This window comes from Arthrobacter sp. MYb227, from assembly GCF_002975435.1.
Taxonomy (GTDB): Bacteria; Actinomycetota; Actinomycetes; order Actinomycetales; family Micrococcaceae; genus Paeniglutamicibacter.
The window spans coordinates 1-56,960 of record NZ_PCPT01000008.1 but is presented as its reverse complement, the minus strand read 5'-3'; the positions used below and the strand labels follow the sequence as shown (position 1 = coordinate 56,960).

Here is a 56,960-nt window from a genome sequence, read left to right as displayed (position 1 = left end):
ATGCCAATGACGATCCAGCTCACGCGCGCAGTTGCTACGTAGATCATGACCATGAAGAGGCCGAAGAACAGGATCGAGGACCCCAAATCTCGTTGGACCACCAAAACTCCGATGCTCACGAGCCAAGCAACGATCATTGGTCCTAAATCGCGGGCTCGTGGAAGCTGGAGCGGACCGATCTTCTTTCCGGCAAGCAGGATTAGCTCACGATTCGCCGAAAGATAGCCGGCAAAGAATATAGCAAGAGTGATCTTGGCAAGTTCGCCAGGCTGAAAGGAAAGACTATTACCTATACGAACCCAGATTCGCGCACCGTTGAGGATCACGCCAAACCCGGGGATCAAGGGGAGCAGCAACAGGACAACTGAAGCAGCGAGCGCAATATAGGTAAATCTACGCAGAATTCGATGATCACGAATTGCCCAGAGGGTCACCATGGCAATGACCATCGCAACGCCTGTCCACAGGATCTGCCGCCCTGCCTGGTTGCTATCGCTAGAAATCTTGGCCAAGTCGATCCTGTGGATCATTGCCAAACCAATACCGTTGAGCGCAACGGCGACCGGGAGTATTACCGGATCTGCATATTTAGCCCAAATGCGCAGGACCACATGGAAAACCAAGGAAAGACCCGCAAGGAAAAGTCCTTGAGTGATGAAGTCTTGGTTTAATCCTTGATCGCTGTTGACACCAACTAAGTAGTACGCGCCCATTGAAACGATAAGGGCTAATAGAAGAAGCAACAATTCCATGTTGCGCCGGGAAACCGGTGAAGTTTCTAGTTCGCTCATGGGGAGATCTCCTGACAGTAGGAGGGTAAGGCGGGCAATGTTTGTGGGGAGTTTGGATTCTCCGGAACCATTACCGGACAGTTTTGCTTCGCAGTCACGGTGAGTTCGTTGACAATCGTCTGAGCATGGGCGAGATCCTTGGCGGGAAGCGAGGATTCAATGCGCTGACGCGTGTATTCGGGCAGTGCATCGAGTGGAATCTCGGTGACAGCATCTACCTTTGAAAGCTTGATGGGGCCAAGATCTTGGGAAACTCCCTTGAAGATAGCAACCTTCCCAGCTTCGGTACCAACGAAGTATTGAGTTTGGGTCCAGAGATAGCCCCAGACACATACCGCAGCAAGAATGAGAGTCATCAAGGACAAAAATGCAGGAACGAGCCATCGTCTTTGCTTGGGAGCATCGGGTTCTAGATCCTCGATGGAAATCGGGGAAGATTCTGGAGCCTTGTGCGTAAGAATTGCTGCGGCCCGTTTTTCGCCCGAGCGTTGAGTAACAACAGGGATTTTTCCGGTTTCCGTGGCAAGCTGAGCGGCACCGACCAGAAGATGAGGTCGCTTGCTCATTTCATGGCGGATGAGCGCAGCACTTGCCTCGATATCACCCTCGGCAGCAATACTGAGCTGTCCGGTATCGGGAGCGGGCTCGATCACTGGTTCTTCGCTAGTGAAGGGCGCCGGTTCAAGAAGGGACTCTTCTTCAACAACTTCAAAGACAACAATCGTGACATTATCCGGAGAGCCGTGAGCCAGAGTTGTCTCTACAAGATCGTTTGCTGTTTCCTCAAGCGATGCCGTACCGCGAATAATCCGTTCGGTGATTGAATCGGGAACCACGGCATTCAGGCCATCGGAACACAACATCCAACGTTCCCCGGCCTTGACCTGGTATTTATTGACATCGAGTTCTGGGCTGGCATCAGAATCGCCAAGGACCCGTAGCAGAACGTTCTTGTGTGGGTGTAGCTCGGCCTCTTCGGGGCGGATCCGACCCTCATCTACAAGTCGCTGCACAAAGGTATGGTCGTGGCTTACTTGCTCAAAAACATCGTCTTTGAGCCTATAAGCACGTGAATCACCAATATGAGCAAATTGCAGTACATCCCCGGTCAACAACATGGCAGTCACCGTGGTGCCCATGCCCGAAAGCTTGGGGTTGGCGTTAACCAATTCATTGAGGACCAAATTTGCGGCCTGAATTTCATCGGGCAGGACAGTTTCGGGATCCTTGGTATCTGGAACATCTAGATGAACCAAATCCAGTACCGTCGAAGCGCTGGCGACATCGCCACCAACGTGTCCTCCCATGCCGTCGGCAACTACCGCAAGGTAGCGCCCAACATAGGCCGAGTCATCATTTTTCGAGCGAACTTTGCCAACATCGCTGCGCGCCGCAAACTTGAGCACTAACGCCATGCTTAGACCCTCAGCTCCATGACGGTTTTACCGATTCTGATCTTTTGTCCGAGCTCAACGGGTTGTGCCCTAGTCAATTGGTTTTCGCCAAGGAATGTTCCGTTGGTCGATCCGAGATCCTCAATGAACCAGCGAGTTCCTTGAGGAAACAGGCGCGCGTGACGGCCCGAAGCATAGTCATCTTCGAGCACGATCGTGGCTTCTTGCGCACGCCCGAGCAAAATTGGACTGGCGGTCAGCTGATGTTCGAGGCCTGCCAAGGGTCCCTCAAGAATCACCAAGGTGGAGGCCTGCTGCTTAGCTGGAGCCTCCGGCTGGGGAGTCAGCTCGGGATTCTTACGGATTTCACGTGCTGTAGGTGTGCCGGTGCGTGCTTTGCGGCCGATTGCAAGGTCGCGGCGTAGTGCCCCAACGATGCTCAGGACAAGTAGCCACAGCAGAATCAAGAATCCTAGGCGTAGGACGGTGAAGACGAGATCGTTCACGCGCGCCCTCCTTGTGCTTGGGGTAAGAGTCTAAAGACGATGCGGGTTTGTCCCATCGCAATATTTGAACCATCCAAGAGCTCTGCCTCGCCAACAACACGCTGACCATTGACGAAGCTTCCATTGGTGGAGCCCAGATCAACAGCCCAGCTGGTAGTTCCGCGCTGCTCAATTTTAAGATGCTTGCGGGAAACGCCGGGATCTTCGATAGGGATATCGGCTTCCGCCGAGCGTCCCAACACGATGTTTGCGTGGTTCAGAGCATAACGCTGACCTGCAATATCGAGAACCGGTAGCAACTTTGCCGGTTCTTGTGGCGGGGTGGGGGGTGCAGCTGGTGCCGGCGGTGCCGCGGGCGTTAAACGTGGTCCCGCAGGATTCGACTCGGATGTGGTTGCATCAACTTCAAAAACCCCGCTCCTAAGTTCAATATCTTTGCGAAAGTTCACTTCAATGCCGCCTTGCAGGGTGTAGCCCTGGCTCTTGGCATGTTCCATGGCAATGGAGCATAGTTCCTGAGCCAGCGGGGAACCCCATTCGCGAGCCTTCGCGAAGTCTGACTCGGAAAGGCGAACCATAAAACTGTTGGGAGCCAATGTACGTTCTTGAGAAATCGTCAAGGACTTGGCATCCATGGAATTGCGTAGTCGGGTAGCAATTTCAACGGGTTTTACTTCTGAGCCGCCAGCGCCACGGAATACGCTAGTAACAAGCTTCTCTAGCCCGCGTTCAACATTGTCGATCAGACCCATTGCTTCGCTCCCTCCTTGGTTCCATTCGTTCGATTGCCTCCTTGGGAGACAACCCGGTGTTGATGATTGATGCTCTACACCATGATTGATACTACTGGTCTTGCCTAAAACTGGGCAGAAATGTGCTTAAAATTGCCCTCATTTGTGCAACGAACCACCAGTATTTTTGGTTGCACGATGGTGTCACTGATCACAGGTGCGCTCTCGATTAGTAATCCGCGGCATCTCATGTATATGATTGTTCACGCTGCTAAAGCCAATGGCTAAGCCGCAAAAGTGAATATGCGCGAGTGGCGGAATGGTAGACGCGCTGGCTTCAGGTGCCAGTGCTCGCAAGGGCGTGGGGGTTCAAGTCCCCCCTCGCGCACATATTAGATAAAAGATCCCCGGTCTGATGACCGGGGATCTTTTGCGTGTGATTCAAGAGTGCCCATGGAAATATGGGCGTTTACGGAACCTGTACTTTGCTATAGCCAATGCATTCAGGAACTTGCCAGCTAACTCAAGGGGAAAATTTCACCATTCTCCTCTCCGACGAGCCCTAAATAACTCTTTAACGCTTGTCCGAGGTTGCGGATCCTAACGCTGCCGTGGACAAGGAAGCAACACTAGAAAAGCAGCACTCAGATAACACCCTGTACACGGTTCTATCCCATGGTCATAGTTATTGGATCGAAAAAGTGCGCACCGGTGATCCATCCTGGATCACATGCGGAGCGACTTAAAATGTGTGTGAACGCCAAGTCTTAGAACTCAGTGGGGCCCGTCGCAAGCAATTTTTGGTGCCTATGTGATCAAAACACTTGTGTGAGAAGCGCTGAAAACCTGCGGTTTGGGGCCAAAGTCAATGAATTGATGCATAGACTGAGGATGTTCAAGCTTTTCAACGTCACGACGTACAAGTAGGACAGGGGCAATCGAATATGGCGTCTAAGACACCGCATCAGAATGTTTCATTCCCATCTAAGGGGCAGACCGCGCATGGCTATTTAGCCGTGCCAGAGAGCGGAACAGGCCCCGGAATCATTGTGGTTCAAGAATGGTGGGGCCTAACCGACCACATTCGCGATGTTGCAGATCGTTTGGCGGCCGAAGGATTTGTCGCCTTAGCACCGGATCTCTTCGGTGGATGGATTACCCACGATGGGGACGAAGCCGCCCAGATGATGGGCAATCTCCCCGCGGAAACCGGCGCCGACCTACTTGCCGGCGCCGTTGATTACCTCTTATCCCTGGATGCTGTGACCAACACCAAGGTAGGAACCATTGGATTCTGTATGGGCGGCGGATTTGTCCTAGCCCTAGCAGCCCAACAGGGCGAAAAGATTTCCGCAGCGGTTCCGTTCTACGGAGTAGGCCAAGGGGTCCCCGAGAGCTATACGGGTCTTAGTGCGGCAGTTCAGGGTCATTACGCTGAACATGATGGCTTTTACCCGGTAGACCAGGCACGCGCCCAGGAGCAACAGATTCGTGAAGAATCTGGCGCCGAAGTCACGTTTTATTATTATGATGCGGCACATGCGTTCCATAATGATCAGAACCCGGCGGGCAACTACCGTGAGGATGCTGCAAAGCTGGCCTGGAGCCGTGCAATGAAATTCCTCAAAGAGAACGTTTAATAACGAGATTTACCAATCACACCCCGCCGTCACAAGCGGCAACAAAAACAAGGAGCGTTAGAACATGGCAGAAACCATCATCGTTGGCGTAGACGGCAGTGACACGGCACAGCGTGCGGCAGAACGCGCAGCTCGCATTGCAGTGAACATGGATGCGGAACTCGTAGTAGTTACCGCACACGCATCGGATAACACCGAGGTCGTCAAGATCGGTACTGACACCTGGATTCTTGATGACGCCGAGCAGGCTGAAAAGCTCGCCGAGCAGTGTGCAGCTTCGCTTCGCCTGACCGAGCCAGCAGCCAAGGTTAGCGCCGCAGCTGCACACGGCAAGCCACAGGAAGTTTTGGTTTCCGAGGCAGAACGTCTGAACGCTTCACTGATCGTGGTTGGCAACGTTGGCATGAAGGGTCTAGGCCGTGTGCTTGGCTCCGTGGCCACCTCCGTGGCTCACGCAGCACCTTGCGATGTCTACATCGTCAAGACCGTGAAGTAGACACCGCAGTAAAACAATAGTGTGATTAGCTGCGGTCGCCCTTGGCGGCCGCAGCATCACGCACACGCTTTTCCTCAGCACGAACTGCTGCCAATGAGGCGCGTTCCTGCTGCAACCACTCGGGGCGATCTGCCAACAAGGCTTCGATCTCTGCAGTGGTCAGTGCCTCGGTAACCTCGGCACGAGCAAGACCCGAGATTGAAACATTTAGTTTGTGTGCAACTACCGGGCGCGGGTGCGGGCCATTGGCACGCAATTCTTCCAACCAGGCAGGCGGGTTGGCCAGCAAATCATTGTATTGAGCTCGGGTGACCGAGCCTTCCTGGAACTCGGCCGGAGCGGCCAGCAGGTAGATGCCTAATTTCTTTGCGGCAGTAGCCGGCTTCATGCTCTGTGGGGTTTTCTCACTCATATCTTCAAGCGTACCGGTACGCTGGGGTAGTGGTAGGACTAAAAATTGCCTATGTACCGGGAGTCACCCCCGGCAAATGGCTTACGCGCTGGAACGAACGCTATTCGCAGACCCCTTTAACGGCGCTGCGCTACGACTCTGAGGGGATTCTTGACCGTCTCGGTGGCGGAGAGTCCGATGTAGTTTTCGTGAGGTTCCCCACCGGAACATCGCCCAAAACACCCGCAATCCATGTGATTCCGCTCTATGAAGAGCAGCCGGTTATTTGCGGCGCCAAGGAAAGCGACCTTGAGCTTTTTGATGAGCCAATCACCCCTGCGGATTTAGCAGATCAAACGTTTTTGGATCTAGCCGATTATCCGCAAGACGTTGGTGGCATCGCCATGGCAATGGAAGTGTGTTCTTCCGGTGCCGGTCTCTTGCAGCTACCGCTGAGTGTGGCTCGGTTACATCACCGTAAAGATGTCATTCATAAGGAACTGTCGGATGTTCAAACCACCAGCATTGGTATTGCTTGGCTTGCCCCACAAGGGGACGACCCAACGGATCCGGTGATCGATGAATTTATTGGTGTGGTTCGCGGACGCGGTGCCAACTCTTCACGCCAGGCTTCGGTGGCTCAAAAGCAGCAAGAAGAAGCCGAAATTGCCCGCAAGCGCAGGCAAAGTGCCCAATCGGAACAGGCCAAGGCCGTTAAGAAGGCAGAAGCTAAGAAGAAGTCTGTAGCACGTCACGGAAAGCGTCCGGCGGCTAAACGCGGCAGGCGCTAGATTCCCCTGGAGTCTGGTCAGCTATTGATGAGCTAATGGTATTTAACACTTACGGACGGAATCCACCTAGATGACCGACTCGTGAGACGCTGGAATGAGACAGCTATCACAAGGGAGTGCACGTGGAATTCGGAACGTATCAAACATTGCTCGTTGAACAGCAGGGTAATGCACTGCTGGTCACCGTCAACCAGCCAGAATCTTTAAATGCACTTGCTGCAGCAGTGGTTGAAGACCTGTACACGCTTACCACCGTCCTTGGCTCGATCGGTACCGATGCTGCGTGGCCGGTGCACGGCGTGATCATCACCGGAGCCGGTGAAAAAGCGTTTGTGGCGGGCGCAAATATTGTTGAGATGCATTCCATGGATTCGGATGCTGCTGCCGCCTACGGTCGGCGCATGCACCAAGTAACACTGGCCCTTGAAGCATTGCCGGTGCCTGTCATTGCGGCAGTGAATGGTTTTGCTCTAGGTGGTGGTTGCGAACTGGCGATGGCTTGTGACTTCCTCTATGCCTCCGCCAATGCAAGTTTCGGTCAGCCAGAGGTCAACCTTGGGTTGGTTCCAGGCTTTGGGGGATCGGTTCGATTACAGCGTCGTGTGGGTATTGGTATGGCACGTGAACTGATCTATACAGGACGTCGGATTAAGTCGGCGGAGGCCCTACGCATAGGGCTTGTAAACCGGGTGTTTGAAGACATCCCGGCATTACTTGATGGAGCCAAAAACACAATCGATGAGATTGCTGGCAAGTCGCCGACGGCAGTAGCTAACGTTAAAGATGCAATAAATGAAATTGCAGGGTTGAACACCGTCGACGGACTTGAGGCCGAGGTCCGTTCCTTTATGAAGGCGTTTGCAACACAAGATTCGGTTGAAGGACGCAGTGCTTTTGTGGCCAAGCGTGCTCCACAATTCCCCGGAAACTAATGGAATCAATCTACAACCCAACACGTTTCCCCTATGGTGAGCACCCCAGTCAGTTCGCAGACCTGTGGGTCCCCGATGAGATCACCCATAAACCAGTTGTCATCATTATTCATGGTGGTTTTTGGAGACAAAAATATGGGGCCGAGCTCGGGATCCCGCTGGCCCAAGATCTGTATACGCGCGGATATGTGGTGTGGAACCTCGAATACCGGCGCACCTGCGGGGGAGACGGTGGCTGGCCCCAAACGTTCCTTGATGTTGCAGCGGGCATCGATGTCCTACACACCGCCCTTGACAGCATGGGCATTGCGAACGCCCCTAGGGTCGCTATTGGGCACTCGGCGGGCGGACACTTGGCCCTCTGGGCAGCAGGGCGGCACAGGCTCCCGGATCTGGCACCCGGAGCGCTTCCACCGGGCGAACAATGCCTCGATGCAGTGATATCGCAGGCAGGAATTCTAGATCTTGGCCTTGCCGATACCCTAGGACTAAGTAACGGAGCAGCAAGATCCTTGATGGGATGCGACAAACAAGAAGCCCCTGAGCTATGGGATTGGGCTGATCCGGCGCCGCGCATACCGTTGGGTATCCCCGTGGTGATGCTGCATGGCAGCACTGATGAGGATGTTCCCGTTGAATTAGGCAGGGAATTCGCACGGCGGGCCATGTTGGTTGACGCAGGTGTGGACTACATTGAATTCGATGGTGACCATTACGGGTTGATCACCGTGGGAGACCCAGCATGGAATTTGTGTATTCAGGCACTGCAGAAGTTGGAAACTACCATGCTTGTTGGCGAGTAGTCTCACAAAACTCCCTATTCATTGGGGCATAAACGGTATATTGAAAGTTTGGAACTAATCGAAGAGGAGCAGGATGTGCTAACGGTCATTGGCGAAGCCTTGGTCGACGTGCTTTCGGGCGGAATCAGTGCACCCCGCTCCTTTGTCGGTGGCAGTCCACTGAATGTTGCTGTGGGTCTGGCCCGACTTGGGCATCCAGTGACCTTCATTGGCCGGTGGGGCGATGACGAATACGGCAGGATGATTCAGCAGCAGTTGAGCGCCAACAGTGTGCAATACATCTGCGGGCAGGACTCCCACCCGACCTCTACCGCACGCGGAATCTTGGATCCGGCCGGGGCAGCAACGTACAGCTTTGACCTGCTCTGGGACCTACCCCAGTTGGCCCTAGACACTCCGGCACTTTCCGAAGCTCAGGTGGTGCATACCGGGTCACTTGCAACGATGGTTGAACCCGGAGCACAAAAAGTTCTGAAGCTCATTGAAAGAGCCAGACCACACGCGACAATCTCCTATGACCCAAATATCCGCCCCTCACTGATCACTGATCATTCGGCGGCAGTTGCCAGCGTTGAACGTTTCATAGCTCTTGCCGATGTCGTGCGAGCCTCCGATTCTGATCTCGAATGGCTCTATCCGCACCGTAACGTTGAAGAAACCGCCCAGGCTTGGTTGGAACTAGGCCCGGCAATGGTTGTTGCAACCTATGGTTCGCGAGGCCCCTGGGGGCTTGTAGCAGCAGGAACAGCTCGCGCAGCGGCCCCGCTTGTTGATGTTGCAGATACCGTCGGTGCCGGGGATACATTTATCGCGGCAATGCTCGCGGCCCTTGCTGATCGTGAACTGATCGGTGGGGCACGGCGTGAAAACCTCCGCAAGCTCGATGTAGCAACGCTCGAAGAGATTCTTGACTATGCGGCACGCGCAGCGGCAATTACTGTCTCACGTGAAGGCGCGAACCCTCCGTTCCGTGCCGAAATTATTTAGTTGAAAGATAGCTAATGCTCAAGAATGTACGCTTGATCGCCAGTGATCTAGACGGAACCATCATTCGTGCAGACGGAACAATTTCTCCGCGAACCATCAACGCATTCCTCAAGGCTCGAGAACACGGGATCCATATTGTTTTTGTCACCGGTCGTCCATTTCGCTGGTTAACACCGATACGTGAAGCCTTCGATCATTTGGGAACCGTTATTTGTTCAAACGGTGCAGTTCTCTATGACCTCGAAAGCGAAAAGCTGATTTGGTCAAAAACCATGGATGTCCCAACTCTTCAAAAGGTCAAGAACATCATCACGGCGGCCGAACCTGGTGCAACATTTGCCGCCGAAACCACGCGTGGCCTTCATCTTGAGTCTGATTTTGCTGAATCCCATGAACGTGAACTAATTTCACGATTCGAGCCATTGAATCTACGTTCATCGGAACTTTTTGAACACGGGGTAGTGAAATTTCTTGCCAAATCAAGAACTAAGAATGCCGATGAATTTCTGGCCTTGGTTGCCGATAAACTTGCTTCGCTTGTCACGGTGACCCACTCGGCCAAGGATGTATCACTATTGGAAATGGCTCATCCGCTTATTAATAAATCTGTTGCGTTGGCAGATTATGCTAAGGGACTCGGAATTGTTTCGGCAGACGTTGCAGCGTTTGGAGACATGCCAAATGATCTGGAAATGCTTTCGTGGGCGGGCCACGGTTATGCGATGGCTTCGGGACACGCGAGTGCCTTAGAAGCAGCAGCCTACCGGGCACCGGATGTCGAAGAAGATGGAGTGGCTCAGATTATTGAAAAAATTCTTGAAGCCAACAAATATTCGTAACCGCAAAGCTTAGTCATTTAGAGAAAGCTAGGGCACTTACTATGGACTCACCTCGTGTTGGAACTGTGCCCTACCTTCTCAATGTCTCAGGTGGCCCACTGGCTGGCCAGCCTCTTGCCTTTGCACACCGAGGTTTCGCCCCGAGCAGCGAAGAAAACACGATCAAGGCATTCCGGGCAGCATCCGACTTGGGTTTTCGTTACTTAGAAACGGATGTGCATACAAGCAAAGACGGAATCCTCATGGTGTTTCATGATGAGACTCTGCAGCGCTTGGCCAAGGCACCGGGAAGAATCAAAGACTATAGCGCCGAGCAGCTAAAAGAGTTCAGGGTTGCCGGAGAAAAAATCCCAACTTTTGAAGAACTCCTCGTGATGTTCCCCGACTCACTTTTCAACGTTGATCTCAAAGATAGCGCCAGCGCGACTCGACTGGCCGAAATCATTGAAAAGCATGAAGCATATGATCGGATACTCATTGCCTCTTTTGCCGGTGCACACAGGGTTGCTGCGCAAAAACTACTCAAGTATCCGGTGGCGACAAGTCCGGGGTTCATTGGAGCTGCTGCTGCAACGTTATTGAGCAAGGTTAGCCCACTGCCACGGCGCGGCCTCGGAAATTTTGCTGCGTTGCAAGTCCCCGAATTTCACGGAAAGATTCGTGTTGTTACCAAGAAATTTATCGATAAGGCTCACGATCTAGGAATCCAAGTACATGTTTGGGTCGTCAATGAAACCACGGATATGCACAGAATCCTTGATCTTGGGGTTGATGGAATCATGAGTGACAGGGCAGATCTACTGGCAGCCGTGATGCAAGAACGTGGCCACTGGCCGCAAACCCAAAATATTGGCTAACTGCCAAACCCGGGCTTCTACTCAGTTGAAGAAGCCACAAGAGCCAATGGTTCAAGCACTTTTGGTGCCCAACGCATCATATCGGCCGGATCAGCATCGGCTAGCAAACGTATCCAGGTCGCATGAGTCAACAGCGGGGCAATACGCAAGGCCGGGGCCACCAGTTCGTAAAGTTCATCGGGTGCGCCAAATTCTTCGAATTCTGCCAAATATGCACCGATAGCCTGCATAATGCGTGGATCATCGGCAGTGGTCCGAAAATCGATACACATCCGTTCGATGGGACGGGCCAGCGATGCAAATGGATGGCTCCAGTGTGAGTTGCTCAAATTCAGCAACCGAGAATGAGCGGTCTCCTCGGTCGGTGCAAAAGCACGACTCAGATCGAAAGAACCATGTTCTAAGGACAAGGGAACCGTGCCTTCGGAGAGCTTGGTGCAGGCCTGCTCAATATCCCCCAAAGCACTGTATGCATGATCGGCGTCGCTTGCCGGGATTCCTAACGGGTGATCAAGGGGCAACGAAGCATGAAGCATGAGTGCGTTATTGAACTCTTCGGGCAGCCACGTCGGATCCATGACCTGCAGACCCGTATCAAAGAGCGTCTCCTCATAGGGAATAAGATTGATTTGAGCCCTGCCCAAAGAACCTAAAGCGCGTGCCCAAAGCTCGTGGGTTAGCGGCATTGAAGCCAAGGTTGCCCCATAATCGGAACTTAGCATCCAGCCACGAGCCGGGTCGATGGCCAATGGCATCACGAACTGCGCCGGGGTTAGCCCGGCCGTTGCCGAAGTTAATCGTGCTTCAAAGATTTGGCCCGGTGCTAGAGCCTTGAAATAGAGCTGCCCGGCATCTGTTTGCACCCGTGCATGAATCGAACGAATCGACGGGTTGCCCAAATCAATAGGTGATATGCGTGATAGTGCATATGTTTCGCAGGCCATATCGATCCAGGTCTCGATATCTGCACGCCATCCGTCTTCTGCCCATGTTCTCATCCACTCAGCCACCGCACTATCGTATCCATTGAAACGTTGGCTTTCCTGTGAGGATGGAAATGCCCATAGGTTTGCGGTTTATCCTCGTGTGTCTAACCCTTTGCCGAACCTGCCATCAGGCCACGAACAAAGTAGCGTTGTAGCGCAAAGAACACGAGTAGGGGAACTATCAAGGCAACGAATGCGCCAGCAGTGAGAAGATGCCAGTCTTGACCGTGAGTACCGGTAAGTTCCGCCAGAAGTTTGGTGATCGGGGCGACCGGTCCGTCAGCGAAGATTAACGCCACCAAGAGGTCGTTCCATACCCAGAGAAATTGGAAGATTGAAAACGCCGCGATGGCGGGGGCCGTTAATGGCAACGCAATCCTAAAGAATATTTGGCCGTGGCTTGCCCCGTCCACTCGCGCGGCCTCGATTATTTCAGTGGGAATCTCAGCGATGAAGTTATGTAAGAGAAAGATGGCCAAGGGTAGGGCAAAAATTGTGTGTGCGATCCATACTTGGGCGTATCCGGCCGAACCAAAGGCACCGATTACCGGATAACCAAAGATCTCCCCGCGGGCAAAGAGCCTGAGTAGTGGAACCAAAGCCATCTGAATTGGGACGATCTGTAGGGCAAAGACCAAAACAAACATTAGATTTTTGCCCGGGAACCTCATCCAAGCAAAAGCGTAAGCGGCAAGAGTAGCTAAGACCAACGGAATAATTGTTGCCGGCAGGGTGATGGCTATTGAGTTGATGAAGGAACCAGCAAGATTGAGCTGGCTGTTGCCAGCCTGAAGCACCGCAGAATAGTTATCGGTAGTGATCCCCCAATTTTGGAATATTGTCCACCAGCCCGTGGTGCGTACCTCCTGTGCTGGACGCACCGAAGAAACCAGCAGCCCGAATGTCGGGATGGTCCACAACGTGGCAATGATCAACGCTGCAAGAGTTGCCCAACGGCTGGTGAGCCGACGTTTAGCCAATGAAGCTAAGGGAGGAGCCTGCTTCTTCAAGACCGAGGATTTCTTGATTGGTGAAGTATCGGTGGCGGTGGGCATTAGCGCAGCTCCCTTTGCTTCTTAATCTGCCGGGCATTGTAGATGACAATTGGCATCACCATTAGAAAAAGCACAACAGCGAAAGCTGCCGAACGGCCCTGCTCAAAGTTGCGAAATTGGGTGTACATCTCATTGGCAATCACCGAGGTGCCATTGGCACCGGCGGTCATGGTTCGAACAATGTCAAAGACCTTGAGTGAAGCAATGGAGATAGTTGTGAGCACCACCACCAAGGATGAGCGAATGCTTGGCAGAGTGACATTAGAAAAGCGCTGCCACGCATTGGTTCCATCAAGCTCTGCAGCCTCAAGTTGTTCGGTAGGAACGGCCTTGATGGCTGCCGAAAGAATAACCATGGCAAAACCAGTTTGTACCCAAATCAGCACCGCAATTAAGGCCAAAGTGTTGAATGGCTCAGCCTGGAGAAATTGCACCGGTTCGCCGCCCAGCCATACGATAATTTGGTTGAGCAATCCAATTTGTGCTTGGTCGATTGGTCGCGCGGTGTAGATGAACCGCCAAATAATCGACGCACCAACGAATGAAATTGCCATGGGCATGAACACGAGGATTTTGAAGACTTTCTCTCCGCGTGACTTATCAATGAATACCGCATAGGCAAGACCAGCGATGGTGGAAATCGCGGGTGCCACAAGAACCCAAACAACAGTGTTTAGAACGGTTCGAACACCCTGTGGCTGAGTGAAGATCCAAATGAAGTTTTCCAGCCCAACAAACTCGGTCCCTCGCGAGTTCATGAATGATTGGATGGTTGTTTGAATGGTGGGGACTATGAGTCCTGCGATCAATAGCACGATGGCGGGAGATAGAAATCCAATGAGTTGGAAAACATATCCTGCACCGTCGCGGGAGCGATAATCTAACCAAAAAAGTACGATGCCCAAGAGCCCTGCTCCGATGATGGCCCAAGTATACGAGTCAAGTGCCAGCATCATGCCGAGCGGGAAAATAATGCACGCAAGCAGACGAATGATTGTATATTTTTTGCCTTGACGCGGGGCGAGTTCAATGAAGAAAAGCAACAGGGCGATAACTGCCAGGAACACACCGATGATTATCGGTATCTGCAGCAGCGATGGCAGGGTGCTGAGCCATTGCAGGAAGCCAGACATGTGTACCTTTCACCAATGCCACATTCAACAAGCGAGGCGCCGCCGGGGGATAGGAGGAAAAACGTGGTGTGGGTAGCTGGAGCTCTGACGAGCCACACCTACCCACACCACGGCAGCTCTAGCTTGAAGGCCAACCGCTTTCAATTTGCTTGAGTACTGCATCGGTCTGTGAACCGTTGATCCAGTCGACCATGCCCTTCCAGAACGAACCGGCACCAACGCTGCCTGGCATCAGGTCCGAAGCATCAAAGCGGAAAGTGGTTGCCGGATCCTGCAGGATCTTTACCGCCTCTTGAAGCAGTGGATCCGAGGCATTTGCCGGATCTAGGCCCTTGTTGGCGCTCAGCACGCCACCGAGCTTGACCCTTGAATTTGCCCAGTCGGCGCTCGAAAGATATTCCTGAACCTTGATGACAGCGGGATCATCGCTGAAGGCACCAACGATTTCTCCACCACCGGTCACGGAATTACCTTGTCCATCAATCGAGGGAGTAACAAAACCCCAGAGATCAGCATCGGGGCCAACGGTCCCGCCGGCTTCCGTGATGAACCCGCTGAAAAACGAAGCCTGGTGATGCAAACTGCACTTGCCACTGACCAATACATCCGCCACATCGCCAAACGCTGTGCTATTGATCGAAGCAACATCTCCGTATCCGGCATTGACGTACTTCGGGTTCTTCAAGATCTTTCCGACCTCGTCAAACGCCGACTTGATCTGTGGATCGGTGAACTTCACCTCGTTGGCTACCCACTTGTCATAGACGTCCTTGCCAGATTGACGCAAGACCAAATCTTCAATCCAGTCTGTTCCGGGCCAACCCGTAGCATCACCAGAGCCAAATCCGGCGCACCAAGGAGCCGAACCCTTGTCTTTTTCGATTTGAGCTGTGAGATCGAGTAATCCTTGCCAGGTGGTAGGCACCTTGTAGCCCTTGTCTTTGAACTCGGCAGGTGAATACCAGACCCAGCCCTTCACGCTTGCCATCAACGGCGCACCGTAGAGCGTCCCATCGACAGTTCCGTATTTAGCCCAGTCCTCGGACCATCCGGAAGCTACATTTGCTTTCACGCCATCTGGGGCGGCCTTGAGGAACCCTCGAGTTGCCAGGTCACCCAATAGACCGGGTTGAGGAAATATGGCAAGATCCGGTGCGTTGCCGCCCTGGGCTCGAACCGCAATCTGGGTCTCAAATTCCTTTGAGGCCTCGTATTTGATGGTGATGTTGTTTTCCTTGGACCAATCGGCCCAAGACTGCTCAAGAAGTTTGGCTTCGGCATCCGCGATGGTTCCATAAATGGTGACCTCCGCCGGAGCAGCGGAAGCTCCGCCGGATGTTTCGGTGGGTGCAGAACTACTTTCGCTTACACCCGGACCGCCGCCACAACCCGCAAGAACAAGTGCCGCGGCCCCGGCAGCTGCCACAGAAGAAAATAACCGTCCGTATCGAGATTTGTTCATGAATCCTCCGTTCCGTCGACCCGAATATGCCTCGAGCCGTTGCGTAAGGAAAGGGACAAAATACCGATGACACCTTGGGTGTGATTCCTTGCCACCCGGCATGCGAGGCACCGTTTGATGGCAAATAGATTCAACGGTTAACTTGTTCCGACCCCCATGAATAAAAGTGCCTGACTTGTGATGACCTAAGCACTCCTTGTGCCCATAATGCAGAGATACGCGGAACTTTACAAGGGGTTGGTTGGGAACAACCGAGTAACGATATCAAAGGTTTGGCTTAGATTCAGCGGAAAAAACATCGCAGTTCACTGAAACTTCGAGACATATCTGCCAGCTTTATGTCTGGCATTCGGTGAGCATGACTAGGCTGGGGATAAGACCCACATTGATGATTCAAGAATTGCTGAAGCAGCCAATGCTCTAGTACTGGCTGGCAAGCTTTCTTGAATCAACACGGAAGGGAAACACCCAGCCATGAATAAGCCAGTAATCATCGCCCCACGGTACAGGCACCGGGATTTCAAGGCGGTGCTTTTTGACCTTGATGGCGTTCTGACGCCAACCGCCGAAGTCCACAGAGAAGCATGGCAGCAGCTCTTTGACGATTTCTTCGTATCTATTGGCGAGAAGCGTCTTTACACAGAGGTAGACTATTTTGCTCTTGTTGACGGTCGCCCCCGTTATGAAGGCGTAGCCGCGCTACTTGCGGATCGTGGGATTGAATTACCCTGGGGCGATGACACCGATGAACCAGGGTTTACGACTATTTGTGCTTTGGGGAACCGTAAAAATACTGTTTTCCGCGCCATTCTGCACGAACAAGGAATTCAGCCCTACCCCGGATCCCTCGAATACCTGAGGCAAATTCAGGAAGCCGGCCTAGATGTTGCCGTTGTTTCATCCTCACGTAATGCCGAAGATGTTTTGGAAGCCGCCGGACTCAGGCAAGAATTTTCCGTGGTGATCGGCGGTTTACAGGCTGATGCACGCTCCCTTCCGGGCAAACCGGCGCCAGATACCTTCATTGCTGCAGCAAGAGACCTAGGCTGGTCGGTGAATGAATGTGTTGTCATTGAGGACGCTGTCTCCGGGATCCAGGCGGGTGTTGCCGGCGGCTTTGGTCTTGTCGTGGGTGTTGCCCGTGATCAACCTGAAGAAATGTTGTTGGACTCCGGAGCCAGTATCGTGGTTTCTGATCTTTCCGAACTGGTGGGTCCAACTGCACGAGATGCGTGGGCACTTGATCCGTGGTCTTATGTACGCCAGCATCCGCGACCCGCTGACTATTCGCTGGAGCAGACAATTTTTGCTCTCGGTAACGGGTTCCTTGGATTGCGTGGAGATTCACTAGGCATTGGTGATTGCACCAAAGGCATGTTCATAAACGGACTGCATGAAACTTGGAAAATTCGTCACGCAGAATCGGCATTTGGGCTGGCAGAAACCGGCCAAACCATGGTTGCAGCCCCCGATGCACGGACCTTCCGTGTGTACATCAATGATGAAGCCTTGGAAATTGGGCGCACCGAAATCCTTAAAGACGAACTTCGCCTGGACTTCAAGGATGGGACGCTGATCTCCGACACCTTGTGGCGTACCGCAGAAGGCCACCGGGTCATGGTGCGCACTAGGTCAATGATTTCGTTTAACGAACGGCACCTAGCGGTTTTCCGCACAAGTATCAGGCTACTTGATGCACCAGCGCACGTCTTCGTGCAATCCTCGTTGATTGGACTAGTCACTGAGACTCCGGTGATAACCCCCGCCGAATCGGACGCCGGGGAGCCAGCATTTGATCCTCGCAAACGCGAAACAAACGGTGAAGAAAGCCTGCGCCCCGGGGGCACCTACGAAGAAGGCGACACTGTAGCCCTAAGCTACTACGTCAAGGGCACCAATATGTCGGTGGCCACCACCGTCCAACACGATATCCGGGTGTCCGGGGCAAACCCGGAGATTTCGCGGCACCATGAAATCACTGATTCCCGCGCGGATTCTAATGTTTCGGTGTATTTAAACGTTGACCAGGCACTACACATTGATAAATTTGCTTCGTATCACGCCTCGAGACGACATAGCACCGAAGAAATGGTCATCCGTGGTGTCCGTGCGCTCAAACACCTGGTGCCACGAGGAGCCGATGAGCTGTTCTGGAAGCAACGTGAATTTCTTGCCGAATTTTGGTCTCACGCCGACGTGCTTGTTGACGCCGATCCGCTGCTACAACGGGCCATTCGATGGAATCTATTCCAATTGGCGCAGGCATCTGCTCGTTCCGACGGCTTGGGGATCTCGGCTAAGGGTGTCTCCGGAGACGGGTACAGCGGCCACTACTTCTGGGATACGGAAATCTATGTGCTTCCCTTCCTGACCTACACCAATCCACAGTGGGCACGGAACGCATTGCGCGCCCGTGTATCAATGATTCCGGCAGCCAGGCGCCGCGCTGCAACACTAAATGAGCACGGGATCCTCTTCCCGTGGAGAACCATTAACGGTGAGGAGGCCAGCGCCTACTACCCTGCCGGAACCGCCCAGTATCATATCAACGCTGACGTAGTTTATTCGTTGGCTCGTTATGTGCGTGCCAGCGGAGATTCTAGGCTCATGCTCAATGGTGGGGCAGAAATAGTCATTGAGACAGCTAGGCTGTGGCAGTCTCTTGGATTTTGGCGCGACTCTCCGGCCGGACCAGCTTTCCATATTCATGGAGTTACTGGCCCGGATGAATATACGGCGGTGGTCAATGACAATACCTTCACCAATGTCATGGCGCGCTTTAATCTGAACTACGCGGTGCGGATCATGGGGTACCTGAAAGAGGAGTTCCCCGAAGATTATGCACGGATTAGTGAGGAGCTCTCGGTCACGGATGACGAAGTTCATCAATGGGCGCGTGCAGCAGAAGCAATGTTTATTCCGTTTTCGGAATCTGTTGGAATTCATCCGCAGGATGCTGGATTCCTTAACCGGGAAGTATGGGATGTTCCGGGAACCGATCCTAAACACCGTCCATTGCTCCTGCATTATCACCCGCTGGTAATTTACCGTTTTCAGGTGCTCAAACAGGCAGATACGGTGCTTGCTTTGTGGCTGCGCGCCTCGGATTTCACCGCCGAACAAAAGCTTGCTGACTTCAAGTATTACGATCCTCTGACCACCGGTGACTCAACACTTTCGGCAACGGTTCAGGCTATTTTGGCTGCCGAAGTGGGCTATCAGGATCTTGCCTACGAGTACTTTGACCATGCATTGCACGTGGACTTGGAGAACTTGCATGGGAACACTTCGGATGGAATCCATGTGGCCTCAACCGGGGGAGTCTGGGCGGCTCTTGTCTATGGATTTGCTGGCCTCCGCGATGATACCGGCGAGTTGTGCTTTGATCCGAGGTTACCGGAAAGCTGGAGAGCGCTGAGTTTTTCTTTACGTTGGCGCGAAAGCCAGATTCGATTCCAAGTTCAGGCGGAGCTCTTGACTGCCGAACTCACCGGGAACCTTGCCGAGGGAGAATATCCGGTGACCTTTTACGTCCGGGGTGTGGAATACACCCTGGATCCAGAATCGTCACGCATTGAGATTCCGCTGGAAGGGCAAGGACCCAAGACCCCCGGTGCGCCGACAATTGACGCCGTATTTGCCATGCAGCGGGAGGACGGTTCACCCTTGACCTCAAGTATTAGGAAGCTAACAGCCGTCGAGGAACTGGAAGCGGAACCGCCACTGAGTATTAACTAACGAATGATTGAGAAAAAACCGTGGCCGCAGGTGCGCTCCGCATTTCAGAGTTAACGAGCGGCCACGGTGAGGTGGAACAAAATTTGTAGCTAAATGGCTTTTCTAGTGGGTTGCCCCGTCAAGCTCTTCGCTTTGGGTGGGTTCGGTCCCGCGCACACGTGCAATGCTGCACATCAGGTGGTAGATCACGAGCGTGGCTGCGGTGCCCAAGGCGATACCACCAAAGCTCATATTCCCAAGATTTAGTGCGTTATCACCATAAAGCGCAATGGCAATGATCAGACCGGAACCTGCTGTCATAAGGTTGATTGGGTTGGAAAAATCTACCTTATTTTGCACCCATAGGCGAGCGCCAACGATCGCGATCATGCCATAGAGTACGATTCCGGCACCACCTGCAACACCCGCTGGAATTGTATTGATCAGCACACCAAATTTGGGGAAGAAGGCCAAGGCGATGGCAACAAACCCAGCGATCCAATATGCAGCTGTTGAGTACACGCGTGAGGAAGCCATCACACCAATGTTTTCGGCGTAGGTAGTGGTTCCGGATCCCCCACCAAAGCCGGCGATGACTGTTGCTGCGCCGTCCGCCATCAGGGCTCGCCCATTGACATCATCAAGTTCCCGATTTGTCATCAGTGCAACTGTTTTTACGTGCCCAACGTTTTCGGCGATCAGGACGAAGACCACGGGTAGGAACAAGATGAGGGTATCTAAGTGGAATGTGGGTGCGGAGAAATCTGGCAGGCCAATCCAAGGCGCATCGGCAATCTTGGAGAAGTCGACCTGGCCTTGGGCCCAGGCCACCAGATAACCAACGATGATGCCCAGCAAGATGGATAGGCGTCCGAGCATGCCACGGAAGAGCACCGTGGTCAGCACGATGGCTAGGACCGTGGCAAAGGTTGTCAGTGGAACGGTTGTGATTTTATCGGTTGTTGTTGTCGCCAGGTTGAGCCCGATCAACGCGACGATGGTGCCCATGACCACCGGTGGCATTAATGCATGGATCCAGTTTGTCCCGGCCTTTTGTACGATCAGTCCGACGATAAATAGTGCGACACCGGCCATGACGATGCCGCCCAGCGCGCCACCCATTCCATGGGTGGCCATGGCACCGGTGACCGGGGCGATAAAGGCAAATGATGAGCCCAGGTAGGAAGGCACCCGGCCCGCGGTGATCAAGAGGAACAGGAGTGTACCTAGGCCGGTAAACAGCAGTGTTGTGGTGACCGGGAAACCGGTAAGCGTTGGAACCAACACCGTGGCACCAAACATTGCCATTACATGTTGAACACCAACTCCGATGGTTTGCGGCCAGGCAAGCCGTTCGTCCGGTGCCACCGCTGTCCCTGGGGTGATGGTCTTACCATTGCCGTGTAATGTCCAGCCAATACCGAAGCGGTTTCTCATGAATGCCTTCCGGGCGCGAGAGGGAGGGGAGCGTGCTGCCAAACGGGTTTCACGTGGAACAAAATGTACAGAAACCCGTTTGGCATTTTACGCGTTAGCCGGAGTGAACAACACTTTGGTCATCGGAGGCAGTTTGAGCAAAGAAATACAATTCGTGCAAGCTTGAGGTTTCGAAGGCCTTGAACATCTTCGCCCGAGTTGTTTCATGTGCAGCGTCGAACAGTAAACGGGTGGTTTCAATGGCTTGGATCGTTGACTTGTCGAATTCTGGTGAAGAATAGGTTTCCAACCAGTCTCCATAAGGGTGTCCCCGATAGTTTGCTGCGGCCAATCGGGTTCCTACGTCCTGATAGATCCAGAAACAGGGCAGCAAAGCTGCTACTAGTACCGGGTAGTCATCGGAGTGCGATACCAGGTGGTTCAGGTAGGCGGTGGTGGTATTGCTGGGTTCTGGAACCCATTCTTCGAGCCGGCCGCGATGAAGTTCCAGCTCCTCTTCAAGGCAGCCACTGGCACTTGCAGCCCAGAAGCGCTGCTCGCTGGTGGTTGGTGCAAGCTCCGAGGCGCGAGACATGACCCGTGCGTATGTTCGCAGGTACAGGGCGTCTTGTCCCAAATAATCCTCAAAATCATCGCGGTTCAGGGATCCATCCTTCAATCCTCGAATGAATCCAAGCCCGTCAATCTCCTCACGGGTCGAGGCAATTGAATCCCACCAAGCGCCCATCGAATCCGCGGAACGTGCTGCAGTGTGAGACCAGAGCACACCAAAATGATGGATCGGGCCATGCCCACTTCCAACCCGCAGCTGATCAGCCCCGCTAATTGCGGTATTCAGCCAGTCCTTGGCGCTATCAAGGGCTTGTACCCAATCACCGGTGCGCGCATAAAATGTGGCGAGCGCGGAAGAGAACGAACAACCAGTTCCGTGCGTGTTCCTGGTTGCCAAGCGTGGTGCAGAAACCCCATGAAGAATCCCAGTCGCGTCGATTAGCGCATCGGGACATTGCGGTCCATCAAGGTGACCGCCCTTGGCCAGCACCAACACCGAGTGGGTGCTGGCAACATGACGTGCCTGAACAATGACTTCTTCCCAGCTGGTTGCTACTTCGGTGCGGGCAAGCACCGCAAGCTCCGGAATGTTTGGGGTGAGCACATCTGTAAACTCCATGAGTTTCAGCAACGCATTTTCACCAGCATGATCCAGCAAACGGTCTCCGCTGGTGGCTATCATGACCGGATCTAGAACCACGGGGATAACAGCTGTCGCGCGGATTCCGGCAAGCCAGGTGGTGAGCTCGGTAATGATTTCGGCGTTGGCGAGCATGCCGATTTTTATTGCGTCGATTTCAATGTCTTCGGATACTGCCGAAAGCTGTTCTGCCAAGAATGCCGGAGGCGGCACATGTACTGCACGTACCCCACGAGTATTCTGGGCGGTCAATGCGCTAATCACCGCCATTCCGTAGCCGCCGCAGGCCGCAATGGATTTTAGATCGGCCTGGATTCCTGCACCGCCCGATGGATCCGAGCCTGCGATGGAGAGAATGTTTTTGATGGAGTTAGTCATTATTTTCGCCTTCCCAGGCTGCACGCAGCTCTAGACTTGCTGCTTGGGGGTCTTCGGCGGCGCAGATGGCACGAACCACAGCCATGCCCGCGGCACCCGAATTGAATACCTGAGAAACATCTTTCAGGTCAATGCCGCCAATCGCTACGCACGGCATCGAACTGAGGCTTACCGCGTGTGCCAATCCCCGGTATCCCAAGGGCTTGGGATGGTCTTTCTTGGTGGGAGTCGCATGAACGGCGCCCACTCCCAAATAATCGATGGTTCCCGGGACCGCATCATTTAGCGCGTTTGCCGCCAAAATTTCTGCATCACTTGAGGCACTCAGGCCAAGAATCGCATCCGGACCGATCAATTCACGTACCAAGTTGGCAGGGATATCGGACTGGCCAATGTGCACACCTTGCACGCTTGCCCCGGCGGCGCGCGCAGCAAGATAAACATCTACCCGATCATTGATCACAAGATCGGCGGATCCCGCCGTATAAACAGCGGATTTTTGCACAACTTCAACAAATTCTCCGGCTGGCATATCTTTGCAACGCAGCTGAATCATCTGCACCCCGCCCGCAACTGCCGTAGCAATGACTTCCTCCAGCGGGCGGCCCATTGTTGATGAGGAATCCGCTACCAAATAAATACTGAGGTCTCGCATTAGGAAAGTACCGCCTTGTCTTTGAGCTCTTGGGGCTGCACTAGGTGGAGGGAATCAATGAAATTCATTGCAAAGGAACCAGGGCCGTCGCTGATGAGCACCGCACGTTCGGCGGCCGCAGAATAGAATGCATGGGCAGCAACGGTTGCCACAAGTGGGTCATCGTGAACACTGAGGAATGCTGCAACCATGGCCCCTAAGGCGCATCCGCCTCCTGTCACCCGAGTCAGCATGTCGCTGCCTCCGTGGACCAAAACGTTGCGAGTTCCATCGGTGATCAGATCTTCCTGACCGGATACCGCCACAACGGCACCGCTACGCAACGCCAAATCCCTAGCGTGCTGGGCAGCGACTGTGACGGTATCCGTGGAATCAACTCCGCGACCACCGGACCCCGAATCGGCAAGAACCATGATTTCCGAGGCATTGCCACGAATCACCGTGGGGTCCAAGCTGCGGAGCTCAAATGCCAATTCGGTTCGAATCTTTAAAGAACCGATGGCAACGGGATCCAAAACCCAAGGGGTCCGGGAACTATTGGCGGCTGCTACCGCCTCTAAGAAACCATTGCGTTGTTCGGCATAGGGAGTCCCAAGATTAATGAGGGTTCCCGAAGCAATAGTGGCGAAATCACCGGCTTCTCCCGGTAGATCTGCCATGGCAGGGGAAGCCCCGGCGGCAAGCAAAACATTTGCGGTGAAGTTTGTGACAACGGTATTGGTTAGGCATTGGATCAGGGGAGTTGAAGCGCGCAATCGTGCGAGGCAATTGGCTAACTCACTGGTATTTATGACAAATGAAGGTGCAATGGAAACCATTAGCAACATCCCTCCGCTAGTACGAACTAGATCAGGTGCGACGGGTCTAATCTCAGTTGGCATAATTTGCCAACACCCCGTGCCGCTAGATGTGAGCCTACCTTGAAGATGGGTACGGATCGCAACAACATTTCGTAACTCGTAGAGGTCATTGAACTGTTTTGTGGCGCGCCACCCTGTTAGCGCACAGCAGCGAGCCGTAGGCTCGGGGTATGGGTATTTTTGTTTCCGCTGGTGATCAGGTCGCGGCTTCCGAGAGTATGGCGCTGAATGAGCTCGAGCTACCTCGAGTGGTTGCACCGTCGGCAGAGAAGATTATTGACACGGTCGAGGCAATGCATGATGTTGTTGCGACGAGACTGGCGCACCCCAGGCGTTTCAGGGCCTCACAACTCAAGGCCCTTGAACGAATGCTTGATGCGCACCAGCAAGAATTCCTTGATGCCCTAGCAGATGACCTTGGTAAGAGCTCGGTTGAAGCGAAACTTACGGAAATCGATATGGTTCGTTCCGAGATCGATCATGCGCAATTGCATCTTTCAGAATGGATGGAATCCAAGCCAGTAAAAGTCCCGCTCGCATTTCATCCGGCCGCGGCAAAGATTGAACCCCAGCCACTGGGCGTTGTCTTGATCATTGGACCCTGGAATTATCCGCTACAGCTGATTCTTGCGCCCCTGGTTGCGGCAATTGCTGCGGGGAATGTTGCGGTACTTAAACCTTCTGAATTGGCACCTGCAACCTCAATTGCTCTCGGTAGGCTCATTCCACAATTCCTTGACCAGCGAGCCTACGCGGTTATTCAAGGTGGTGCTAACACCAGCAAGACCCTCCTAGAACAGCCGTTTGACCACATATTTTATACGGGTGGTGAGAAGGTCGGAAGAATTGTTGCCCGTGCCGCTGCCGAACAGCTCACGCCTGTCACCCTTGAACTCGGGGGTAAGTCCCCGGCTGTGGTGATGGATGGAACTCATGCCGCGGTTGCCAGACGTTTGGTGTACGGAAAGTTCATGAACGCTGGCCAAACCTGTGTGGCTCCGGACTATGTGCTTGCCGTTGGGAATGCTGCCGAGGCGTTAGAGAAGCAGCTGGCTAAGGCAATTACAGCGTTTTACGGAAAATCTCCCATACATTCCAAGGACTACGGGCGCATTGTCAACAGGGCTCATTTTGATCGGTTGGTTTCCTACCTTGACCAAGGCGAAATCATCATTGGTGGCGGATATGACGAGGCGACACTCAAAATTGAACCAACAGTCATGATCAACGTTGATCCGCGCTCGCCATTGATGCAAGAAGAAATCTTCGGGCCGATCCTGCCGATCATGAGCGTTGATAGCTTCGATGCAGCAGTACGTTTCATCAATTCAAGACCCAACCCATTGGCCGCATATCTCTTTAGCGAAAACCCTCGGCTGCAATCATCTTTTGGTGACCAGGTGCGTGCCGGAGCAATAGTCCATAACGCCCCGAACCTTCACCTTGCGGTCCCGGGGTTGCCCTTCGGTGGAATAGGTGCTTCCGGGATGGGCTCCTACCACGGACGCCACGGATTTGAACGACTTTCTCAGATGCGTTCGGTCATGGTCAAAACTGCTGTAGTAGACACGCTCAAGGCCATTTACCCGCCCTATACGTGGGCCAAGAGCAAGATTATCGACAAGCTTCTCTAATACGAGCGTAAAGAGGCGGTGACCTGCGAGAAATCTTTGATTTCTCGCAGGTCACCGCCTCTTTTGTGGTTTTATCCAAGGACCGAGTCAACGATTTTTTTGGCTTCTGCCTGAACCAAAGCCAGATGCTGGGCGCCCTTGAACGATTCGGCATAAATCTTGTAAACATCTTCGGTGCCCGATGGTCGGGCGGCAAACCAAGCGTTTTCTGTGGTGACCTTGAGCCCACCAATCTTGGCTCCGTTGCCCGGTGCCTCGGTCAGCCGTGCTGTGATTTTCTCACCAGCGAGATCATGTGCCGATACATCGGATGCCGAGAGACTACCAAGTTTGGCTTTCTGCTCACGGTTGGCCGGTGCATCGATGCGTGCGTAGCTAGGGGCACCGTGTTCTTCTGTGAGACGTGAGTAGTGCTTTGATGGGGTGGAACCGGTGACAGCAGTGATTTCGCTGGCCAGCAAACCCATGATGATCCCGTCCTTATCGGTGGTCCAAACCTTGCCATTGTGGCGCAGGAAGGAAGCCCCTGCGGATTCTTCGCCACCGAAGGCACCGGAACCATCCAAGAGTCCCGGGACAAACCACTTGAAGCCCACCGGAACCTCAACCAGGTTACGGCCAAGGTTCGTGGCCACCCTGTCGATCATTGAAGAAGAAACAAGAGTCTTACCAATTGAGGAATCTGCTGCCCAACCGGTGCGGTTCGCGTAGAGATACTCAATTGCGACGGCCAGGAAGTGGTTGGGATTCATGAGCCCGGCATCCGGGGTGACGATTCCGTGACGGTCTGCATCTGCATCATTGCCCGTGGCAATATCAAAACGATCCCGTTGGGCAATCAGCGAAGCCATCGCCGCAGGCGAGGAACAGTCCATGCGGATCTTGCCGTCGGTGTCTAGGGACATAAACGCGAAACGCGGATCAACTTCCGGGTTGACCACCGTGAGATCCAGCTTGTGGGTTTCGGCAATGGCACCCCAATAATCAACTGAGGCGCCACCCATGGGATCGGCCCCAATCCGGATTCCGGCCTCACGGATTGCATCAAGGTTTAATACCGCGGGAAGATCGTTAACGTAGGAAGCCATGAAATCGAATGCACCGATTTTTCCACCCAAGCGTGCGGCGCTCAGGGACGTACGCTTGACCCCGCGAAGATCGTTAGCCAAGAGTTCGTTGGCACGGTTGGCGATCCATGATGTTGCGTCGGTATCGGCGGGCCCGCCGTGGGGCGGGTTGTATTTTAGGCCACCATCGGCCGGTGGATTGTGCGAGGGGGTAATGATGATCCCATCGGCGCGAGCCGCGGCAGGGTCGGCATTGTGCATGAGAATTGCATGGCTCAGTGCCGGGGTGGGGGTCCAACCGTTGCGTGCATCGGCGAGGATGCTGACGTCGTTTCCAGCCAGAACCTCAAGGACCGTGTCCTGGGCCGGATCCGAAAGAGCGTGGGTGTCCTTACCGACGTAAATCGGACCTGTGATGTTTTCGCCGGCCCTGTACTCGACGATTGCCTGGGTAATTGCTGCAATGTGATTCTCATTGAAGGAACCGGTCAGCGAGGAACCGCGGTGCCCTGAGGTTCCGAAGGAAACCTTCTGCGCCGGGTCGAAAACGTCAGGGCGCAGAGTGAAATATGCGTCACGGACCGCGGAGAGATCAATGAGGTCAGCTGGTGTAGCCGTAGTGCCGGCGCGAGGATGAGACATGCTCCAATAATCTCATTGATCACCAAATCTCGGATCGGGATGCTCTGTGATTGATATTTTTAGCACGTGCTCGGCAAGATTTTTGGCGGCTCCTGTGAGCTGGGAATCGGTCACCAAGTAGGTTTCTTCATTGAAGCTCAAGATCCAAGTAAAGGCATCGCGGATTAACGATCCCGCAGGCGTTTGGGGCGCTGCGCGAAGTTGTTCACGCGCAGCAACCGCAAGGTGAGACCACCGGTCATCTGGAACAGATCTTCCCACGAGTGGAAGGACAAGCTTCCCTGTTCTTGATATTCCGGTGACACCACCACTCCGACGAATCTGCACTACTAAAACTTCACTCATTGGATTTCTTCACTTGCCTGCCGACTACTCATTGGAGAAGTGCGGGTCAATACCAACCTTTGACCACGCAGCACTTAGCGCACCGGCTTCCGGGGAATTTTCACCAAACTCTCGGCGTGCCTGCAACAAGGTTTGCCCGGCAAAGAGCGCAAAGCTTGCATCGATGGGTAGAGATCTTGTGGCAATCGTGTTGAACCATATCGAGCCAGCACGTTCCCACGCGTTTCCACCCAATGCCATGGCGAAAAGATAGAAGGCATGATTGGGGATCCCGGAGTTTAGGTGTACTCCGGCCGAATCTTCAGTTGTATGCACGTAATCGTTCATGTGCATTGGTTGTGGGTCACGACCCAAAATTGGGTCATCGTAGGCGGTTCCGGGTGCCGCCATGGAACGTAGGCCCGAGCCGTGAACGGCCGGGGTGAAAAGCCCTTGTCCAATGAGCCAGCTGGCACTGGAAGCATCGTCTTTTGTAGCGAATTGTTCGACCAAGACGCCGAAAACATCGGCGATTGATTCATTCAGTGCCCCGGACTGCCCGTGATACTCGAGGTTGGTGGTGTATTGCAGTAGCCCATGGCCTAGCTCGTGGGCAATAACGCTCAATGAGGAGGTAAAGGAGTTGAAGATTTCCCCATCTCCATCGCCCATGACCATCTGCGTTCCATCCCAAAACGCATTGTCATAGTTTTGGCCATAATGAACGGTTCCAAGCAATCCCATGCCGGCTCCGTCAAGGCTTGAGCGTTTGAAAAGATCTGCAAGGAATTCATAAACGATTCCCAGTCCGTCGTAGGCTCGATTCACATCGAGATCATCACGGGGGGCTTGAGCCTCGGAACGAACAAGTAATCCGGGAGTAATCTCTCCACCCTGAGCGTCGCTGATTTTTCTGTGTAGTTTGCCCGATTCATCGAGCATGGCGCTGAGTTTTGGATGCTGTCCGTGTAGGCGTTCATTGCGCAGTGCCTGATCCAGAAGCAGGGTTTGCCGAGCGCTCGTGGCAATCCGGGAGCGACGCTGTGCTTCGGAGCTTTGTTTCTCGAGGTCTGCGGGTCTGCGGGCAATGAAATCGCGCATTCCCTTGGGCGCATCCCATTCGCCGTCGCTGGCTGCCATTGAAGCTAACAGATATGGCGGCACCGCGCGGTGTTGCGGGTGGTGGTCAGAGGTTGCGTTGTTTGTTGCGATACCCATGAAGCTAACTTTTGCACCGAATCCTGAGCATCGGTTGTGAGGGTGCTGAAAGACTAAGTTGGCTAAACTTGTAGATAAATTCGCTGGACGATAGCCGTTCGGGGGTTGGTGTTGGGAGAAAACATGCAGGATCCAAAAGACCGTCAAGGCCAGAATGGGCAGGAACCGTCGTTTAGCGACCCTTCCGATCCTCGGTGGTCGCAGAACCCGCGGGTTGAATCCCCACCAAGCGGGCAGCAAGGCAGTAATCCGTATGCGGATCAGCCGCTATATGCACCTCCCGGCCAGCCGCAAAACCCTTATCTAAACCAGCCTAAATTCCCAAATCAATACCAACAGCAGCAGTATCCGCAAGAAAATTACCCACAACCCATGTATCAGCCTGCAGCCATGGAAGCATCAAATGTTCTTGGAATTATTTCCATGGTGCTGGGCATCATTTCGGTGGTGACTTTCGGGGCTTTTCTCCTGCCGCAACTGGGCGCCATCGTGTGTGGACATATTTCCCTAAGCAGGGAAAAGACCCGTCGTGGCTTTGCAATCTCCGGTCTGATTATGGGCTACATATGTCTGGGACTCGGCATTTTGATGGTCATTGGACTCATTGCCGTAGCCAATGTGGGAAGCACTTATGGCTGGTAGCCGTAAGGTGAAAAATTCTTACTGAAACCATTGAAATGGGGTCGACTCGCACAGCGAGTCGACCCCATTTCAATGGTGCTGATCAGATTTTTTAGCGAACCTCACCCATGAGCTTTTTCAGAGGTCGTGCGCTAAGTGCCAATGCCAGACCCAAGATAATGGCTGTACCGCCAAGGGCCAAGAAGTAGGTAATCTCATTACCTTCCGTGTAGAACCCTGCAAGCACACCGGCAAGGGTGGTGCCCAAGGATACCGAGAGGAAGAACAATGCAATCATCTGTGTTCCGAAGAGCGCTGGAGCCAGCTTGGTGGTTACCGACTGGCCAATGGGGCTGAGCAGCAGTTCTGCAACGGTGCACAAGAATAGGATGCCGACCAGAGCCAACAACGGCGTCTGATCCAGTGATTCGAGCGGGATGAAGACCAAGAATGCGATGCCCACGATCACCAGTGAAGCCGAGAACTTGGCAATGGTGCCCGGCTGGCGGGTACCCAGCTTGGTCCACATTGCTGCAAAGACACCGGCAAGAATGATGATAAATACCGGGTTGATTGACTGTACCCAGGAGGCAGGAATTTCCCAGCCAAATAAGTGACGGTCAAGACGTTCCTCGGAGTACACGGCAATGAATGTGAACTGCTGTTGGAACAGTGCCCAGAATGCTGCCGAGGCGATGTATAGCGGGATGAACGCGGTTACCTGCTTGCGTTCGGTGCTGGTGATGCGCTTGGAGCGCAGCATGATGGTGAAGTACACGATTGAAGCAATAATTACCGCGTAGGCGATGGTCATTGCAAGGGTTTCAACCTTGACGATCTTCAAGGCGAAGAGCGCAACGATCACAGCAACCGAGACAAGCCCGATCAAAAAGTACTTCTTGCGTTCGTTGGCAGGAAGCGGGTTGATGACCTCGTGAACCGACGCGGGAAGGTTCTTGCGGCCCATCATGTAGATGCCAACGCCAAGTGCCATACCAATTGCTGCTGCGGCGAAGCCCACGTGGAAGCCCCACGACTTGTGGAGGAAGCCGGTGAGGATCGGGCCGAGGAAACCACCGATGTTTACACCCATGTAGAAGATGGAGAATCCGGCGTCGCGACGTGTGTCTTCCTTGGAGTACAAGGAGCCGACAAGCGCCGTGGCATTGGCCTTTAGCCCACCCGAACCAATGGCTACGAGGATCAGGCCAATCGCTAGGCCCACGAAGCCCGGAATCAGTGCAAGGCCTAGGTGACCTGCCATGATCAGGAATGCCGAGTACAGCAAGACCTTTTCTGAACCCAGAACGCGGTCCGCGAGCCACGCACCAAGAATGGTGCTCAGGTAGACGGCGCCGCCGTATGCACCTACAAGTGAAAGGGCAAGTTCCTTGGGGAGACCGAGGCCGCCCTCGGAAACGGAGAAGTACATGTAGTACGCGAGGATCGCTTGCATACCGTAAAAGGAGAAGCGTTCCCACATCTCAATGCTGAAGAGGTTCGACAGCGTGCGGGGGTGACCGAAGAAACCAGTCTGGGACTGATCCTTAGGCAGGGTGGTTGTAGACATGGTTCAATTTTTCGCCTGTAACCGGCGTCATGCCCACTTTGTTGATCAATCTCACACTCCGGTAAGCTGCGCCGCGAGCGCCAAAAGCTGAATTTCTGACCCCGCACGACCGATAATCTGCACACCCATCGATAGCCCGTCCTTGGTTCGGAGCGTTGGAACCGTAATGGCCGGAAGTCCCGAGACGTTCACCATGGAGGTAAACGGCGTGTACTGGCATTGGCGCATGTAATCGATGTCTGCATCTTGAGAAGTGTAGAAACCAATCTCCGGGGGAGTGTGAGCCATCGCGGGGGTCAAAACAACATCATAGCGACCCCACTGAGTACGGAAATCAGCTGCAATCTCGGTGAGTTTTGCTGCTGCCTCCAGGGAAACTTGGGCCGCACGAGTTGTAGCGCGTTCGCGGAATGAGCGAGCCAAGGTCCCAAGTTTCGTTTCGCTACCCGCCGGCAATGGCGCGGAGGCCAAGCCAGAGGTCCACACCGTGGAGAAGGCCTCTGGGTATTGAAGGTCGTAGAAAAATTCTGCCTCTTCGAGGTGATGCGATCGATCATTCAGCAGCTTGATAGCGTTTGAAAGCGCACTATGTGATTCGGGTGCCAGGACGATGGAATAGGCAGATTCAAAGGGGCTTGCCGTGCTGACGCCAATACGTAATCCACGCAATGAATCGATACCGCCGGAACGCAACGTCTCAAGGTATGTACTGCGGGTGGGATCCACCATGGCATCCATTAATAGTGCCGCATCCAGCGCATTATGAGCCAACGGGCCCGAGACGGTGAGGCGTGGAGCCCCAAATGAGTCAACCGTTCCGTCCAACACATCGCTTGGTACAGTGCCAAGACCCGGCTTTAGACCGATCAGCCCACAAGCAGATGCCGGAATGCGAACGGAACCACCCCCATCATTGCCCGGACCGAACGGCAACATGCCAGCGGCAATAGCGGCAGCTTCGCCGCCGCTTGAACCACCGGCAGACAACGCCGGATTTAGCGGGTTTCGGGCAGCTGGGGCAACATCATTTTCGGAATGGCAGCTCAAGCCAAACTCTGGGACTTGGGTTTTACCTAGCGAAATTGCACCCGCGCGCCTAATCGTGGAGACCAAGGGGTTATCGGTTGCGGCAATCATTGCTGGCAGGGCCGCCGTGCCATACGTTGTGGGAACCCCGGCAACGTCTAAGAGGTCTTTGAACGCTAGTGGCATTCCATGCAACGCCGGAAGCGGTGTTTGCGCTGCCGCGAATTTTTTATCCGCGTCGACTGCAGATTCTAAGGCGCTCTCGGCTGTGACAGTGATGAACGAACCTAGAACAGGATTAAGGGCTTCAATTTTATTGAGAAAATGCGAAGTAACCTCGTGTGCGGAGAGATTGCCGGAACTCAACGCGTCACGGAGTTCAAGCGCCGAGAGTCCAGAAATTTCACTCATGGTGGTTTCCTTAGTTATTTGCAGCATTTGGCCGGAGCCTCGGCGCGTTGAACGCACAAGGATCGTTTCTATTGACCCTAGTACGGGTGGTGTCCAGGGTCATCTCTTAGATCTTGGCGATTCACTTATCTTGTTGCGGGAAGCTGATATTTCTTAGTATCGACGCAAAAACCATGAGGCCAAGTCTCGGGGCGATAGTCTGGAATGCAGAAGAACCAAAGCTGCTTGAGCAAGGAGAACCATGAGCGATTTTGAAACAGTTTCAGTAGAACAGGTGCCCGCCGGAGCGCTCGTTCTTGATGTTCGTGAAGATTACGAATGGATTGAGGGGCATGTAACGGGTGCGGTGCATATTCCGTTGGCCGAATTGCCCATACGTTTCGAAGAACTTGATCCGGATGTAGACACCTACGTTATTTGCCGCACCGGCGGCCGCTCGGCACAAGCCGCGGCATGGCTGGTGGCTCAGGGATACAGCGCTTTCAATATTGCCGGTGGGTCAGGCGCATGGCTTGAAGCGAAGCTGCCGCTGAGCAGCGAAAATGATCAGGAGCCAAACGTTCGATGATTTACACCTATTTGGGCCCGGCCGGAACGTTCACCGAAGCCGCCCTGCTACAAGTACCAGACGCACGCGGTTCCGAACGTGTTCCCGCGGCAAACGTCAATGCAGCACTCGAAAAAGTTCGTCAGGGCACCGCTGATGCGGCAATGGTTCCCATCGAAAACTCGGTGGAAGGTGGTGTCTCAACAACTCTTGATGCAATTGCTAAAGGGGAGGCGCTACAGATCATTAGCGAAGCCCTGGTGACTATCACTTTTGTTCTTGCGGTACGCAACAACATTGATTCGCTCGACCAGATTCGTTCGGTAGCAACCCATGGGCATGCCTGGGCCCAGTGTCGAGGATGGGCCGAAGCGAATATTCCGCAAGCGGAATTTATACCTACTTCCTCGACTGCGGCAGGTGCCATGGGCTTGATTGATGGGGAATCTAGCCATGATGCGGCGATTTGTTCACCGCTGGTGGCTCAAGAGCAGGGTTTGAGGGTCCTGCGTGAAGAGATCGAAGACTACAAGGGTGCAGTGACCAGATTCATTTTGGTTACTCGACCGGGGCCAATTCCCGCACCCACGGGAATCGACAAGACCACTGTAATTTTGCCGTTGACCGAAGACCGCCCCGGTGCGTTGATGGAGATACTTGAACAGTTTGTGGTCCGTGGAGTGAACCTGAACCGGATTGAATCCCGGCCCACGGGTGAAGGCATGGGCCGTTACTTCTTCTCGGTGGACGTGGATGGGCATGTTGCGCAGGAACGCGTTGCCGACGCACTAACCGGTCTACACCGTGTGTGCCCCAACCTTCGGTTCCTCGGGTCTTACCCGGCCGCGGCGGGGCTCTCATCCGTAGTTGATGCTCATAACTCAGATGATGCCTTCGCCAAGGCACAAAGCTGGGTTGGCGGACTACGCAGCCGGCTGACCGCCTAACTCAAACGGATATTTAGTGAAGCGGGTTTCACGCTGACGTGAAGCCCGTTCACTAATCCCGTCCCATCCCCGTCAATTTGGGTGTTCATTGGCTCATGGCAGCGCAGTGAAAGTGACGCCGAAGGGTAAAAGCCCATCACCGGTATCGCGCCACGGGCACGGAATGCTGTTTTCAAGAAAATCCAGCCCCAACCAGCGGCGCTGCGTGGGCTAAGTACCACCATGTCCAAAACCCCGTCGTCAATACGGGCCTCGGGCACCAGCTCAAGGCCTTGCAACTTGCCACAATTGGCAAAAAGTACTGAGCGGACGCTACGGGTTTGCTCCGGGCCACCATCTAGGGCTACGGAAATCTTCTTGCGTTTACCCGGTAAATGCCTAAACCCGGCTTCCGAGTAGGCAAGCCAACCAACCTTGGCCTTGAGCTCTTCGTTGGTGTCATCCATGACATCGGCATCGGTACCTACACCGGCAATGACCAAGAAGGCGTGCTCGCTGTGTGTTCCATCCACATGATCTAAAGTGATTGAACCCGTATCAATGGTGCGGATAGGACCTCGCACGGCCCCAAATGCCGCCAAGTCAATATCATCGAGCGGTACTTCGACATTGCGAGCCAAAAGATTGCCGGTACCCAAGGGAATAAGTCCGAGGCTCGCCTCGGTATCGCGCAGGACTTCTGCAACTGCACGCACTGTTCCATCTCCACCAGCGGCAATTACTACGTCACATCCGGCTTTTAATGCCTTGCGGGTTGCGCCCTGTCCCGGATCGTTGATTTTGCTTTCAAAAATCAGTGGTGCCTCAAGGCCCGCCTCGGCGCATACGTGCTCAACAGCAGCAATCGCCTCAGTGGTACCTGACTTGGACGGATTCAGAACTAATGCGACTTTTTTTGCAGTAGTTGCGGCCCCCAAAGTGGGTGCTATTGCGTTGGGTCGGTTGCGGTCGGCGAACCGGCGAACCGAGAGCCAACTTAGCGTCGCTGCGGTTCCCGCGGCACCCGCGGTGGCTAGGGCAATTAGTCGATTCCGTTGCATAGTCTCCTCAGCGTAACCGGGATTGCTAGGCTTATGGTGTGATCGACGTAAAACTACTCAGTGAAAATCCAGATACCTTCCGCGCCTCGCAGCGCGCCCGCGGGGCGGATGAGTCCCTGATTGATGCGATTTTGGCCGCCGATTCGGCGCGCCGCGAGTCGATTGCATCCTTTGAGGAGCTGCGAGCCCGACAGAACGCCTTCAGCAAGAAGGTCGGCGCAGCCAAGGGCGAGGAAAAGCAGGCCCTGCTCGCCGAGGTCAAGGAACTCTCGCAGAACGTCAAGGCGGCCCAAGCGGCCTCCGATGTCGCTGCCGAGGCCTACACCAAGCTGCAGCGTTCCATCCCCAACCTGATCCTCGACGGGGTCCCCGCCGGCGGCGAGGACGACTTCACCGTCGTCAAGCACGTGGGCACCCCGCGAGACTTTGCCGCCGAGGGCTTTGAGCCGCGTGACCACCTGGAACTGGGCGAACTGCTCGGGGCCATCGACATGGAACGCGGAGCCAAGGTCTCCGGATCGCGCTTCTACTTCCTCAAGGGCATCGGTGCCCGGCTGGAAATCGCGCTGATGAACATGGCACTGGACCAGGCCGTGCAAAACGACTTCATCCCGATGATCACTCCGACGCTGGTGCGCCCCGAGACCATGCAGGGCACCGGCTTCGATGTTGAACACGACGATGAGATCTACAAGCTCGAGCGCGATGACCTGTACCTGGTGGGCACCTCTGAGGTGGCCTTGGCCGGCTACCACGCCAACGAGATCCTTGATTTGTCGGCAGGGCCCACTCGCTACGCCGGCTGGTCCTCCTGCTACCGCCGCGAGGCGGGTTCCGCGGGCAAGGATACTCGAGGCATCATCCGGGTGCACCAGTTCAACAAGCTGGAGATGTTCGTCTACTGCTCCCCGGAGGAATCCGAGGCCGAGCACGCCAAGCTCTTGGCCTGGGAAGAAGAAATGCTCGCCAAGGTCGAGCTTCCCTACCGCGTGATTGACACAGCGGCAGGAGACTTGGGCATGAGCGCAGCGCGCAAGTTCGACTGCGAGGCGTGGGTTCCGACCCAGGACGCATACCGCGAACTCACCTCTACCTCGAACTGCACCACCTTCCAGGCCCGTCGCCTGAACATCCGCGAACGCGAGATCGGCGCGGACGGCAAGCCGGGTAAGACTCGTTCCGTGGCAACGCTCAACGGCACACTGGCGACCACCCGCTGGATCGTGGCGATCCTTGAGCACCACCAGAACGCTGACGGTTCGGTCAACGTGCCGGTGGCGCTGCGCCCGTACCTGGGCGGCATGGAAGTTCTTCCAGTTCTCTAAAAAACGCATTAACTCTCTGGGGGCAGCGCACTGCTTTAAACGCAGGTGCGGTGCCCCCTAGGCATTTAATACCAAACGTTCACCGGGACTTCATGGGTGGGTGTGTGCTACCTCATGCCCAAATCTTTGCTTTGATGATTCACTGGTTCAATGACAGTTATGACAAGAACCGGCATCGAAGACCGGTCAGAAGCAACAAACAAGTACATGATCTGCCTCGATGTGGATGGCACCCTAGTGAATCACGACGGCGCCATGAGCCGCGCCGTGAAGGATACAGCCCGGGGAATCGTTGCCGCCGGACACGAGGTAGTCATTTCCACCGGTCGCTCGTTGGGTGCCACACTGCCAGTGATTCGCATGCTTGGCATCGAAAGCGGCTATGCGGTGTGCTGCAACGGCGGAGTCACGGTACGCCTAGACCTGAGCCTTGAGGATGGTTACGAGGTCATCGACCGTAAGACCTTTGACCCAGCTCCAGCCCTGCGCGCGCTCATCAAGGCCCTTCCGACGGCCAAATATGCATTGGAAGATGATGCCGGGCGTTTTCTTTCTACCGAACGATTCCAGGATGCAAGCTTTGGTGTTGTCGCAAAGCCGGTAACTTTCGATCAAATGCTCGAGGCGACCGCCGTGCGCCTTGTGGTGTTCTCCACCGATGCCACCGCCGATGATTTTGGGGAAGCAGTCAAGACCCTGGGTCTTTCAGGGGTCACCTATTCGGTGGGCTGGACCGCCTGGCTGGACATTGCTGCCGAAGGAATTACCAAGGCTAGCGGCCTTGAGATCTTGCGCGAAAAGCTTGGCTATGAAGTGAGTCAGACCATCGCCGTGGGCGATGGTCGGAATGACATTGAAATGCTTGCCTGGGCGGGCCGTGGGGTCGCCATGGGCCAAGCTCCCCATGAAGTCAAGGCCGTTGCCGATGAAATTACCGCCGGGGTTGACGATGACGGGCTGGCAAGCGTCTTGCGCTCGGTTCTTGACGAGCCGCAGTCCTCACCCAACTAACGACTCTCTCGCGAATTCCACTTCGCCCGCGCGGGTTATCCCTAGGGGGCGGGGCGGAGTTCTCGGGTTTAGCCCACAGTTCATTCCACCACTAATTAATCCAGTCAATAGCCTTAGTGGGTTGGATTGGTCCGCAATGGGAACCATCACAATCCGCGGCGTCAAAACTACTCACTTCCATGGCTATGCTTTAAACCATGAAACGCGCACTAGTTCTGACCCTATCCATGCTTGGTACGGGTCTTTTGCTCAGTGGATGTAGCTCCCCGGATATTATCTGCAACACCGGCAAGCCAAGCGCGCAAGAAGCAATGGATCATCTCGTCGAGGCAACCCTAAGCGGAGATCAAATAGAGGTTTGCCGCGTCACTACCACCGGCGGCACCGATACGGTTGGCGAACAATTTGGGCACCTTGCTCAAGAGTTCAAAGATCTCGGTGTTACCGCGGGATTCACCGCAACACCGATCCCGGATTCAACGCTTGGTGAATGGTCACAGCTCAAGCTTGCCACCCCGAGTCATCCCGAAGGCAAGGCCTTTGACGTGTTTCAACGTTCCGGAAATTACACCATCGGGTGGCTTGAATTTCCACAAGATCCACTTCCCACGCCCACTAAATAAGCAGTTATCACACGCCGAAGAGCCCAATAATCAGTGCCATAACCATGAATGTCACGAGTTCGTGGGCACAATTCAGCACTGTCAGCCCGACCGGGCGACCCTCAAATGCATCGTGAGTGATGAAACGAGCGGCGGTAAAGCCACCCCAAAGAATTAGCGCCGTCAGTAGGGCGTTGGCGAGGTAAGAGCCGCCATAAAATTCGAACGCCAAGAATGTTGCACCGGCCAAAACCCAGGCGCTGATGAAACTTACAACTAGGGTGACGAGAATGGGGGCCACGGCGCTCTTGGCCTCCCCGGGGAGCATCTTGGTCACGCGCATCCAGTAGTTTCCAAAGACCTTTGGGGTGTACCAAACGGAGCCAACCACCATTGTTGAAATGGTGGCAAGAATGAGAGCAAACCAGTTAATTTCCGGGACCATCGTAAGCTCCTGACACAGTAGACCCCGGGCGTTCCGGTATCTGTAGGAGAATCCTACGTCCAAGAAGCGTCAGGTCAACAGATCTAACGTCAAACAGTCGCCGGGGAACTGGAGGTAGCTAGATCCCAGGTATCGAGCCCGGGGCGTCGGCCCACTTCAGCAATCGTGCCGCGGCTGGCCTGGCGGCTAATTCCTCGACCCATGACGAACGTACAACGGCCCTAGACACCGCTTGAGAGCTGATGCCAAGCTCTGCGGCAACATATTTTTGCTGTCCGCGTACCCCGGGAGTGAGAAGATCCAACACGGCCCATTCGGCAACGCTACGCTTGGAAATAATCTGCCCCAAAAGGCGCAGGACCGCCTCCGCTTCGGCGGCAAGTTCGGTATTGATGCCAATCACTCTCACGGGAACACGATCACCGGTGTGTTCGGCTCGTTCGGTTGCCGTCAACGCGTAACCTAGCGCGGTGCCTTGCAGATACTGGGCATCGGCGGGGACCGGCTCATAAAGACTGCCTACTCCCACCCCGAGAACCCAGCCTGGGAACCGCAGGGCAGTGAGAACCGCATTGACGGTTTCCTCGGCAGTTTCTGGCGCGCCAATCAGGAGCGCTGAACCGGAAGGCTGAAAGGGGGTGAGTGCCGATATCTCGGAGAGTGAGTGAAGCAGTGCCTCACTAGTATCCCCGGCCTCACGGCGGTCACGTTGCTTTAAAGTAACTACGTACACACCACCAATTATGCACGTGTCTAAAAGCTAGGCGGTGGTATTCGCTTCGGCGGCTGGTGCGGTGTGCGAGTGCTTGGGAAGTTCAACAATGCAATAACGCAAGAAGAGTTGAGTCACCGGGCCAATAGCAAGTGCGTAGAGTACGGTGCCGAAGCCAACGATGCCGCCCAGCAACCAGCCGATACCTAAGACGAGAACTTCCACCCCGGTACGAGCCAGCCGAAGACTTATTCCTGTGCGCGCATGTAGCCCAGTCATCAGCCCATCGCGAGGTCCGGGACCCAGCTGGCTGCCGATGTAGAGCCCACCGCCAAGCCCGTTGATCACTAGGGCTCCCGTAAACATTGCTAGTTGAGCCACGATGCCTTCAGCCTGAGGAATGATTGCTAGTCCGATGTCTGCAGTGATACCGAGCCATAAGACATTGGCGATGGTGCCTAGTCCCGGCATTTGGCGTAGCGGAATCCACAGTAAGAGCACGATGAACCCGAAGATAATCACCACGGTTCCCAGACTTAGCCCGGTGCGTAGAGTGACTCCATAGTGCAGCACGTCCCACGGAGCGAGGCCCAGGCCCGCACGCACGAATCCTGCCATGGCAAACCCAAAGAGTGTCAGACCAACAAAGAGCTGGACCAGCCGGTAGGGAAGCCGGCCGGCCTTGAGCTGTTCAAGGGGCGTGAGCTGAACTAATTCGGGGATGGTGCGTTTTCTCATGTACTAAGCTTCTCGCAAAGTGGCCTTGAAAAAAAGTGCCAATCTAGGCAAAGTGGACTTATGAGTATGACTCAACGGCATTTACCCGCACACAGACTCAGCACCATGCTGGGAACTCGTGTGGACGAGCAGCCCGCCTACGCGTGGCTTTCCGATGGAATCAGACACCTTGTCACTAACGGCAGGCTGCTTCACGGAACCATGCTTCCCAGCGAACGGGAACTGGTCAACGCGCTGGGACTGAGCCGAACCACCATCACACGTGCTTACCAAGAGTTACGCGAGCGTGGCTTTGCCGAAGTGCGACGAGGCTCAGGAACCAGAATTCGGATTCCCGGTGGCAACGTCGGTGGTGGCGCCGAACCACTGATCCCCTCCTCCACCGAGGTGTTCCGCACCCCAGGAATAGACCTAACCTGTGGCGCACCACTGGCACCGGTAGGTGTGGCTCAATACTACGAACGCGCCTTGGATCAACTTCCTGGCTATATCGGAGGCATGGGCTACTACCCGTTGGGGTTACCCATCCTGCGCGAAACCATAGCTAACGATTACGCGATTCGCGGGCTGCCCACAGATCCGGAGCAGATCATTGTCACAGCCGGGGCTTTATCCGCAATTCCGAGCATTGCCCGAGCAATACTTCCACCCGGTGCTCACGTGCTTGTCGAAAGCCCCAGCTATCCCAACTCGGTTTCGTCCTTGCGCCAACACGGCAGCAGACTTTCGACAATCCCCATCTCTCCCGAAGGTAGCGACCTAGCGGGAATCGAAAACATGCTGGCCCGCGGAAACTTCCAGGTAATGCTCTGCCTTCCAGATTTTCACAACCCCACGGGAACCCTGCTAGACAATGAGGGCCGTGAACGCTGGGCCAATTCTCTGACGCGGCATGGTGTCGTCGGGCTCATTGATGAAACAAATGCCAAGCTCTGGCTGGATGAAAAACCCGAGACATTGCCCATGTCCGCATTTTCGCAGAACCTCATCACCATAGGTAGCGCAAGTAAGACCTATTGGGGAGGACTGCGGATGGGGTGGATTCGCGCACCGCATAAGCTCGTCGGCGCCATACATCAGGCCCGCTCCACTTTCGATTTAGGCACCCCGGTTCTTGAACAAATAGTCCTGACCCTGCTCATGAGCGAACGTGCGGGACTCGATGAGGGCACACGCACTACATTGCGGCAGAACCGAGATTGGGTTTTTGGCGAACTGCGCAGTGCCGTGCCCGAGTGGAAGATTCGTAAACCATCAGGTGGCATGTCCCTGTGGTGCAACCTACCGCTACCCCGGGCTACGGTGCTCAGCGAGCAGGCCAAAAAAAGTGGGTTGCTACTGACTCCAGGCTCGGTTTTTGCGGTAGAAGATCACGGCCTAGAGAACTGGTTACGTGTCCCTTACGCACTTGGCCGAAACGACTTAGAGCTAGCAATATCCAAACTCATCGAGTCATGGAAGGCTATTGCTTAACTACGTTTTGAGATGAGCAAAAAGAAAGGTGGGTGGGAGCACATGCTCCCACCCACCTTTGCAACGGTAGCTAACTACCTAAGACTTAGGCCTGAGCCTTGAAACGCTCGATCGAACGCTCGAGCTCGGCCTCGGCAGCTGCGCGGCCTTCCCAGCCCTCGGCCTTGACCCACTTGCCTGGCTCAAGGTCCTTGTAACGCAGGAAGAAGTGCTCGATTTCCTTGATCAGCCACTGGTCGAGGTCTTCAAATTCCTTGATGTGGTCAAAACGCTTGTCGGCCGGAACGCAGACTAGCTTGGCATCTCCGCCACCGTCGTCGGTCATGTTGAACACGGCGATCGGGCGGGACTCAACGACAACGCCCGGGAACAGGTCAACGCCGGGGATGAAGACTAGTGCGTCCAACGGATCGCCATCTTCGCCCAAGGTCTCGTCAAAGAAGCCGTAGTGGGTCGGGTACTGCATGGAGGTAAACAGCACGCGATCTAGACGCAGACGGTTGGTCTCGTGATCGATCTCGTACTTCACGCGGGATCCGGCAGGGATCTCGATGGTGACGTCGTGGCTCATAAAGAAGTCTCCTCGACTCTCGTGACCAGGGGCACGTGCGAACGCGGGCGCATCCGTTTGCCGTCTAGTCTTAGTGGGTGCTGCGCTTAAGGGTATATGGCACACACGGACTACGACGATTTGAGAGTAATTGAATGAAGCGCGCGCGCTCACGCTTTGCTAGCTGGATATTGATATTGGTGACAGGTCTAACCCTTGGCCTGGTTGCCTTATTTTTGATTCCCGTACTTGCCGGTACCGCGAGTCCCAAAAAAGTCATAGAACCACCGGTCCCAGCGGTGATTACCCAGGTAACCCCCACGGCACTTGCCCCGTTGGATCCCGCGGCTCCGCGGCCAGAGAACAGCACACTGAAGACCGGATTGGATGCTATTTTTTCCGCTGGTGTATCCGATGCCAAGGTATCTGCGAGCGTGATCGACATCGCAGCTAATGAAGAAATTTATTCGCGTTCGGGCAATGAACCAGGAATCCCGGCTTCAAGCCTAAAAATACTCACGGCTCTGACGGCAACAAATATTTTGGGTGAAGATCACCGTTTCACTACCAAGGTAATGCTCAAAGACTCAAGTACGTTGGTGCTTGTCGGTGGCGGGGACGTGTTGTTGGGTTCCGGTGCCGATGCAAAGGCCATTAGCGGTCGAGCCGGGCTCGGCACGCTTGCCGGCGAGGCTGTACAAGCAATTCTTGAAGCCCAAAGATCCGGGGAAATCGGCAAGAAATTGCACCTGGAAATTGATGATTCTCTCTTTACCTCTCCGGCGTTGAACCCCAACTGGGATCAATCACTAATGGACACCAATAATATTTCCGCCGTTGCACCGCTGGCGCTATATGGAGCGCGTGTAGATGCCGGGGCCAAGTCCCCTCGTTCCAAAGACCCCGCAATGGCCGCAGGATCTGCGTTTGCGTCCGCACTGCGAGCGGAGCTAGCAAAAACCGCTGGTGCCCCAACACTTGAACCACAGATCAGCCGGGCCAGCGCGGGAGAAGGCGTCACCGAACTAGCGAGCATTTCCTCGGCAACACTTGGCGAGCAAGTCACCTTCATGCTTGAAGACTCGGATAACTATGTTGCCGAAGCACTGGGCAGACTCAGCGCCATCGCCAAGGGAAAGCCCGGGGATTACCAGCACGGTGCCTCGGTAGTTGAGGAACACATTGCTGAGCTGGGGATTGCCCATGACGGACTCTCACTGGTTGATAATTCCGGGCTGGCTGCAGCAAATAAGGTCTCCGCGTTGACCCTTGCCTCGGCACTCAAATACGCTGCAACCTCACCAAATAACGCACCGCGCGATCTGAGCTACCAGCTTCCTGTTGCAGGTTCCACCGGAACACTTAGTACACGCATGATCACACCAAGCACCCGCGGCATAGTGCGTGCCAAAACCGGTTCACTTGTCAATATCTCCTCCCTTACCGGGCTGACCGTTACCAAGGATGGGCGCGTGCTCTCCTTTTCCTTCCTCGTAAACACCGAAGACGGGCAACTAGCACCGCACAAGGGAATGCTCGATGCGGCGGCTGCCTACCTCACTAATTGCGGCTGTCGTTGAAAATATTGGCAGCTGGTCGTCGCCAACAAATTTTGCTTGGCGCGCAATCCCACCCACACACCAAGAATCGTGATGGGATGGGAATTATGGACAACACCGATTTCCGGATGATCAATTGGGAACTTGCGGCCAACACCGCAGCAACATTGGTGAGCGCCGGCCCCACACTAAACGCAGCACAGATTGCAGCGGTAGTCGCCGATCTGCGTGTTAAGGCAGATGCAGCGGTAGAACACGTTCACCGAATCACCGGACTTCAGGCCGCGAAAGATCTACGCGATTCTCAGGTGTTGATTGTCGATAGGCCGGGCTGGGCCCGAGCCAACGTGCATAGCTTTGAAGCAATGCTGGACCCCGCCATGAAGTCACTTGCTGAAACCCGTGGGGCCAAGATCAGCGAAACCACCCAGGTGCTTTCCTCGATCGCCACGGGCGTTGAACTCGGAGCGATCCTTGCTTTTCTCTCCTCCAAAGTCCTTGGCCAATATGATCCCTTCGCCGGGCTGCTGCGTGAGGATCTTCCTTCCGGTGGACGCCTTGTCTTGGTGGCGCCAAATATTGTTTCGATCGAACGGGAACTGAAGGTCGACGTCGATGATTTCCGGCTCTGGGTTGCCTTACATGAACAAACGCACAGGGTTCAGTTCGCCGCGGCACCCTGGCTGCGCGAACACCTACGCGGCAAAATTTCGGAGCTTCTCGCGTCCCTGCTGGCCGAGCCCGAGGCCTTGGGTGAACGCCTCAAAGCGATTTCTGGGTCCTTAGGAAGCACCAAGAAGACAAAAAATGAGCCGCTCGATGAAAAGAAAACCTTGGGGTTGCTCTCTTCCTTACAGAGCAGTGAACAAAAAGAAATTCTCTCCCACATTACTGCGGTTATGTCCTTGCTTGAGGGACACGCAAATGTGGTGATGGATGCCGTGGATTCCAGCGTAATCCCTACGGTGAAGACTATCCGCCAGCGATTTGGTGGACGCGGTAAGAATCGTGGACCCGTTGAAAAGTGGATTCGTAACCTGCTGGGCATGGATGCAAAAATGCGCCAGTACGCCGATGGCCAACGGTTTGTGAATAAGGCTGTTGCCCTAGTGGGCATGGAAACTTTCAATAAAGTGTGGGAAAAGGCGGAAAACCTTCCCACCGAAACCGAACTCCATGACCCTCAACTGTGGGCTACCCGTATGCTTGCGGCAAGCGAAGCGTAGGCGAGCGAATCCGATGGGAGGAAAACTTCCACCGGTGGTGGCAGCTGCCCGAAAGGCACTAAGCACGGCCACTGAACCGGGTGAATTTGTGCTGGTTGCCTGTAGCGGTGGAGCCGACTCGCTGGCCCTTGCCGCGGCCGCGGCCTTCCTCAACAGGAAGAAAAGCCTGCGGGTTGGAGCGGTGATCATTGATCACCAAATGCAGCAAGACAGCCATGTTGTGGCGAACCGGGCTGCAGAACAATGCACGGATCTGGGACTTGAACCGGTGCTAGTGCTACAAGTTGAAGTAGCAAACGATTCCGAAGAATCCGCCCGCAACGCTCGCTATGCGGCTTTTGAGCAGGCACTCGTTATGAGTGGGGCTACCCGAATCTTGCTTGGTCACACACTCGATGATCAAGCCGAGCAGGTACTCCTGGGGCTTGCCCGCGGTTCCGGAACGCTCTCGTTGGCGGGCATGCCGGCGGTTCGAGGCCCGTATCTGCGCCCATTTTTGAGCCTAGACCGCACAGCAATTGAACAAATTTGTGTCCATGAGGCGATCGACTATTGGGTGGATCCAACAAACGCCGCACCAAAATATTTACGCAATAAGATCCGCAACCAACTCATGCCGGTGCTCAAAGACGTCCTGGGAACCACAATCCCTACCTCGTTGGCACGAACCGCGATTCTTGCCCGTCGGGATGCCGAATACCTCGATCAGCTAGCTGCCACGCAGCTGGCGTTGCTTGAAAAATTCACCGATCCCACCACCTTGGTGCTTTCGATTCCCGCGTTGCGCGAATTACCAGATGCTGTGCGAGGCCGAGTCTTACGCGCTGCAGTGAGCAAATTGGGTGCTCCTAGCCCAAATTTTGAGCGCCTCGAAGCACTCGAAACCTTACTTTTTGGTTCAAAATCTGCAGGACCCATCCAAATGGATGGAAATGTGCAAGTATTTCGCATCCCCAAAAACCGTTCAATACGCGGATCTGTTGCAATGCTAAAACTCACCAAAAATGCTTCAACTCGGGCCTAAACGGTGAGAATTCGCTCACACCCTAGGCCCTCAAGCCGCTAAGTAACGCCAAGAACCTGTCGCTAGGCTCCCCACTAAGCGCCGGACTGTGGCACTCTAGTTCTTGAGTAGAAACCCCCCTCAACCGGTCTTTGTCGACCCCAGAACCAGGAGCCCTCGTGGATTCGAACGATGTCAGTGCAGATCTGGCGCATGTCCTCTACACCAAGGAAGAAATCCAGGCCAAGATCGAAGAGCTCGCAGCTCAGATCGACGCCGACTACGAAGGCCGGGACATCCTGGTTGTAGGCGTCCTCAAGGGCGCAGTGATGGTCATGGCAGATTTGGTCCGTGCCCTGCACAGCCACGTCACCATGGACTGGATGGCGGTCTCCTCCTACGGATCGGGTACCCAATCCTCCGGTGTTGTGCGCATCCTCAAGGATCTGGACACCGACCTTTTGGGTAAGCACGTATTGATCGTTGAAGACATCATCGACTCGGGCCTGACCCTGTCCTGGCTGCTGGCAAACCTCGAATCCCGTGGCCCGGCCTCGGTGGAGATTTGCACCCTGCTGCGCAAGCCGGAAGCCGCAAAGGTAGAGATCGACGTGAAGTACGTCGGCATGGAAATCCCCAACGAATTCGTCGTAGGTTACGGCCTAGACTTCGATGAGAAGTACCGCAACCTAGACTTCATTGGCACCTTGGCACCACACGTTTACCAGTAAGAGCCGGTTCTGCTCGAAAGTTTAAAAGCAGGGGACCCGTGGTCTTTTTCGTCTGTTGACGGAATAACCACGGGTCTTCTTACGCCCAAAGGGGAACTTATCGGATGGCCCATCCGTAGAATCCCTATAGGGCGTTTACTTATTAACGTGTAGCAAGGTAGTGGCGTCGCCCAGGACGCCCGGACGAAGAAACGTCCGAAAGCAGGAGGGATGGGGCGGGACCCCCAATCAATGAACGCGAAAAAGATCTTTAACAGTTGGATCATTTGGGTGCTCTTAGGCGCCGCAGTGCTGCTGATATTCCTTCCGACACTTTTGGGTGGAAACAACGGTCGCATCGATACGAGCCTTGGCATGCAATTGCTCAAGGACGACAAAGTTTCCGAAGCCAAAATCTTCGACGGGGAACAGCGTGTTGACCTGACCCTGAAGAGCCCACTAACGATTGATGGCTCCGATAAGGGCAAGAACGTCTCGTTCTACTACTCCTACCCACGTGGCACTCAGGTAGTTGACGCGGTCAACGAGGCAAACCTTACCGGTTACACGGATCAGCCGGTGCAGAACAACTGGTTCCTCTCGATGCTCGGTGTTTTGATCCCGTTCATTCTGATTGCCGGCCTCTTCTGGTTCATCCTTGCCCGCTCCCAGGGTGGTGGCTCCAAGGTCATGCAGTTCGGTAAGTCCCGTGCCAAGCTGATCACCAAGGACATGCCGCAGGTAACCTTCACCGATGTTGCAGGCGCAGATGAAGCGGTTGAAGAACTCCACGAAATCAAGGAATTCTTGCGCGAACCGGGCAAATTTCAGGCTGTAGGCGCCAAGATCCCCAAGGGTGTGCTGCTCTACGGTCCTCCGGGTACCGGTAAGACCCTGTTGGCCAAGGCAGTCGCCGGTGAAGCCGGTGTCCCGTTCTACTCAATTTCCGGTTCAGACTTTGTCGAAATGTTCGTCGGCGTGGGTGCCTCCCGTGTCCGCGACCTGTTCGAACAAGCCAAGACCAACTCCCCGGCCATTATCTTTGTTGACGAAATCGACGCAGTGGGTCGTCACCGTGGAGCCGGCATTGGTGGCGGCAACGACGAACGCGAACAGACGCTTAACCAGCTGCTGGTCGAAATGGACGGCTTTGACGCCACCACCAACGTCATCTTGATCGCCGCAACCAACCGCCCGGACGTCCTTGACCCGGCACTGCTGCGCCCGGGACGTTTTGACCGCCAGATCCCTGTTGAAGCACCGGATATGATCGGCCGCGAACAGATCCTGCAGGTTCACGCCAAGGGCAAGCCCATGGCCACCAACGTTGATCTGAAGGCAGTTGCCAAGAAGACCCCCGGGTACACCGGCGCGGATCTTGCCAACGTCCTAAATGAGGCAGCGCTGCTCACCGCGCGCTCCAACGCGCAGCTGATCGATGACCGCGCTCTGGACGAAGCCATTGACCGCGTCATGGCCGGTCCACAGAAGCGCAGCCGTCTGATGAAGGAACACGAACGCAAGATCACCGCGTACCACGAGGGTGGACACGCCCTAGTGGCCGCGGCAATGCGCCAGACCGCACCGGTCACCAAGGTCACCATCCTGCCCCGCGGTCGCGCGCTGGGTTACACCATGGTGGTCCCGGACGACGACAAGTACTCGGTAACCCGCAACGAACTGCTCGATCAGATGGCCTACGCCATGGGTGGCCGCGTGGCCGAGGAAATCGTTTTCCACGACCCGTCCACCGGTGCCTCAAACGATATTGAAAAGGCGACCGCCACGGCTCGCGCCATGGTCACCGACTACGGCATGTCCGAACGCATTGGCGCGGTGAAGCTGGGTTCCTCTTCCGGAGATGCCATGTACGGCCAGGCGGCGAGCCGAGATTACTCGGATGCCATGGCCAACGTGGTTGATGAGGAAGTTCGTGCGCTGATCGATGCGGCACACGATGACGCTTATGCGGCACTGACCGAGAACCGTCACGTGCTTGACCGCTTGGCCTTAGCGCTGCTGGAACACGAGACGCTGAACCAGAAGGAAATCGAGGAACTCTTCCACGACCTAGTTAAGCGCCCCGAGCGTGAGGTCTGGTTGAGCAAGGATTCCCGTCCGGTTCACGCCAATGGTCCGGTACTCAGCCCCAAGGAAGTTGCCAGTCAGCAGGAGTCCGGCAGCACCGGCGAAACCGTCGGCGAATAGTGCCGCACGCCACTCAGGCTAAGATCGAAGGTGTGAACGAGATCGATCAGTTAGACGAAACCAACGCCGCAAGTACCGGTGCAGTTGATTTGCCGCGCATTGAAAATGCTGTGCGCGAAATCTTGCATGCAATTGGTGAGAACCCGGATCGTGACGGTCTACAGGACACCCCCAAGCGGGTGGCCAAGGCCTACGCCGAGTTCTTCGCCGGACTGCACGAGGATCCAGCAGATCACCTGAGCACCACGTTCGACATCGAACACGACGAGCTGGTATTGGTCAAGGACATCTCGTTCTACTCAACTTGCGAGCACCATCTGGTGCCGTTCCACGGCGCCGCGCACGTCGGATACATCCCCGGCCCTGATGGCAAGGTCACCGGGCTGAGCAAGCTGGCCCGCCTGGTCGAAGTTTTTGCCAAACGCCCGCAGGTCCAGGAACGCTTGACCACGCAGATTGTTGATGCGTTGGTTGAGCACCTGAACCCACGTGGAGCCATCGTCGTTGTTGAGTGCGAGCACATGTGCATGTCAATGCGCGGGGTTCGCAAACCCGGTGCCAAAACCGTAACCAGCGCCGTGCGCGGACAACTTCGCGAACCAGCAACCCGCGCAGAAGCCATGAGCCTAATCCTAGGAAAGTAGGAGACAACCATGTCACTTGGAGCGATCCCCGGAACCGGTCCGGCCACCAGCCCACTACCGGTCATCCGCAAAATTACAGCCCGTACCCTGGCAGATTTGCCCTCCGACCGCACCCTGGTCATGGGAATTTTGAATGTTACCGAAGACTCTTTCTCCGACGGTGGCAAATACGCAAAGCTTGACGATGCAATCTCCCACGGCCTGCGCATGCATTACGGTGGTGCGGACATCATCGACGTGGGTGGTGAATCCACCCGTCCTGGCGCTGCCCCGGTAGACGCCAAAGACGAACAAGCCCGCATCATCCCGGTGATCACCACGTTGGTTAAGGCAGGTGCCATCGTCTCGGTGGATACCATGCACACCTCCACGGCACGCGCGGCCTTGGCTGCCGGTGCCCACATCATCAACGATGTTTCAGGACTCACCCACGAGCCAGAGATGCCGGGGCTGATTGCCGAAACCGGTGCACCCTACGTGCTGATGCACCGCCGCGGGGATGCAACCTCAATGGTCACCGAGGCCAATTACACCGATGTGCTGCACGAAGTCATCGAAGAGCTCAGCGCCCTGCGTGACACATTTGTTGCTGCAGGCGTGAAGCCCGAACAATTAATCCTCGATCCGGGACTTGGCTTTGCCAAGAACGCCGAACACAACTGGGATTTGTTGCGTGGACTCGAACGTTTCAGCGCCATGGGACACCGCGTCCTCGTGGGCACCAGCCGCAAGCGTTTCCTCGGTTCCCTACTGGAAGCCGATGGCAAGCCAGCGACCCCCACCGCCCGTGATGCAGCAACAGTTGCCACAACGGCACTGGCCACCATCAACGGTGCCTGGGGCGTACGAGTTCACGATGTTTCAGCAAACCTTGACGCTGTGAAAGTTGCCCACGCATGGTCGGCAGCTCCCGTCCCGGCGCTCTAAGGAAGAAACGCGTATGCGCACCGACACCATCACCCTCAGTGGGATCACCGCCATCGGACACCACGGGGTGTTCGAGAGCGAAAAGCGTGACGGGCAACCGTTCACCCTAGACGTGGTGCTCCACACCGATATTCGTCCGGCGGCCGCAAGCGACAATGTTACCGACACCGCTCATTACGGCGAACTTGGTGAACTCGTGGTGCAGCAAATTCAGGCGGGTCCCTGGGACCTTATTGAAACTCTGGCAGAAAAAACTGCTGCAGCCGTGCTAGAAAAGTTTGCAGTCGTCTCCGGCGTAGAAGTAATAGTTCACAAGCCCAAGGCGCCCATCCCGGTTCCCTTTAGCGACGTCACAATCCATATTTATCGGGAACGGGCATGAACACGCCAATCTCCTGCATCCTCGCCCTAGGTTCTAACCTTGGTGAGCGCGCGGGAACTCTTGAAGCTGCGGTGAGTGAGCTTGAAGCAACCAACGGTATTACGGTGCTTGCCGTTTCACCGACCGCGGTGACCAAGCCGGTGGGCGGGCCGGCGGGGCAAGCAGATTTTTTGAATCTAGTGCTGCGCATCGAAACGAGCCTTGAACCGCTTGCGCTTCTTGCCGCCTGCCAAAACGTTGAAGAAACGCATTTGCGTACCCGTGAGGTGCGGTGGGGGCCACGCACCCTTGACATTGATGTGATTACCTACGGCGAGCTGCTCAGTACTGACCCGGTACTCACTTTGCCCCATCCGCGGGCGGCGATCCGTGGCTTTGTGTTACTTCCCTGGTCATGGATGGAACCTGTGGCCCAACTACGCGGTGAATCCGTTGCAACACTTGCCGCACGGGCAGTCGATACACCGGGTATTAGACGATTCGAAGGGGAAGCAGGGTCATGAATTCGCTGCGCCCACTGTGGGTAGCCACGGTCCTGGTGGTGGGAACCGTCGCCGGATATACGGTGCAATTCATCACCGCCTCAAGTGGATATGCGGTTCCCGTGCTGCACTGGAGTTCCCTATTGACCATGGGTGCCGCCACTGTGCTGACGTTGATCATGGGAATACGGGTCAAACGCTATACAAGTGGAAAAAGTAAGTCTCCGATTAGTCCCATTGCTGCTGCCCGTACGCTGGTGTTGGCCCAAGCAAGTGTGTATGCCGGAAGCACGATTGCCGGATGGCACATTGGCATCCTCATTGGTCTGCTGGGTGCCTCGGGTAGCGGAAGTGATGCCGTGAAATCATCCTTGCTGATGACCGGTGGTGCGCTGGTCATGGCTATCGTTGGTTGGGTTGTGGAACAGTTCTGCAAACTTCCTCCGGAGGAGCCCTCGAGCCCGGAAGGACGCGCCAAGGGCAAGGATGAGGAAGGCTATGCAGCAGGAACCAATTGACCCAGCCGGAATTACTTGGATGCGGGTATCCCCGCAATACGCAAAGGTTCGCATGGTTGGGTGGGGCATTTCGGCGCTTATTACCCTGGTGGTGCTCTCGGTTCCCTTGGTTTTGCAGCTCACCGGTGTCTGGCCCGGGTATCCCTTGTGGCTAGGTATCGGGTTACCCGCCATCGTCTTAATTGCCGAGCTCATCCGATTGGCAGTGATTCCGCGTCAGGTAGCAGCCATTGGTTACGCCGAACGAGACGATGACCTGTTGGTCCGTCACGGATTGATGTTCCAAAAAGTTTTGGTGGTTCCCTACGGCCGCATGCAATTTGTTGATGTTGCCGTGGGTCCCATCGACCGGATGCTGGGGCTGTGCAAGATCAAACTTCACACGGCAGCAGCGGATGCAACAGCAGAAATCCCCGGGCTGCCCTTGGCCGAGGGAACTCGACTGCGTGAACAATTAGCTGCCCGCGGTGAATCACGATTGGCCGGGCTGTAAACATGCCACACACGCAAGACGACACCAACACTCGGGAACCCTGGCATCGGGTACACCCTGTCTCTCCACTGGTCCGTGGCTGGATTGCCGTGGTGGCTATCGCCTTTGTTTACGGACAAAATACTCTCTCATCCTTCATCGAACCAGAGCTTTCCTCGCCTGAGGACGGCTTCATGATGGGAGAATCGCTGTTGATTCCCATCTTGATTGGTTCGGGGATCTTGATAGTGATCTTGTTGGGATTTTTGGGCTCCTGGTGGTTTACCAAATACCAAATTACCGATCGTCACGTGAACGTGAACTCCGGGATGGTTTTTCGCAAGCAACGTCAGGCACGCATTGATCGGGTGCAATCAATTGATATTGCCCAGCCACTTGTTGCCCGTATCTTTGGCCTAGCCGAACTGCGTTTTGATGTTGCGGACTCGGGATCTGCGGCGATGAGCCTTGCCTTCATTAAGCTCTCCGAAGCCCAAGAGTTGCGCAATACTATTCTTGCCCGAGCCGCCGGGCTCAAATCTTCAACTGGTCAACAGCACACCGAGGTTTCCACGCAGCTCACCACAGTGATGGACCCAGAGACAACGACGCACCTGCAGACTTCCTTGCCGCAACAGGTGCCTTCGCCGGCACCAACATCCGCCGGAGTACAGACACAGCAGGCCAGCGAACGCGTGGTTGCCATGGTCCCACTGGGCCGGCTTATCGGATCCTTGTTACTGCGCCCGGTGGCGATCTTTGGACTCGTTGCCATCATTGCCGTGGGCGTCGCGATGAGCATGGTTGAAGATTTCCGACCCCTTTTCCTACTTCCAGGACTTTTGGGTGTTGGAGGCCTGATGTGGAAACACATCAATACCGGCTACAACTTCAAGGCAGCCACCAGCGCCGATGGCCTACGTTTGAGCTACGGGCTACTTGATACCCGGCATCAGACGGTGCCACCGGGCCGCGTGCAGGCCATTGAAATTCATGGACCGCTATTTTGGCGTCGGGCCGGTTGGTACCGGGTTGCCGTCAACGTTGCAGGAATTGGTGGACCGGGGGCCGAAGATTCAGAGGAACGTTCGGTGCTGCTCCCGGTGGGAACCTATGAAGATGTTTTGGCGGTGCTCTCGGTGGTGCTTCCGGACCCGGGGGTTCAAGAGGCGAGAGACTTTTTCGCTGCTGCAATCAATGGAACCGGCCAAGATCACGGATTCACTACCTCGGACCCGCGCGTTCGGCCGCTCTCACCGTTGGCCTACCGTCGTCAAGGTTTTGCCGTAACCCATACAGCGTTGGTGGCACGCAACGGTGCCTTGCACCGCACCACGGTGATTGTTCCGCACGAACGCACCCAGGGTATTCGGTTGTCACAGGGACCATTGGCTCGCCGCTTTAACGTTGCAGAAGTCGGACTTGCAACTACTGCCGGACCGGTAACCCCTGTGGTCAAACAGTTAGATGTAGAAGAAGCCAGGGCATTATTTTTGTCCCAGTCCGATCGTGCGGCACTGGCCCGAAAGAAATTCGACACCAATCACTGGTTAGAGGAAAACCTTCATGATGAAGAGCGTTAAACCGGGTCGGCTAGGCATCGGGGTCATTGGCTCCGGCAAGGTCGGAGCGGTGCTGGGCTCCGCGTTGCGGGCAGCAGAACACCAAATAGTCGGTGTTCATGCTGTTTCCGAAGCCTCAAAAGAACGCGCAGAGATGCTACTTCCTGGGGTTCCGGTCTTAGAGATCCCCGAAATTTTGCGCCGAGCCGAACTTGTACTCCTTGCGGTTCCCGATGACGCACTTGCGGATCTTGTTGCTGGTCTTGCCGCAGCCGGTCACTGGCAGGCCGGCCAACTGGTGATTCATACCGCAGGACGCTATGGAACTAACGTCCTAGCTCCTGCCACACAGGCCGGTGCCATCGCGCTTGCCATTCATCCGGCTATGACGTTCACCGGCATGAGTATGGATCTTGAACGGCTCACCGATTGCGCCTTTGGGGTTACCGCATCAAATATGGTCCTGCCCATTGCACAGGCATTGGTTGTGGAAATGGGCGGAGAGCCCGTGGTGATCAGCGAGGAAAACCGACCCATCTATCACACGGCACTGGCGCACGCCTCAAACCATTTGGTGACTATTGCCGGGCAGTCGGCGGGCCTGCTGGCCTCCATCGGTATTGACCAGCCAGAACGAGTGCTCTCCTCCTTGATGCGAGCCTCCCTTGAAAACGCACTGGCTTCCGGCGAGGGAGCGCTGACCGGGCCGGTGGCTCGCGGGGATGTGCAAACCGTCCTTGAACATAAGCACGCACTGAATGCACAACATATTGCGCAGGACACCCGCGAAGGATACGTGGCAATGAGTCGGGCCACGGCGCTGCGGGCCAATGCGCGTGGACTGATCAACGACCGACAGCTGGCAGCTCTTCTTACAGCGCTTGATTCTGCAAGCTAAGAACCTCCCGTTTGTTTTCCCTCTGCGCGGGGAACAAACGGGAGCTAAACTGTCTTTCGTGAGCACCGACCTGCAAATGAATCAGAAGCAACCGCTGGTAGTTAATACAGCAGCCGAGCTTGCTGCGGCAATTGAAGTGCGCGTGATCGCTGCAATAACGGCAGACAGGCAGGTGTCAGTCGGACTGGTTCCCACTATGGGTGCCTTGCACTCGGGACACGAATCCTTGGTAGCCACGGCACGAGAACAAAATGATGTGCTGGTGGTCAGCATCTTCGTTAACGAACTGCAGTTCAATGACGCTGCCGATTATGCGCGCTACCCTCGCACGCTCGATGCCGATGTAGAAATTCTTGCCCGCGCCGGAGCAGATATTGTCTTTGCTCCATCGGCCACTGAGGTTTACCCCGATGGGCGACCACTGGTGAAGATTGATTCGGGGGCCTTGGGCTCCAAATTTGAGGGAGCATCACGCCCCGGACACTTCGATGGAATGTTAGCCGTTGTGGTGAAATTGCTGAATTTTGCCATGCCGCCGGCAAGCTGCCCGGTTGCTGTGAAGTATCGAGCATATTTTGGGCAGAAGGATGCCCAGCAGCTGGTGCTGATCAACAGGATGGTCAAGGACCTGAACATTCCTGTCGATGTCTGTTCTGTACCCATCATTCGCACGGAACAAGGCTTGGCGCTTTCGAGTCGTAACCAATTCTTGACCCCGGAACAAGCGGAGGCCGCTCTTGTGATCTACCGGGCCATGAACATTATTAGGGTGCGTGCGGAAAAGCATGAGCCACTATTCCTCGAGGACGTTGCCGAGATTTTTGCTCGCGAACCGCTGGTAGAACTCGACTACCTTGAAGTAGTCGACCCCAATACCCTTGCCGAGCTTGCCTTCAATTGTCGTGAAACACCATTTACCGGCCAAGGCCTCCTATTGGTTGCCGCCAAGGTCGGCGAAGTGCGACTCATTGACAATATGCCGTTGGGTTACCATCCGGCCGGAGCCTAGGGTAAGGGTTTATCCCCAACGCTGGGCCGCGCGGGTAAGTATGCTGCGGAATTCGGAGAGTTCTTCAACGATCTGTGCTGCGCTCATCCCGGCACTGGATAATCCGGCAGACTGTCCGGCGTAAACGGGGGCAGTTGCCACATCCGCTTCCATTCGAGCCCGAATAACCATCTCGGTAAGTTCCTCACCGCGCGCAACCTCGGTCCTGAGCTCGGCGATCTTCTGGACCCACTGATCACTAAATTCATTTCGAAGTGCACGGCCCCCATATTGGACAGGCCAGGCAATACGTTGGGCGACATCGAAGGCGCGCGTATATACGGTGTCATCGATACTTGCCGAACCGATAGCTTCCTTGATTTTTGTGTGGCTCAAAGACTCGGCTGCCGCAGCAAACCTTGTGCCGATCCATGCAGCGCTGGCCCCGGCACCCAATACCGCTGCAACTCCCTGGGCAGTGGCCAGACCTCCGGCAACAATCACCGGCTTTGACGTCCTTGAAAGCGCAAGCTGCAAGAGAGGAAGGGTGGAAACGTTGTTGCGTCCATGCCCACCACCTTCGCTACCCCGACAGATCACCACATCGATATCGGATTCAAGTGCGCGGGATAGTTCCGCGGCGTTTCCCACCTGCATACCTACTAAAGCGTTGGCTTGATGGGCAAGGCGTGCCGCAGGTCCCGGATCTCCGAAACTTACACAGATAAAGGAAGGAGCGTGTTCAAGGACGTTCTTCAACGGTTCCAACGACTCCTCTAATACCCAGGCCATGAGTCCTGCACCCCAGGGCTTCCCGGGAGCAGCGGCTAGTTCACTTTGAGCTTTGACCCACCCGGCATCATGACTCCCACCGATGCCCAGCATGCCAACGCCTCCTGCCTCTGATACCGCGGCGGCAAGTGCACCACCAGCGGCTCCTGCCATAGAGGCATTGAAGATTGGCTCGGTGTAGCCCAATACCTGCTGCAGATAGTCAGCTTGCGTAGAGACGGGCCCGGATGAGATTGAAGAATCAGACATATTCCGAGTCTATGACCGAAAGAGATTGTTGCTGTGATGGAGCACTCACGGGTTCTTGGGCTGCGTGAGTGCCTGTTTCAGGTGTTTATGGTGGTGTTTTCCTTGTGTTTTGGGGGTTTTTGGGGTGTTTGCGAGTGAAGTGCCCTTCGTTTGGACTTTTGGTCTGGTTCTGCGTATAGTTATATCTCGCGCCGGACACCGAAGCGTAGCCCGAGAGGGTGAAGCGCGGGTGAACGAAGCGAAGATTTCCCAAACATTTTCAGTATTTTTTGATGCTGGTGTGTTTGTGGGTGAAGTTGTAAGAGCTCCAGAGCGAAGCGCCGGGTTTCCGGGTCGTGGATGTTGGATGCGTCTGTTGTTTGAGAACTCAATAGTGTGCCAAGTTTGTTGATACCAATTTATTT

55 protein-coding genes, 1 tRNA gene and 1 riboswitch (1 of these 57 running past the window's edge) are annotated in these 56,960 nt (G+C 55.0%); of the genes, 32 read left to right on the top strand and 24 right to left on the bottom strand.

The features are described from left to right. The 4 genes in view from CQ018_RS14725 to CQ018_RS14710 are tightly spaced (at most 2 nt apart) and all read right to left on the bottom strand, a layout consistent with a single transcriptional unit that may run on beyond the window. Positions 1–791, bottom strand: partial view of an FtsW/RodA/SpoVE family cell cycle protein gene (locus CQ018_RS14725; RefSeq protein ID WP_105550780.1) — the 5' portion only. It extends 628 nt beyond the left edge of the window; only the first 791 of its 1,419 coding nucleotides appear in the window; its start codon is at positions 789–791; its stop codon lies off the left edge, out of view. Then, on the bottom strand, positions 788–2,206 hold the full coding sequence (locus CQ018_RS14720) for a PP2C family serine/threonine-protein phosphatase (RefSeq protein ID WP_105550779.1): 1,419 nt from the start codon (positions 2,204–2,206) through the stop codon (positions 788–790). Before CQ018_RS14720 ends, CQ018_RS14725 begins: the two co-directional genes overlap by 4 nt. Before the next feature lie 2 nt (positions 2,207–2,208). Then, positions 2,209–2,691, bottom strand: coding sequence for an FHA domain-containing protein (locus CQ018_RS14715; RefSeq protein WP_105550778.1), 483 nt, complete (start codon positions 2,689–2,691; stop codon positions 2,209–2,211). Then, on the bottom strand, positions 2,688–3,443 hold the full coding sequence (locus CQ018_RS14710; protein ID WP_105550777.1) for a DUF3662 and FHA domain-containing protein: 756 nt from the start codon (positions 3,441–3,443) through the stop codon (positions 2,688–2,690). Before CQ018_RS14710 ends, CQ018_RS14715 begins: the two co-directional genes overlap by 4 nt. Before the next feature lie 284 nt (positions 3,444–3,727). Between CQ018_RS14710 and CQ018_RS14705 the strand changes: the two genes are divergently transcribed. The 3 genes from CQ018_RS14705 to CQ018_RS14695 all read left to right on the top strand — a co-directional run bounded on the left by CQ018_RS14705 (position 3,728) and on the right by CQ018_RS14695 (position 5,558). Further along, positions 3,728–3,810, top strand: a tRNA-Leu gene (locus CQ018_RS14705). Between the two features lie 556 nt (positions 3,811–4,366). Beyond that, the gene (locus tag CQ018_RS14700) at positions 4,367–5,062 is read left to right on the top strand and encodes a dienelactone hydrolase family protein (protein ID WP_105550776.1); all 696 of its coding nucleotides are present in this window, start codon (positions 4,367–4,369) and stop codon (positions 5,060–5,062) included. 64 nt (positions 5,063–5,126) lie between these two features. Further along, a complete protein-coding gene (locus CQ018_RS14695; protein WP_105550775.1) occupies positions 5,127–5,558 on the top strand; it encodes a universal stress protein in 432 nt (143 codons plus the stop codon). A 25-nt stretch (positions 5,559–5,583) separates the two neighbouring features. Here the strand turns inward: CQ018_RS14695 and CQ018_RS14690 are convergent, their stop codons facing one another. Next, positions 5,584–5,970, bottom strand: a complete 387-nt coding sequence (locus tag CQ018_RS14690) for a DUF5997 family protein (protein ID WP_105550774.1) — start codon at positions 5,968–5,970, stop codon at positions 5,584–5,586. A gap of 29 nt (positions 5,971–5,999) precedes the next feature. On the opposite strand from CQ018_RS14690, the gene CQ018_RS14685 reads away from it, so the two are divergent. The 6 genes from CQ018_RS14685 (at position 6,000) to CQ018_RS14660 (ending at position 11,158) form a co-directional block, all read left to right on the top strand. Further along, on the top strand, positions 6,000–6,740 hold the full coding sequence (locus CQ018_RS14685) for a substrate-binding domain-containing protein (protein WP_181149914.1): 741 nt from the start codon (positions 6,000–6,002) through the stop codon (positions 6,738–6,740). 122 nt (positions 6,741–6,862) lie between these two features. Further along, entirely contained in the window at positions 6,863–7,672 is an 810-nt protein-coding gene (locus CQ018_RS14680; RefSeq protein ID WP_105550772.1) for an enoyl-CoA hydratase/isomerase family protein, read from the top strand. Next, a complete protein-coding gene (locus tag CQ018_RS14675) occupies positions 7,672–8,475 on the top strand; it encodes a S9 family peptidase (protein ID WP_105550771.1) in 804 nt (267 codons plus the stop codon). Before CQ018_RS14680 ends, CQ018_RS14675 begins: the two co-directional genes overlap by 1 nt. 48 nt (positions 8,476–8,523) lie before the next feature. Next, the gene (locus tag CQ018_RS14670; RefSeq protein WP_308729209.1) at positions 8,524–9,462 is read left to right on the top strand and encodes a carbohydrate kinase; all 939 of its coding nucleotides are present in this window, start codon (positions 8,524–8,526) and stop codon (positions 9,460–9,462) included. A gap of 14 nt (positions 9,463–9,476) precedes the next feature. After that, positions 9,477–10,301 carry an HAD family hydrolase gene (locus tag CQ018_RS14665; RefSeq protein WP_105550770.1) on the top strand — a complete coding sequence of 275 codons (825 nt, stop codon included), beginning with the start codon at positions 9,477–9,479 and terminating at the stop codon, positions 10,299–10,301. Between the two features lie 41 nt (positions 10,302–10,342). Next, positions 10,343–11,158: a glycerophosphodiester phosphodiesterase gene (locus CQ018_RS14660; RefSeq protein WP_105550769.1), complete on the top strand. Its 816-nt coding sequence runs from the start codon at positions 10,343–10,345 to the stop codon at positions 11,156–11,158. 17 nt (positions 11,159–11,175) lie between these two features. On the opposite strand, the gene CQ018_RS14655 is transcribed toward CQ018_RS14660, so the two are convergent. The 4 genes from CQ018_RS14655 to CQ018_RS14640 form a co-directional block, all read right to left on the bottom strand. Continuing rightward, positions 11,176–12,156 carry a hypothetical protein gene (locus tag CQ018_RS14655; protein ID WP_146111924.1) on the bottom strand — a complete coding sequence of 327 codons (981 nt, stop codon included), beginning with the start codon at positions 12,154–12,156 and terminating at the stop codon, positions 11,176–11,178. Between the two features lie 92 nt (positions 12,157–12,248). Beyond that, positions 12,249–13,199, bottom strand: a complete 951-nt coding sequence (locus tag CQ018_RS14650; RefSeq protein WP_105550767.1) for a carbohydrate ABC transporter permease — start codon at positions 13,197–13,199, stop codon at positions 12,249–12,251. Then, on the bottom strand, positions 13,199–14,332 hold the full coding sequence (locus CQ018_RS14645; protein ID WP_105550766.1) for a carbohydrate ABC transporter permease: 1,134 nt from the start codon (positions 14,330–14,332) through the stop codon (positions 13,199–13,201). Before CQ018_RS14645 ends, CQ018_RS14650 begins: the two co-directional genes overlap by 1 nt. Before the next feature lie 118 nt (positions 14,333–14,450). Further along, positions 14,451–15,794: an ABC transporter substrate-binding protein gene (locus CQ018_RS14640; RefSeq protein WP_105550765.1), complete on the bottom strand. Its 1,344-nt coding sequence runs from the start codon at positions 15,792–15,794 to the stop codon at positions 14,451–14,453. Positions 15,795–16,268: 474 nt separating this feature from the next. Between CQ018_RS14640 and CQ018_RS14635 the strand changes: the two genes are divergently transcribed. Continuing rightward, positions 16,269–19,532: an HAD-IA family hydrolase gene (locus CQ018_RS14635; RefSeq protein ID WP_105550764.1), complete on the top strand. Its 3,264-nt coding sequence runs from the start codon at positions 16,269–16,271 to the stop codon at positions 19,530–19,532. A 102-nt stretch (positions 19,533–19,634) separates the two neighbouring features. On the opposite strand, the gene CQ018_RS14630 is transcribed toward CQ018_RS14635, so the two are convergent. From CQ018_RS14630 to thiM, 4 genes are all read right to left on the bottom strand, one after another. Then, positions 19,635–20,948 (bottom strand): uracil-xanthine permease family protein, encoded by a 1,314-nt coding sequence (locus CQ018_RS14630; RefSeq protein ID WP_105550763.1) that lies wholly within the window; start codon positions 20,946–20,948, stop codon positions 19,635–19,637. 94 nt (positions 20,949–21,042) lie between these two features. Next, complete coding sequence (gene thiD, locus CQ018_RS14625) at positions 21,043–22,518, bottom strand: bifunctional hydroxymethylpyrimidine kinase/phosphomethylpyrimidine kinase (protein ID WP_105550762.1); 1,476 nt, start codon at positions 22,516–22,518, stop codon at positions 21,043–21,045. Continuing rightward, positions 22,511–23,173, bottom strand: a complete 663-nt coding sequence (gene thiE, locus CQ018_RS20580; protein ID WP_105550761.1) for a thiamine phosphate synthase — start codon at positions 23,171–23,173, stop codon at positions 22,511–22,513. Before thiE ends, thiD begins: the two co-directional genes overlap by 8 nt. Next, positions 23,173–23,991, bottom strand: a complete 819-nt coding sequence (thiM, locus tag CQ018_RS14615; protein ID WP_105550760.1) for a hydroxyethylthiazole kinase — start codon at positions 23,989–23,991, stop codon at positions 23,173–23,175. Before thiM ends, thiE begins: the two co-directional genes overlap by 1 nt. Beyond that, a riboswitch (TPP riboswitch) is annotated at positions 23,983–24,081 on the bottom strand. Its footprint overlaps the gene before it by 9 nt. 122 nt (positions 24,082–24,203) lie before the next feature. On the opposite strand from thiM, the gene CQ018_RS14610 reads away from it, so the two are divergent. Further along, the gene (locus CQ018_RS14610; protein WP_105550759.1) at positions 24,204–25,667 is read left to right on the top strand and encodes an aldehyde dehydrogenase family protein; all 1,464 of its coding nucleotides are present in this window, start codon (positions 24,204–24,206) and stop codon (positions 25,665–25,667) included. A gap of 71 nt (positions 25,668–25,738) precedes the next feature. On the opposite strand, the gene pgm is transcribed toward CQ018_RS14610, so the two are convergent. From pgm to CQ018_RS14600, 3 genes are read right to left on the bottom strand one after another with little or no spacing between them, the layout of a single operon-like run. Further along, positions 25,739–27,376 (bottom strand): phosphoglucomutase (alpha-D-glucose-1,6-bisphosphate-dependent), encoded by a 1,638-nt coding sequence (gene pgm / locus CQ018_RS14605; protein ID WP_105550758.1) that lies wholly within the window; start codon positions 27,374–27,376, stop codon positions 25,739–25,741. Between the two features lie 12 nt (positions 27,377–27,388). Then, a complete protein-coding gene (locus tag CQ018_RS19910) occupies positions 27,389–27,721 on the bottom strand; it encodes a hypothetical protein (protein WP_146111923.1) in 333 nt (110 codons plus the stop codon). Between the two features lie 24 nt (positions 27,722–27,745). Continuing rightward, a complete protein-coding gene (locus CQ018_RS14600; protein ID WP_105550757.1) occupies positions 27,746–28,918 on the bottom strand; it encodes a M4 family metallopeptidase in 1,173 nt (390 codons plus the stop codon). Positions 28,919–29,290: 372 nt separating this feature from the next. On the opposite strand from CQ018_RS14600, the gene CQ018_RS20330 reads away from it, so the two are divergent. Further along, entirely contained in the window at positions 29,291–29,560 is a 270-nt protein-coding gene (locus CQ018_RS20330; RefSeq protein WP_105550756.1) for a DUF4190 domain-containing protein, read from the top strand. Positions 29,561–29,651: 91 nt separating this feature from the next. Here CQ018_RS20330 and CQ018_RS14590 read toward each other — a convergent pair whose 3' ends face one another. After that, entirely contained in the window at positions 29,652–31,109 is a 1,458-nt protein-coding gene (locus CQ018_RS14590; RefSeq protein ID WP_105550755.1) for a peptide MFS transporter, read from the bottom strand. A gap of 51 nt (positions 31,110–31,160) precedes the next feature. Then, on the bottom strand, positions 31,161–32,546 hold the full coding sequence (locus tag CQ018_RS14585; protein ID WP_105550754.1) for an amidase: 1,386 nt from the start codon (positions 32,544–32,546) through the stop codon (positions 31,161–31,163). Between the two features lie 241 nt (positions 32,547–32,787). Here CQ018_RS14585 and CQ018_RS14580 point away from each other — a divergent pair, with 241 nt between their 5' ends. Further along, entirely contained in the window at positions 32,788–33,114 is a 327-nt protein-coding gene (locus CQ018_RS14580; protein ID WP_105550753.1) for a rhodanese-like domain-containing protein, read from the top strand. Next, a complete protein-coding gene (gene pheA / locus CQ018_RS14575) occupies positions 33,111–34,040 on the top strand; it encodes a prephenate dehydratase (protein WP_105550752.1) in 930 nt (309 codons plus the stop codon). Before CQ018_RS14580 ends, pheA begins: the two co-directional genes overlap by 4 nt. On the opposite strand, the gene CQ018_RS14570 is transcribed toward pheA, so the two are convergent. Then, positions 34,037–35,080: a diacylglycerol kinase family protein gene (locus tag CQ018_RS14570; protein ID WP_105550751.1), complete on the bottom strand. Its 1,044-nt coding sequence runs from the start codon at positions 35,078–35,080 to the stop codon at positions 34,037–34,039. The two genes, pheA and CQ018_RS14570, sit on opposite strands and share 4 nt — an antisense overlap. Positions 35,081–35,118: 38 nt before the next feature. Here CQ018_RS14570 and serS point away from each other — a divergent pair, with 38 nt between their 5' ends. The 3 genes from serS (at position 35,119) to CQ018_RS14555 (ending at position 38,039) form a co-directional block, all read left to right on the top strand. Continuing rightward, positions 35,119–36,405 carry a serine--tRNA ligase gene (gene serS / locus CQ018_RS14565; protein ID WP_105550750.1) on the top strand — a complete coding sequence of 429 codons (1,287 nt, stop codon included), beginning with the start codon at positions 35,119–35,121 and terminating at the stop codon, positions 36,403–36,405. A 150-nt stretch (positions 36,406–36,555) separates the two neighbouring features. After that, a complete protein-coding gene (locus CQ018_RS14560) occupies positions 36,556–37,416 on the top strand; it encodes an HAD family hydrolase (protein ID WP_105550749.1) in 861 nt (286 codons plus the stop codon). Positions 37,417–37,613: 197 nt separating this feature from the next. Next, positions 37,614–38,039 carry a hypothetical protein gene (locus CQ018_RS14555; protein ID WP_105550748.1) on the top strand — a complete coding sequence of 142 codons (426 nt, stop codon included), beginning with the start codon at positions 37,614–37,616 and terminating at the stop codon, positions 38,037–38,039. A 7-nt stretch (positions 38,040–38,046) separates the two neighbouring features. Here the strand turns inward: CQ018_RS14555 and CQ018_RS14550 are convergent, their stop codons facing one another. From CQ018_RS14550 to CQ018_RS14540, 3 genes are all read right to left on the bottom strand, one after another. Further along, entirely contained in the window at positions 38,047–38,463 is a 417-nt protein-coding gene (locus tag CQ018_RS14550; protein WP_105550747.1) for a DUF1761 domain-containing protein, read from the bottom strand. A gap of 118 nt (positions 38,464–38,581) precedes the next feature. Further along, complete coding sequence (locus CQ018_RS14545; protein ID WP_105550746.1) at positions 38,582–39,196, bottom strand: hypothetical protein; 615 nt, start codon at positions 39,194–39,196, stop codon at positions 38,582–38,584. A 27-nt stretch (positions 39,197–39,223) separates the two neighbouring features. Next, on the bottom strand, positions 39,224–39,913 hold the full coding sequence (locus CQ018_RS14540) for a YitT family protein (protein ID WP_105550745.1): 690 nt from the start codon (positions 39,911–39,913) through the stop codon (positions 39,224–39,226). A gap of 105 nt (positions 39,914–40,018) precedes the next feature. On the opposite strand from CQ018_RS14540, the gene CQ018_RS14535 reads away from it, so the two are divergent. Next, positions 40,019–41,386, top strand: a complete 1,368-nt coding sequence (locus CQ018_RS14535; protein ID WP_219844065.1) for a PLP-dependent aminotransferase family protein — start codon at positions 40,019–40,021, stop codon at positions 41,384–41,386. 85 nt (positions 41,387–41,471) lie between these two features. On the opposite strand, the gene CQ018_RS14530 is transcribed toward CQ018_RS14535, so the two are convergent. Next, entirely contained in the window at positions 41,472–41,957 is a 486-nt protein-coding gene (locus CQ018_RS14530; RefSeq protein WP_105550743.1) for an inorganic diphosphatase, read from the bottom strand. 134 nt (positions 41,958–42,091) lie between these two features. Here CQ018_RS14530 and dacB point away from each other — a divergent pair, with 134 nt between their 5' ends. From dacB to panC, 14 genes are all read left to right on the top strand, one after another. Next, complete coding sequence (dacB, locus tag CQ018_RS14525) at positions 42,092–43,516, top strand: D-alanyl-D-alanine carboxypeptidase/D-alanyl-D-alanine-endopeptidase (RefSeq protein ID WP_105550742.1); 1,425 nt, start codon at positions 42,092–42,094, stop codon at positions 43,514–43,516. 86 nt (positions 43,517–43,602) lie between these two features. Next, a complete protein-coding gene (locus tag CQ018_RS14520) occupies positions 43,603–44,721 on the top strand; it encodes a zinc-dependent metalloprotease (RefSeq protein ID WP_105550868.1) in 1,119 nt (372 codons plus the stop codon). Between the two features lie 13 nt (positions 44,722–44,734). After that, positions 44,735–45,745 (top strand): tRNA lysidine(34) synthetase TilS, encoded by a 1,011-nt coding sequence (tilS, locus tag CQ018_RS14515; RefSeq protein ID WP_181149913.1) that lies wholly within the window; start codon positions 44,735–44,737, stop codon positions 45,743–45,745. 158 nt (positions 45,746–45,903) lie between these two features. Then, on the top strand, positions 45,904–46,455 hold the full coding sequence (gene hpt / locus CQ018_RS14510; RefSeq protein ID WP_105550740.1) for a hypoxanthine phosphoribosyltransferase: 552 nt from the start codon (positions 45,904–45,906) through the stop codon (positions 46,453–46,455). A gap of 231 nt (positions 46,456–46,686) precedes the next feature. Beyond that, positions 46,687–48,642: an ATP-dependent zinc metalloprotease FtsH gene (ftsH, locus tag CQ018_RS14505; protein WP_105550739.1), complete on the top strand. Its 1,956-nt coding sequence runs from the start codon at positions 46,687–46,689 to the stop codon at positions 48,640–48,642. Positions 48,643–48,674: 32 nt separating this feature from the next. After that, complete coding sequence (folE, locus tag CQ018_RS14500; RefSeq protein ID WP_181149912.1) at positions 48,675–49,286, top strand: GTP cyclohydrolase I FolE; 612 nt, start codon at positions 48,675–48,677, stop codon at positions 49,284–49,286. Between the two features lie 9 nt (positions 49,287–49,295). Continuing rightward, a complete protein-coding gene (gene folP, locus CQ018_RS14495) occupies positions 49,296–50,213 on the top strand; it encodes a dihydropteroate synthase (protein WP_105550737.1) in 918 nt (305 codons plus the stop codon). Positions 50,214–50,226: 13 nt separating this feature from the next. Continuing rightward, positions 50,227–50,595, top strand: a complete 369-nt coding sequence (gene folB, locus CQ018_RS14490) for a dihydroneopterin aldolase (protein WP_105550736.1) — start codon at positions 50,227–50,229, stop codon at positions 50,593–50,595. Continuing rightward, positions 50,592–51,098 carry a 2-amino-4-hydroxy-6-hydroxymethyldihydropteridine diphosphokinase gene (gene folK / locus CQ018_RS14485; RefSeq protein ID WP_105550735.1) on the top strand — a complete coding sequence of 169 codons (507 nt, stop codon included), beginning with the start codon at positions 50,592–50,594 and terminating at the stop codon, positions 51,096–51,098. Before folB ends, folK begins: the two co-directional genes overlap by 4 nt. Continuing rightward, complete coding sequence (locus tag CQ018_RS14480) at positions 51,095–51,595, top strand: DUF3180 domain-containing protein (protein ID WP_105550734.1); 501 nt, start codon at positions 51,095–51,097, stop codon at positions 51,593–51,595. Before folK ends, CQ018_RS14480 begins: the two co-directional genes overlap by 4 nt. Further along, positions 51,576–52,088 carry a PH domain-containing protein gene (locus CQ018_RS14475; RefSeq protein WP_105550733.1) on the top strand — a complete coding sequence of 171 codons (513 nt, stop codon included), beginning with the start codon at positions 51,576–51,578 and terminating at the stop codon, positions 52,086–52,088. Before CQ018_RS14480 ends, CQ018_RS14475 begins: the two co-directional genes overlap by 20 nt. 2 nt (positions 52,089–52,090) lie before the next feature. Beyond that, the gene (locus CQ018_RS14470; protein ID WP_105550732.1) at positions 52,091–53,650 is read left to right on the top strand and encodes a PH domain-containing protein; all 1,560 of its coding nucleotides are present in this window, start codon (positions 52,091–52,093) and stop codon (positions 53,648–53,650) included. Then, positions 53,634–54,527: a Rossmann-like and DUF2520 domain-containing protein gene (locus CQ018_RS14465; RefSeq protein ID WP_105550731.1), complete on the top strand. Its 894-nt coding sequence runs from the start codon at positions 53,634–53,636 to the stop codon at positions 54,525–54,527. Before CQ018_RS14470 ends, CQ018_RS14465 begins: the two co-directional genes overlap by 17 nt. A gap of 76 nt (positions 54,528–54,603) precedes the next feature. After that, positions 54,604–55,536, top strand: a complete 933-nt coding sequence (gene panC / locus CQ018_RS14460) for a pantoate--beta-alanine ligase (RefSeq protein WP_105550867.1) — start codon at positions 54,604–54,606, stop codon at positions 55,534–55,536. Positions 55,537–55,545: 9 nt separating this feature from the next. Here the strand turns inward: panC and CQ018_RS14455 are convergent, their stop codons facing one another. After that, on the bottom strand, positions 55,546–56,556 hold the full coding sequence (locus CQ018_RS14455) for a nitronate monooxygenase family protein (RefSeq protein WP_105550730.1): 1,011 nt from the start codon (positions 56,554–56,556) through the stop codon (positions 55,546–55,548). Between the last annotated feature and the right edge of the window lie 404 nt (positions 56,557–56,960).

Excerpts from the sequence above, each read along its gene's own strand:
- CQ018_RS14470 (WP_105550732.1), top strand. The coding sequence starts at position 52,091 with ATGCCACACACGCAAGACGACACCAACACTCGGGAACCCTGGCATCGG.
- CQ018_RS14590 (WP_105550755.1), bottom strand. The coding sequence starts at position 31,109 with ATGTCTACAACCACCCTGCCTAAGGATCAGTCCCAGACTGGTTTCTTC.
- pgm (WP_105550758.1), bottom strand. The coding sequence starts at position 27,376 with ATGTCTCATCCTCGCGCCGGCACTACGGCTACACCAGCTGACCTCATT.
- thiM (WP_105550760.1), bottom strand. The coding sequence starts at position 23,991 with ATGGTTTCCATTGCACCTTCATTTGTCATAAATACCAGTGAGTTAGCC.
- CQ018_RS14535 (WP_219844065.1), top strand. The coding sequence starts at position 40,019 with ATGCTGGGAACTCGTGTGGACGAGCAGCCCGCCTACGCGTGGCTTTCC.
- CQ018_RS14550 (WP_105550747.1), bottom strand. The coding sequence starts at position 38,463 with ATGGTCCCGGAAATTAACTGGTTTGCTCTCATTCTTGCCACCATTTCA.
- CQ018_RS14465 (WP_105550731.1), top strand. The coding sequence starts at position 53,634 with ATGATGAAGAGCGTTAAACCGGGTCGGCTAGGCATCGGGGTCATTGGC.
- tilS (WP_181149913.1), top strand. The coding sequence starts at position 44,735 with ATGGGAGGAAAACTTCCACCGGTGGTGGCAGCTGCCCGAAAGGCACTA.
- CQ018_RS14645 (WP_105550766.1), bottom strand. The coding sequence starts at position 14,332 with ATGTCTGGCTTCCTGCAATGGCTCAGCACCCTGCCATCGCTGCTGCAG.
- CQ018_RS14660 (WP_105550769.1), top strand. The coding sequence starts at position 10,343 with ATGGACTCACCTCGTGTTGGAACTGTGCCCTACCTTCTCAATGTCTCA.
- CQ018_RS14710 (WP_105550777.1), bottom strand. The coding sequence starts at position 3,443 with ATGGGTCTGATCGACAATGTTGAACGCGGGCTAGAGAAGCTTGTTACT.
- CQ018_RS20330 (WP_105550756.1), top strand. The coding sequence starts at position 29,291 with ATGTATCAGCCTGCAGCCATGGAAGCATCAAATGTTCTTGGAATTATT.
- CQ018_RS14560 (WP_105550749.1), top strand. The coding sequence starts at position 36,556 with ATGACAGTTATGACAAGAACCGGCATCGAAGACCGGTCAGAAGCAACA.
- folK (WP_105550735.1), top strand. The coding sequence starts at position 50,592 with ATGAACACGCCAATCTCCTGCATCCTCGCCCTAGGTTCTAACCTTGGT.
- dacB (WP_105550742.1), top strand. The coding sequence starts at position 42,092 with ATGAAGCGCGCGCGCTCACGCTTTGCTAGCTGGATATTGATATTGGTG.
- CQ018_RS14530 (WP_105550743.1), bottom strand. The coding sequence starts at position 41,957 with ATGAGCCACGACGTCACCATCGAGATCCCTGCCGGATCCCGCGTGAAG.
- CQ018_RS14630 (WP_105550763.1), bottom strand. The coding sequence starts at position 20,948 with ATGAGAAACCGCTTCGGTATTGGCTGGACATTACACGGCAATGGTAAG.
- CQ018_RS14695 (WP_105550775.1), top strand. The coding sequence starts at position 5,127 with ATGGCAGAAACCATCATCGTTGGCGTAGACGGCAGTGACACGGCACAG.
- CQ018_RS14640 (WP_105550765.1), bottom strand. The coding sequence starts at position 15,794 with ATGAACAAATCTCGATACGGACGGTTATTTTCTTCTGTGGCAGCTGCC.
- CQ018_RS14585 (WP_105550754.1), bottom strand. The coding sequence starts at position 32,546 with ATGAGTGAAATTTCTGGACTCTCGGCGCTTGAACTCCGTGACGCGTTG.
- pheA (WP_105550752.1), top strand. The coding sequence starts at position 33,111 with ATGATTTACACCTATTTGGGCCCGGCCGGAACGTTCACCGAAGCCGCC.
- CQ018_RS14650 (WP_105550767.1), bottom strand. The coding sequence starts at position 13,199 with ATGCCCACCGCCACCGATACTTCACCAATCAAGAAATCCTCGGTCTTG.
- CQ018_RS14580 (WP_105550753.1), top strand. The coding sequence starts at position 32,788 with ATGAGCGATTTTGAAACAGTTTCAGTAGAACAGGTGCCCGCCGGAGCG.
- CQ018_RS14455 (WP_105550730.1), bottom strand. The coding sequence starts at position 56,556 with ATGTCTGATTCTTCAATCTCATCCGGGCCCGTCTCTACGCAAGCTGAC.
- CQ018_RS14675 (WP_105550771.1), top strand. The coding sequence starts at position 7,672 with ATGGAATCAATCTACAACCCAACACGTTTCCCCTATGGTGAGCACCCC.
- thiE (WP_105550761.1), bottom strand. The coding sequence starts at position 23,173 with ATGCGAGACCTCAGTATTTATTTGGTAGCGGATTCCTCATCAACAATG.
- CQ018_RS14555 (WP_105550748.1), top strand. The coding sequence starts at position 37,614 with ATGAAACGCGCACTAGTTCTGACCCTATCCATGCTTGGTACGGGTCTT.
- folB (WP_105550736.1), top strand. The coding sequence starts at position 50,227 with ATGCGCACCGACACCATCACCCTCAGTGGGATCACCGCCATCGGACAC.
- thiD (WP_105550762.1), bottom strand. The coding sequence starts at position 22,518 with ATGACTAACTCCATCAAAAACATTCTCTCCATCGCAGGCTCGGATCCA.
- ftsH (WP_105550739.1), top strand. The coding sequence starts at position 46,687 with ATGAACGCGAAAAAGATCTTTAACAGTTGGATCATTTGGGTGCTCTTA.
- CQ018_RS14690 (WP_105550774.1), bottom strand. The coding sequence starts at position 5,970 with ATGAGTGAGAAAACCCCACAGAGCATGAAGCCGGCTACTGCCGCAAAG.
- CQ018_RS14480 (WP_105550734.1), top strand. The coding sequence starts at position 51,095 with ATGAATTCGCTGCGCCCACTGTGGGTAGCCACGGTCCTGGTGGTGGGA.
- CQ018_RS14520 (WP_105550868.1), top strand. The coding sequence starts at position 43,603 with ATGGACAACACCGATTTCCGGATGATCAATTGGGAACTTGCGGCCAAC.
- CQ018_RS14540 (WP_105550745.1), bottom strand. The coding sequence starts at position 39,913 with ATGAGAAAACGCACCATCCCCGAATTAGTTCAGCTCACGCCCCTTGAA.
- CQ018_RS14700 (WP_105550776.1), top strand. The coding sequence starts at position 4,367 with ATGGCGTCTAAGACACCGCATCAGAATGTTTCATTCCCATCTAAGGGG.
- CQ018_RS14665 (WP_105550770.1), top strand. The coding sequence starts at position 9,477 with ATGCTCAAGAATGTACGCTTGATCGCCAGTGATCTAGACGGAACCATC.
- CQ018_RS14610 (WP_105550759.1), top strand. The coding sequence starts at position 24,204 with ATGGGTATTTTTGTTTCCGCTGGTGATCAGGTCGCGGCTTCCGAGAGT.
- CQ018_RS14720 (WP_105550779.1), bottom strand. The coding sequence starts at position 2,206 with ATGGCGTTAGTGCTCAAGTTTGCGGCGCGCAGCGATGTTGGCAAAGTT.
- CQ018_RS14570 (WP_105550751.1), bottom strand. The coding sequence starts at position 35,080 with ATGCAACGGAATCGACTAATTGCCCTAGCCACCGCGGGTGCCGCGGGA.
- CQ018_RS14475 (WP_105550733.1), top strand. The coding sequence starts at position 51,576 with ATGCAGCAGGAACCAATTGACCCAGCCGGAATTACTTGGATGCGGGTA.
- CQ018_RS14655 (WP_146111924.1), bottom strand. The coding sequence starts at position 12,156 with ATGAGAACATGGGCAGAAGACGGATGGCGTGCAGATATCGAGACCTGG.
- CQ018_RS14635 (WP_105550764.1), top strand. The coding sequence starts at position 16,269 with ATGAATAAGCCAGTAATCATCGCCCCACGGTACAGGCACCGGGATTTC.
- panC (WP_105550867.1), top strand. The coding sequence starts at position 54,604 with ATGAATCAGAAGCAACCGCTGGTAGTTAATACAGCAGCCGAGCTTGCT.
- CQ018_RS14600 (WP_105550757.1), bottom strand. The coding sequence starts at position 28,918 with ATGGGTATCGCAACAAACAACGCAACCTCTGACCACCACCCGCAACAC.
- folP (WP_105550737.1), top strand. The coding sequence starts at position 49,296 with ATGTCACTTGGAGCGATCCCCGGAACCGGTCCGGCCACCAGCCCACTA.
- CQ018_RS19910 (WP_146111923.1), bottom strand. The coding sequence starts at position 27,721 with ATGAGTGAAGTTTTAGTAGTGCAGATTCGTCGGAGTGGTGGTGTCACC.